The 55,249-nt window shown below is 67.6% G+C and carries 52 protein-coding genes; 18 read left to right on the top strand and 34 right to left on the bottom strand.

Annotation, left to right across the window (positions count from 1 at the left end; all coding sequences use genetic code 11):
• Positions 1–44: 44 nt before the first annotated feature.
• Both AC3A3X_RS10065 and AC3A3X_RS10060 read left to right on the top strand, forming a co-directional pair.
• Positions 45–1,094 carry a YbaY family lipoprotein gene (locus AC3A3X_RS10065; RefSeq protein ID WP_487582892.1) on the top strand — a complete coding sequence of 350 codons (1,050 nt, stop codon included), beginning with the start codon at positions 45–47 and terminating at the stop codon, positions 1,092–1,094.
• Between the two features lie 40 nt (positions 1,095–1,134).
• Positions 1,135–1,524: a SpoIIAA family protein gene (locus AC3A3X_RS10060; RefSeq protein WP_487582891.1), complete on the top strand. Its 390-nt coding sequence runs from the start codon at positions 1,135–1,137 to the stop codon at positions 1,522–1,524.
• Positions 1,525–1,813: 289 nt separating this feature from the next.
• Here AC3A3X_RS10060 and AC3A3X_RS10055 read toward each other — a convergent pair whose 3' ends face one another.
• Positions 1,814–2,413 (bottom strand): YdeI/OmpD-associated family protein, encoded by a 600-nt coding sequence (locus tag AC3A3X_RS10055; protein WP_487582890.1) that lies wholly within the window; start codon positions 2,411–2,413, stop codon positions 1,814–1,816.
• Between the two features lie 98 nt (positions 2,414–2,511).
• Here AC3A3X_RS10055 and AC3A3X_RS10050 point away from each other — a divergent pair, with 98 nt between their 5' ends.
• Positions 2,512–2,754 carry a hypothetical protein gene (locus tag AC3A3X_RS10050; protein ID WP_487582889.1) on the top strand — a complete coding sequence of 81 codons (243 nt, stop codon included), beginning with the start codon at positions 2,512–2,514 and terminating at the stop codon, positions 2,752–2,754.
• 26 nt (positions 2,755–2,780) lie between these two features.
• Here AC3A3X_RS10050 and thpR read toward each other — a convergent pair whose 3' ends face one another.
• The 3 genes from thpR to AC3A3X_RS10035 all read right to left on the bottom strand — a co-directional run bounded on the left by thpR (position 2,781) and on the right by AC3A3X_RS10035 (position 6,037).
• Complete coding sequence (thpR, locus tag AC3A3X_RS10045; RefSeq protein WP_487582888.1) at positions 2,781–3,326, bottom strand: RNA 2',3'-cyclic phosphodiesterase; 546 nt, start codon at positions 3,324–3,326, stop codon at positions 2,781–2,783.
• A gap of 31 nt (positions 3,327–3,357) precedes the next feature.
• A complete protein-coding gene (locus tag AC3A3X_RS10040) occupies positions 3,358–3,903 on the bottom strand; it encodes an SRPBCC family protein (protein ID WP_487582887.1) in 546 nt (181 codons plus the stop codon).
• 259 nt (positions 3,904–4,162) lie between these two features.
• On the bottom strand, positions 4,163–6,037 hold the full coding sequence (locus AC3A3X_RS10035; protein WP_487582886.1) for an ATP-binding cassette domain-containing protein: 1,875 nt from the start codon (positions 6,035–6,037) through the stop codon (positions 4,163–4,165).
• A 337-nt stretch (positions 6,038–6,374) separates the two neighbouring features.
• Between AC3A3X_RS10035 and AC3A3X_RS10030 the strand changes: the two genes are divergently transcribed.
• Complete coding sequence (locus AC3A3X_RS10030) at positions 6,375–7,307, top strand: oxygenase MpaB family protein (protein ID WP_487582885.1); 933 nt, start codon at positions 6,375–6,377, stop codon at positions 7,305–7,307.
• Positions 7,308–7,343: 36 nt separating this feature from the next.
• Here AC3A3X_RS10030 and AC3A3X_RS10025 read toward each other — a convergent pair whose 3' ends face one another.
• A complete protein-coding gene (locus AC3A3X_RS10025; RefSeq protein ID WP_487582884.1) occupies positions 7,344–8,903 on the bottom strand; it encodes a protein adenylyltransferase SelO in 1,560 nt (519 codons plus the stop codon).
• A gap of 182 nt (positions 8,904–9,085) precedes the next feature.
• Here AC3A3X_RS10025 and AC3A3X_RS10020 point away from each other — a divergent pair, with 182 nt between their 5' ends.
• The 4 genes from AC3A3X_RS10020 (at position 9,086) to AC3A3X_RS10005 (ending at position 13,354) form a co-directional block, all read left to right on the top strand.
• A complete protein-coding gene (locus AC3A3X_RS10020) occupies positions 9,086–9,244 on the top strand; it encodes a hypothetical protein (RefSeq protein ID WP_487582883.1) in 159 nt (52 codons plus the stop codon).
• Positions 9,245–9,481: 237 nt separating this feature from the next.
• Positions 9,482–11,599 carry a DEAD/DEAH box helicase gene (locus AC3A3X_RS10015; protein ID WP_487582882.1) on the top strand — a complete coding sequence of 706 codons (2,118 nt, stop codon included), beginning with the start codon at positions 9,482–9,484 and terminating at the stop codon, positions 11,597–11,599.
• Between the two features lie 48 nt (positions 11,600–11,647).
• A complete protein-coding gene (locus tag AC3A3X_RS10010) occupies positions 11,648–12,520 on the top strand; it encodes an EamA family transporter (protein WP_487582881.1) in 873 nt (290 codons plus the stop codon).
• Between the two features lie 66 nt (positions 12,521–12,586).
• The gene (locus tag AC3A3X_RS10005) at positions 12,587–13,354 is read left to right on the top strand and encodes a type 1 glutamine amidotransferase (RefSeq protein ID WP_487582880.1); all 768 of its coding nucleotides are present in this window, start codon (positions 12,587–12,589) and stop codon (positions 13,352–13,354) included.
• A 745-nt stretch (positions 13,355–14,099) separates the two neighbouring features.
• On the opposite strand, the gene AC3A3X_RS10000 is transcribed toward AC3A3X_RS10005, so the two are convergent.
• Positions 14,100–14,984, bottom strand: coding sequence for a pseudouridine synthase (locus tag AC3A3X_RS10000; RefSeq protein WP_487582879.1), 885 nt, complete (start codon positions 14,982–14,984; stop codon positions 14,100–14,102).
• Positions 14,985–15,099: 115 nt separating this feature from the next.
• Between AC3A3X_RS10000 and AC3A3X_RS09995 the strand changes: the two genes are divergently transcribed.
• Both AC3A3X_RS09995 and AC3A3X_RS09990 read left to right on the top strand, forming a co-directional pair.
• Complete coding sequence (locus AC3A3X_RS09995; RefSeq protein ID WP_487582878.1) at positions 15,100–15,663, top strand: YaeQ family protein; 564 nt, start codon at positions 15,100–15,102, stop codon at positions 15,661–15,663.
• Complete coding sequence (locus AC3A3X_RS09990) at positions 15,660–16,850, top strand: BaiN/RdsA family NAD(P)/FAD-dependent oxidoreductase (RefSeq protein WP_487582877.1); 1,191 nt, start codon at positions 15,660–15,662, stop codon at positions 16,848–16,850. The genes AC3A3X_RS09995 and AC3A3X_RS09990 overlap by 4 nt, the downstream gene beginning before the upstream one ends.
• Before the next feature lie 91 nt (positions 16,851–16,941).
• Here the strand turns inward: AC3A3X_RS09990 and AC3A3X_RS09985 are convergent, their stop codons facing one another.
• Together AC3A3X_RS09985 and AC3A3X_RS09980 are read right to left on the bottom strand one after the other, a co-directional pair.
• Positions 16,942–17,262: a hypothetical protein gene (locus AC3A3X_RS09985; RefSeq protein WP_487582876.1), complete on the bottom strand. Its 321-nt coding sequence runs from the start codon at positions 17,260–17,262 to the stop codon at positions 16,942–16,944.
• A gap of 2 nt (positions 17,263–17,264) precedes the next feature.
• On the bottom strand, positions 17,265–17,792 hold the full coding sequence (locus AC3A3X_RS09980; protein WP_487582875.1) for a phage baseplate assembly protein V: 528 nt from the start codon (positions 17,790–17,792) through the stop codon (positions 17,265–17,267).
• A gap of 159 nt (positions 17,793–17,951) precedes the next feature.
• Here AC3A3X_RS09980 and AC3A3X_RS09975 point away from each other — a divergent pair, with 159 nt between their 5' ends.
• The 3 genes from AC3A3X_RS09975 to AC3A3X_RS09965 are packed head-to-tail and all read left to right on the top strand — an operon-like array spanning position 17,952 to position 19,363.
• Positions 17,952–18,344: an ArsR/SmtB family transcription factor gene (locus AC3A3X_RS09975; protein WP_487582874.1), complete on the top strand. Its 393-nt coding sequence runs from the start codon at positions 17,952–17,954 to the stop codon at positions 18,342–18,344.
• Entirely contained in the window at positions 18,344–18,772 is a 429-nt protein-coding gene (locus AC3A3X_RS09970; protein WP_487582873.1) for an SRPBCC family protein, read from the top strand. Before AC3A3X_RS09975 ends, AC3A3X_RS09970 begins: the two co-directional genes overlap by 1 nt.
• A gap of 27 nt (positions 18,773–18,799) precedes the next feature.
• A complete protein-coding gene (locus AC3A3X_RS09965) occupies positions 18,800–19,363 on the top strand; it encodes an SRPBCC family protein (protein ID WP_487582872.1) in 564 nt (187 codons plus the stop codon).
• Between the two features lie 50 nt (positions 19,364–19,413).
• Here the strand turns inward: AC3A3X_RS09965 and AC3A3X_RS09960 are convergent, their stop codons facing one another.
• The gene (locus AC3A3X_RS09960; RefSeq protein WP_487582871.1) at positions 19,414–20,091 is read right to left on the bottom strand and encodes a hypothetical protein; all 678 of its coding nucleotides are present in this window, start codon (positions 20,089–20,091) and stop codon (positions 19,414–19,416) included.
• A 184-nt stretch (positions 20,092–20,275) separates the two neighbouring features.
• Here AC3A3X_RS09960 and AC3A3X_RS09955 point away from each other — a divergent pair, with 184 nt between their 5' ends.
• Positions 20,276–20,737, top strand: coding sequence for an FKBP-type peptidyl-prolyl cis-trans isomerase (locus AC3A3X_RS09955; RefSeq protein ID WP_487582870.1), 462 nt, complete (start codon positions 20,276–20,278; stop codon positions 20,735–20,737).
• Between the two features lie 102 nt (positions 20,738–20,839).
• Here the strand turns inward: AC3A3X_RS09955 and AC3A3X_RS09950 are convergent, their stop codons facing one another.
• The 3 genes from AC3A3X_RS09950 to AC3A3X_RS09940 form a co-directional block, all read right to left on the bottom strand.
• The gene (locus tag AC3A3X_RS09950) at positions 20,840–21,832 is read right to left on the bottom strand and encodes an LLM class flavin-dependent oxidoreductase (protein WP_487582869.1); all 993 of its coding nucleotides are present in this window, start codon (positions 21,830–21,832) and stop codon (positions 20,840–20,842) included.
• A 127-nt stretch (positions 21,833–21,959) separates the two neighbouring features.
• Positions 21,960–22,415, bottom strand: a complete 456-nt coding sequence (locus AC3A3X_RS09945; RefSeq protein WP_487582868.1) for a hypothetical protein — start codon at positions 22,413–22,415, stop codon at positions 21,960–21,962.
• A gap of 118 nt (positions 22,416–22,533) precedes the next feature.
• Positions 22,534–24,168: a serine hydrolase gene (locus tag AC3A3X_RS09940; protein WP_487582867.1), complete on the bottom strand. Its 1,635-nt coding sequence runs from the start codon at positions 24,166–24,168 to the stop codon at positions 22,534–22,536.
• Between the two features lie 132 nt (positions 24,169–24,300).
• On the opposite strand from AC3A3X_RS09940, the gene AC3A3X_RS09935 reads away from it, so the two are divergent.
• The gene (locus tag AC3A3X_RS09935) at positions 24,301–25,554 is read left to right on the top strand and encodes a TIGR03862 family flavoprotein (RefSeq protein ID WP_487582866.1); all 1,254 of its coding nucleotides are present in this window, start codon (positions 24,301–24,303) and stop codon (positions 25,552–25,554) included.
• A gap of 72 nt (positions 25,555–25,626) precedes the next feature.
• Here the strand turns inward: AC3A3X_RS09935 and AC3A3X_RS09930 are convergent, their stop codons facing one another.
• From AC3A3X_RS09930 to soxR, 7 genes are all read right to left on the bottom strand, one after another.
• Complete coding sequence (locus AC3A3X_RS09930) at positions 25,627–26,226, bottom strand: hypothetical protein (RefSeq protein ID WP_487582865.1); 600 nt, start codon at positions 26,224–26,226, stop codon at positions 25,627–25,629.
• Between the two features lie 149 nt (positions 26,227–26,375).
• Complete coding sequence (locus tag AC3A3X_RS09925) at positions 26,376–27,176, bottom strand: sulfurtransferase (protein ID WP_487582962.1); 801 nt, start codon at positions 27,174–27,176, stop codon at positions 26,376–26,378.
• Between the two features lie 56 nt (positions 27,177–27,232).
• A complete protein-coding gene (locus AC3A3X_RS09920; RefSeq protein WP_487582864.1) occupies positions 27,233–27,889 on the bottom strand; it encodes a DUF998 domain-containing protein in 657 nt (218 codons plus the stop codon).
• A gap of 60 nt (positions 27,890–27,949) precedes the next feature.
• Entirely contained in the window at positions 27,950–28,459 is a 510-nt protein-coding gene (locus AC3A3X_RS09915; RefSeq protein WP_487582863.1) for a DUF1993 domain-containing protein, read from the bottom strand.
• A 115-nt stretch (positions 28,460–28,574) separates the two neighbouring features.
• Positions 28,575–36,116, bottom strand: coding sequence for a hypothetical protein (locus AC3A3X_RS09910; RefSeq protein WP_487582862.1), 7,542 nt, complete (start codon positions 36,114–36,116; stop codon positions 28,575–28,577).
• Positions 36,117–36,491: 375 nt separating this feature from the next.
• Positions 36,492–37,682 carry a glycosyltransferase gene (locus AC3A3X_RS09905; RefSeq protein ID WP_487582861.1) on the bottom strand — a complete coding sequence of 397 codons (1,191 nt, stop codon included), beginning with the start codon at positions 37,680–37,682 and terminating at the stop codon, positions 36,492–36,494.
• Between the two features lie 145 nt (positions 37,683–37,827).
• Complete coding sequence (gene soxR / locus AC3A3X_RS09900) at positions 37,828–38,280, bottom strand: redox-sensitive transcriptional activator SoxR (protein ID WP_487582860.1); 453 nt, start codon at positions 38,278–38,280, stop codon at positions 37,828–37,830.
• 64 nt (positions 38,281–38,344) lie between these two features.
• On the opposite strand from soxR, the gene AC3A3X_RS09895 reads away from it, so the two are divergent.
• Positions 38,345–39,343 (top strand): NADP-dependent oxidoreductase, encoded by a 999-nt coding sequence (locus AC3A3X_RS09895; protein WP_487582859.1) that lies wholly within the window; start codon positions 38,345–38,347, stop codon positions 39,341–39,343.
• A gap of 282 nt (positions 39,344–39,625) precedes the next feature.
• Here AC3A3X_RS09895 and AC3A3X_RS09890 read toward each other — a convergent pair whose 3' ends face one another.
• On the bottom strand, positions 39,626–40,555 hold the full coding sequence (locus tag AC3A3X_RS09890) for an AraC family transcriptional regulator (protein ID WP_487582858.1): 930 nt from the start codon (positions 40,553–40,555) through the stop codon (positions 39,626–39,628).
• A 176-nt stretch (positions 40,556–40,731) separates the two neighbouring features.
• Here AC3A3X_RS09890 and AC3A3X_RS09885 point away from each other — a divergent pair, with 176 nt between their 5' ends.
• Entirely contained in the window at positions 40,732–41,730 is a 999-nt protein-coding gene (locus tag AC3A3X_RS09885) for an aldo/keto reductase (protein ID WP_487582857.1), read from the top strand.
• A 102-nt stretch (positions 41,731–41,832) separates the two neighbouring features.
• Here the strand turns inward: AC3A3X_RS09885 and AC3A3X_RS09880 are convergent, their stop codons facing one another.
• The 14 genes from AC3A3X_RS09880 to AC3A3X_RS09815 form a co-directional block, all read right to left on the bottom strand.
• On the bottom strand, positions 41,833–42,444 hold the full coding sequence (locus tag AC3A3X_RS09880; RefSeq protein ID WP_487582856.1) for an HD domain-containing protein: 612 nt from the start codon (positions 42,442–42,444) through the stop codon (positions 41,833–41,835).
• Between the two features lie 40 nt (positions 42,445–42,484).
• Positions 42,485–43,291, bottom strand: a complete 807-nt coding sequence (locus tag AC3A3X_RS09875) for an arylamine N-acetyltransferase family protein (protein ID WP_487582855.1) — start codon at positions 43,289–43,291, stop codon at positions 42,485–42,487.
• Positions 43,292–43,415: 124 nt separating this feature from the next.
• The gene (locus AC3A3X_RS09870) at positions 43,416–43,964 is read right to left on the bottom strand and encodes an NADPH-dependent FMN reductase (RefSeq protein WP_487582854.1); all 549 of its coding nucleotides are present in this window, start codon (positions 43,962–43,964) and stop codon (positions 43,416–43,418) included.
• Positions 43,965–44,041: 77 nt separating this feature from the next.
• Positions 44,042–44,383 carry a zinc ribbon domain-containing protein YjdM gene (locus AC3A3X_RS09865; RefSeq protein WP_487582853.1) on the bottom strand — a complete coding sequence of 114 codons (342 nt, stop codon included), beginning with the start codon at positions 44,381–44,383 and terminating at the stop codon, positions 44,042–44,044.
• Positions 44,384–44,625: 242 nt separating this feature from the next.
• Positions 44,626–44,994: a DUF1622 domain-containing protein gene (locus AC3A3X_RS09860; protein ID WP_487582852.1), complete on the bottom strand. Its 369-nt coding sequence runs from the start codon at positions 44,992–44,994 to the stop codon at positions 44,626–44,628.
• 27 nt (positions 44,995–45,021) lie between these two features.
• The gene (locus tag AC3A3X_RS09855; RefSeq protein WP_487582851.1) at positions 45,022–45,993 is read right to left on the bottom strand and encodes a formylglycine-generating enzyme family protein; all 972 of its coding nucleotides are present in this window, start codon (positions 45,991–45,993) and stop codon (positions 45,022–45,024) included.
• Positions 45,990–46,907, bottom strand: a complete 918-nt coding sequence (locus AC3A3X_RS09850; RefSeq protein WP_487582850.1) for an HAD family hydrolase — start codon at positions 46,905–46,907, stop codon at positions 45,990–45,992. The genes AC3A3X_RS09855 and AC3A3X_RS09850 overlap by 4 nt, the downstream gene beginning before the upstream one ends.
• Before the next feature lie 159 nt (positions 46,908–47,066).
• Positions 47,067–48,674: an arylsulfatase gene (locus AC3A3X_RS09845; protein ID WP_487582849.1), complete on the bottom strand. Its 1,608-nt coding sequence runs from the start codon at positions 48,672–48,674 to the stop codon at positions 47,067–47,069.
• Between the two features lie 100 nt (positions 48,675–48,774).
• Positions 48,775–49,287, bottom strand: a complete 513-nt coding sequence (locus tag AC3A3X_RS09840) for a YidH family protein (protein ID WP_487582848.1) — start codon at positions 49,285–49,287, stop codon at positions 48,775–48,777.
• A gap of 3 nt (positions 49,288–49,290) precedes the next feature.
• Positions 49,291–49,701 (bottom strand): hypothetical protein, encoded by a 411-nt coding sequence (locus AC3A3X_RS09835; protein ID WP_487582847.1) that lies wholly within the window; start codon positions 49,699–49,701, stop codon positions 49,291–49,293.
• A gap of 263 nt (positions 49,702–49,964) precedes the next feature.
• On the bottom strand, positions 49,965–51,365 hold the full coding sequence (locus AC3A3X_RS09830) for a hypothetical protein (protein WP_487582846.1): 1,401 nt from the start codon (positions 51,363–51,365) through the stop codon (positions 49,965–49,967).
• Between the two features lie 198 nt (positions 51,366–51,563).
• Positions 51,564–52,973, bottom strand: coding sequence for a M20/M25/M40 family metallo-hydrolase (locus tag AC3A3X_RS09825; RefSeq protein ID WP_487582845.1), 1,410 nt, complete (start codon positions 52,971–52,973; stop codon positions 51,564–51,566).
• An 81-nt stretch (positions 52,974–53,054) separates the two neighbouring features.
• Positions 53,055–53,777 (bottom strand): DNA alkylation repair protein, encoded by a 723-nt coding sequence (locus AC3A3X_RS09820; RefSeq protein WP_487582844.1) that lies wholly within the window; start codon positions 53,775–53,777, stop codon positions 53,055–53,057.
• Between the two features lie 61 nt (positions 53,778–53,838).
• The gene (locus AC3A3X_RS09815; protein WP_487582843.1) at positions 53,839–54,207 is read right to left on the bottom strand and encodes a VOC family protein; all 369 of its coding nucleotides are present in this window, start codon (positions 54,205–54,207) and stop codon (positions 53,839–53,841) included.
• 186 nt (positions 54,208–54,393) lie between these two features.
• On the opposite strand from AC3A3X_RS09815, the gene AC3A3X_RS09810 reads away from it, so the two are divergent.
• Positions 54,394–54,894, top strand: coding sequence for a VOC family protein (locus tag AC3A3X_RS09810; protein ID WP_487582842.1), 501 nt, complete (start codon positions 54,394–54,396; stop codon positions 54,892–54,894).
• Positions 54,895–55,249 lie beyond the last annotated feature (355 nt).

The following is a 55,249-nucleotide window of genomic DNA, read 5'->3' as shown; positions in this document are numbered from 1 at the left end:
CAACATTCGTGCCGCTAGGCTGGGCGTCTGCCCAGGAGATGCCCATGATCGAATCGAAGCGGTTTTCGTCGTCCCTGCCCGGCCTGTTCGGCATCGCCCTGGCGATGTCGCTGGCGGCCTGCCAGCCAGGCAGCGATTCCGGGACTGCTTCGACCGCGCCGACGCCACCGCTGACCCAGGGTGCGCACGCGATAACCGGCAGCGCCGGTTACCGCGAGCGGATCATGATGCCGCCCGGCTCGAGCCTGCGCGTGCAGCTGATCGACAACCTGCTCGCCGACACGCCCAACGCGGTGCTGTCGGACATGACGTTCAAGGATCTGTCGGGCCCGCCGTTCGCCTTCAGCCTGCCCTATGACCCGGTCAAGCTGCGCAGCGGCGGCCAGTACGGCTTGCATGCGTCGCTGATCGGGCCGGACGGCAAACCGTGGTTCGTCACCGACACGCGCACGCCGGTGGACCCTGCTGCCAATGTGCCGGTCGAATTGCAGCTGGTGCGCGTGACGTCCGCCGCGCCGGTCGCTGCCGCCGGCAAGACCAGCTACTGGCAATGCGGCGAACTTCGCCTCAGTGCCGATTTCGGCCAGCCCGAGCGGACCGTGCTGTCGTTTTCCGGTCGCGAGTTGACGATTCCTCTGGCGATGTCCGCATCCGGCGCGCGCTATGCCGACGACAAGGGCAACGAGTTCTGGACCAAGGGCGGCAGCGGCACGCTCACGCTGGCCGGCGAAGACAAGCGCGAGTGCAGCCAGGCCGATGGCCCGTCGCCGTGGGAAGCGGCCAGGGCGCGCGGCATCGGTTTCCGCGCGGTCGGTAACGAACCGGGCTGGTGGGTCGAGGTCGGCATGGGCGAGGCGCCGGTGCTGCGCGCCGAGCTCGACTACGGCGCACGCAAGATCGAGGTTGCCAACGCGCAGCCGCTCGAGGGCGGAGCGGGTTTCAGCGGCAAGACCGCCAACGGCACGCAGGTCGAGCTGAAGATCGAACGCAAGCCGTGCCAGGACGACATGAGTGGCAGTTCGTTCGAGGCCAGCGCGCAACTCAGTGCCGGCGGCAAGACGTACCAGGGTTGCGGCGCGTTCCTGAGGGACTGACTTGCGGGACTGAATGCAACGCGCTCAAGGAGGCTACGCCATGATCGAGATCCTGCCTGCACCTTCGCATGTCGGCGCTTACCATTTCAGCGGGACGCTCGACGGCGACGACTACGACCGCTGCATCGCCGACATCGAGGCGCGCCTGGCGCAGCACGCGCGCATCGGCCTGTTCTGCGACATGACCGGGTTCACCGGCCTGACCGCGCAGGCCATGGGCAAGGACCTGCGCTACGCCATGAGCAAGTTCGGTGAATACCGGCGCTTCGCCCGCGGTGCGATCATCACCGACAAGCACTGGCTGGCGCGGATCTCCGAGTTCTCCGGGCATTTCTTCCCGCACACCGAGATTCGCTCGTTCGATCCGGACGAGCGCGAAGCGGCGATGCTGTGGGCGAGCGACGTGTTGCCGGAAGGTATTTCGGCCTGAGTTTCGGTTCGTCTCCCGCCTGCGTTTTCCAGAAACATGGCTTGTGCTGCTGCGCGTTGGGCTTTCGTCTGCGGAGCGGCGTGTCGTTGCATGGTCTTCGGCGGCCCTCACCCCAACCCCTCTCCCGCAAGCGGGAGAGGGGCTAGAGAAAACCGTCATCCCCGCGAAGGCGGGGACCCAGCGGCGTTGCTCTCGACGTCATGCCCTCACCCCAACCCCTCTCCCGTAAACGGGAGAGGGGCTTTATCCCTTACTGGGTGATCGCGCGTTGCGTCCGCGATGACACGAGCTACGACATGTACTTCCAGTTGCGCGACTTGCCTTCGGCCACCCATTCGAGGGTCTGCTGCAGGCGTCGCTGCCGGGTTTCCTCGCGCTTGGCTTCGACGATCCACTCGATGTAATCGCGTCGATAGCTGGGCGGGAACGCTTCGAAATGTGCGCGTGCCTTCGCGTTCTTCTGCAACGCGGCGGCGAGATCGTCGGGAACCTCCAGCGGCGGCCTGGCCTTGGCGGCCTTGCTCGCCGGTCGCGTGCTGCCGCTGTCGATCAGCGCCATCGCCTGCTCAATGAAGCCGATCAGTTCGCGCTTGCCGGGCAGGTCCGCAAGGCGGGTGATCCGGCCGAACTGGCCCATGCCCTGCTCGCTGCGCGCGGCGCCCTCGATCTGCTCTCCCTGCCAGAAACCAAAACCGACGTGGTGCTTGAAGGCCGCCATGCCGCACAGGATCCTGCCGCGGTAGGTGAAGCTCGGCATGCCCCATTTGATCGTTTCCTCGACCTCGGGGCAGCCGCCGTGGACGACGGTCCGCAGGTGCGCGAGCAACGGCCGGGCGAACTCCGCTGACCGGGCGATATAGGCGTCGATTCGCGGGTCGAGGGCTGCCATGGACGGTTCCGGAGTGCGCGCGTCCTATTGTGCACACGCTTCCACGTTGGAACAGTCGAGGGGCACAAAATGTCACAAGCGGTAAAGGGGGAACGACCATGGCCCTGCGTGATCGACGTACTCCAGGCACCGACATCCATGTACAGCAGCGGCGCATCGGCCTGACCGGTCCGCAAGCCCGGATGCTGCTCGCCTGCGAACACTACGGCTGGAAACTGGCCTTCATCCGCGAGCCGCTGGAACACCCGACGCCGGTGCTGTTCGCCACTGCCCGCGACTTCGTCGTGGTGCGCGAGGACGGCAGCATCGACCGCGAACCGCAGATCGAGATTCGTCACTGAAGATCCGCCAATGAGCTGGCGCGGCATCACCGCTGCAGCGGCCAGCGCTCGATGATCCGGTAGGGTTGGCCGGACTGGCTGTCGATCAGGACGAAGGCGTGCACGTGCCATTCCAGCGGCGCGACGGGCGTGACGGGGATCTGGCGGCGCACGTTGCGCTGGATGGTCAGGTGGGGGCTGAAGGCAGGCGCACGTCGGACTGGCACTTCGCGCTGGCGCAGCGCAGTGCCGAGCGACTCCCATAGTTCCTGCAGGACTTCGGGCATTGCATGCGGGCCGAGCCACCAGACGTTGCTGCCGCGGAAACTGCCGGCGCAATCCAGGTCCAGTGCGAACGGCGGCAGTTGTACCTGTGCTCCCGCCGCGCAGGCGCCATCGACCAGTGCCTGCGGCAACGATTCGAAATCGCCCAGGAACTGCAGTGTCATGTGGTAGCGCGCGGCATTGAGCCGGCGTCCACCCGGCGCGAGTTCGCGCTCCAGGCGCGCCGCTGTCTCGTCGATCGAATGTCGCAGCGCATCGTCCGGCCACAGGGCGAAGAACAGGCGATGGATCTGCGACCCGCTGCTCATGGCAACGTCGTGCCGGCCGGCGCGGTGCCGGTCAGCGTCCTGGCGGCGGCGCCTGCTTGCGCAGGTAATCCGCCAGTCCGCGCAGTTGCAGGCCCTGCACCTGGTCGACTACCGGCGCGAACTTGCCAAGGTCGTCAGGCGAGTAGCCGCCGGCACGGTAGTACAGGGTGATACGCGTGCCGCCGCTTTCGGCCGCGGCCAGGCGGAACTCCAGTACGCCGCCGATGCCCATCCCCTGCAGTGGCCCAAGGCCGCCAAGCATGCGCAGGGTCTTGCCCGGATCGACGAAGCTGACGGTCAGGTGCTGCGCCTGCTGCGATCCTGCGATCTCGCAGAAGCAGCCGCCGGCGCGTGCATCGATGGAAAGTTTCGATGCCTTGCCCCACCAGGTGTGGTCCTTCGGCCACCAGCGATCGACATCGCCGACCAGTGCCTTCCACGCAGTGTCCGCGTCGACGGGCACCACTTCGCTGTTCTCGACGGTGAATCCAGTCGGCGACGAATCCTTGACCGCCGCCGTTGCCGGCAGGGACGCGCAGGCGAGAGCCACGAGGATCGCGATATGCCAAGGTTGCATGCATCACCTCCAGCCGGTTTCCGCGCAATTAACCCATCGGCCCTCTGCCGCCGCAAGTGCGTCAACGCGCCCAATGTCCAACCGGGACGCTGAGGGCCTGGATCCCGGCGTTCGCCGGGACGACGTGACAGTGCTGATGGATTACGGGCCTGGGTCCCGGCGTTCGCCGGGACGACGGTCAGGGGCAAAGTCGCTGGGTCCCCGCCATTGCGGGGATGACGGATAAGGGCGTCCCGCATTCGCGGGGATGCGCTGCAAGTCAGGCGTCCAGTTCGCTCCAGCGCGCGTAAGCCCCGTCCAGATCCAGCTGCGTCTGCGCCAGCAACGCGTTGTGCGCGTTGATCGCCGCCGCATCACGCTGGAAGAACGACGGCTCGTTCATCTGCGCAGTGAGCTCGGTCAGCTTGTTCTCCAGGGACTCGATCCGGGCCGGCAACTGCTCCAGCTCGCGCGTTTCCTTGTAGCTGAGCTTGCGCTTGGGTGCAGCGGCCGGAGCGGCTGCCACCGGCGTGGCCGGGGCCAGGGTCGGCCTGGCCGGCACGTTGACCGAAGGCACCGGGCGCTGTCGCAGCCAATCGGTGTAGCCGCCCACGTACTCGCCGACGCGACCCTCGCCTTCCATGACCAGGGTCGAGGTCACGACGTTGTCGAGGAAGTCGCGATCGTGGCTGACCAGCAACAACGTACCCGGGTACTCGCCGAGCATTTCCTCGAGCAGTTCCAGCGTCTCGACGTCCAGATCGTTGGTCGGTTCGTCCATCACCAGCAGGTTGGACGGCTGAGCAAACAGCTTGGCCAGCAGCAATCGGTTGCGCTCGCCACCGGACAGGCGCGTGATCGGTGCGCGCGCACGCTCGGGCGTGAACAGGAAATCCTGCAGGTAGCCGATGACGTGCTTGGACTTGCCGCCGACTTCGACGAATTCGCGGCCTTCGGCGACGTTCTCCAGCGCATTCCAGTCCTCGCGCAAGGTCGCGCGGTACTGGTCGAAATAGGCCACCTGGATGTTGCTTCCGAGCTGGATCTCGCCGGCGTCGGGCTTCAGTTCGCCCAGCAGCAGCTTGATCAGCGTGGTCTTGCCGCTGCCGTTGGGGCCGATCAGGCCGATGCGGTCGCCGCGGAAGATGGTCGTCGACAGATCGGTGATGAGCTGGCGCTCGCCATGGCCGAAGCTCACGCCCTTGGCTTCGACGACCTTTCGTCCGGACGACTCGCCCTGCGCCAGGGCCATCTTCACGTTGCCGGTCAGGTCGCGGCGCTGCATGCGCTCCACGCGCATGGCCTTCAGGCGTCGCACGCGGCCTTCGTCGCGCGTGCGACGGGCCTTGATGCCCTGGCGGATCCACACTTCTTCCTGCGCCAGCATCTTGTCGAAACGCGCGTTTTCCTGCGCTTCGGCGTTGAGCCGCTCTTCCCGGCGCCGCTCGTAGTTGGCCCAGTCGCCGGGCCAGCTGGTGACCTGGCCGCGGTCGATCTCGACGATGCGCGTGGCCAGCGAACGCAGGAAGCGGCGGTCATGGGTGACGAAGAGCAATGCGCCCTGCCAGCCCTTGAGGAAGGTCTCCAGCCAGTCGATCGCTTCGATGTCGAGGTGGTTGGTCGGCTCGTCCAGCAACAGCAGGTCCGGCGCCGATACCAGCGCGCGGGCCAGCAGCACGCGGCGCTTGAGTCCGCCCGACAGGCTCGAGAACAGCGCGTCGCCATCCAGGCCAAGGCGTTCGAGGGTCTCGGTCACGCGCTGGTCGAGCGACCAGCCGTTGGCGTCCTCGATCTTGGCCTGGACCTTGGCCAGCGCGTCAGTGTCGACATGGTCGGCGTGGATGAGGTGATGGTATTTGGCCAGCCACGCGCCCAGGTCGCCCAATCCGCCGGCGACCACGTCCCAGACGTCGCCGCCGGCGTCGCTGGGCACTTCCTGCTCCAGCCGCGCCACGCGCACGCCGCCCTCGCGGCGGACTTCGCCGCCGTCGGCCTGGATCTCGCCGGCCAGCAGGCGCATCAGGGTGGATTTGCCGGCGCCATTGCGCCCGATCAGGGCGATGCGCTCACCGGCTTCGATGGACAGGGCTACATTTTCCAGCAGCAGCGGGCCGCCGACGCTGTAGTCGACGTTTTGCAGGGTCATCAGGGGCATCCGGGCATTCTACGTGGCGCCGGCCGTCGCAGTGCATGCCGTCGCAGTGCCAAGCGCGTTGCCGGCGGCGCATACTTGGTGCCAGGCCGCAGCGCGGTGCCGTGGCCACCTGACCAGGGGAAAACCATGAGCAAGGGCATGGATCGCAAGAAGGAAACCAAGAAGAAGCCGGCGAAGACGATGAAGGAAAAGCGCGCCGAGAAGAGCGAGAAGAAGGCCGCCAAGTCCTGATCGGGCTAGTCCCGAATCGCGGCGATCGCGCCGGCAAGCACGGCACGTGGCAAGGGGCGACTGGAACCAGCCGCCCCGGCGCCCGCGACGGGATGAGTGCAAGCCGATGAACTCCCCGCTGCATGCCCTCGCCGCTCCCGCCACCGCGCGGATACGCCGCTGGGTCCTGGGCGCCTTCCCGCGCGGCCAGAGCGGCATCGATTACGACCACCCTCCCGGCGACCCGGGCCTGTTCGGCGCCGACAGCGTCACCTGGCGCATCCACGCCGACTTTCCCGGGATGCTCTCCGGCGGCCTGTGCGCGCTGATCCTGCAGACCCTGCACCCGCTGGCGCTCGCGGGGGTCTGGGACCATTCGCAGTTCCGCACCGATCTGCTCGGGCGCCTGCGTCGCACCACCAACTTCGTCGCCGGCACGACCTACGCCGGGCGTGCCGAAGCTGAACGCCTTATTGCCCACGTCGATTCCATTCATGCCCGGGTGCGCGGCGTCAGTGCCGACGGGCGGCCCTATCTGGCCCGGGATCCGCGTCTGCTGACCTGGGTGCACGTCACCGAAAGCTACGGATTCCTCGAGGGATTCCGCCGCTATGCGCCGATGTCCATGCCCGACGGTGTCGCCGATCGCTATTTCGCCGAATCGCGCCGCGTCGCCGAAGCGCTGGGGGCGCGCGACGTGCCCGGTTCGCAGGCCCAGGTCGCCGAGTATTTCGCCAGCGTGCAGGGCGAGCTGCGCTTCGACGAGCGCTCGCGCGAAGTGCTGGCGGTACTGGCAAAGATCCAGCTGCCAGTGCCGGCCGCCGGTCTGTCGCGGGATCTGTTCCTTGGCGCGGCAACTGCGTTGTTGCCGTCCTGGGCGACGGCACGGCTGCCACTGTCGCGCCGGCAACGCTTGCAGGCCGCGGTGGCGGCACGGACATTGCGCACGATCGCACCGCTGTTCCGCCTGGCGCTCAACGACGGCGTCGCTCCACGTGCTTGCCGGCGCCTGGGCATCGACGAGTCAGTGCTCGAGCGCTGGCCCGGGCACAGCCAGTAAATGTGCAGCAGCCCGGCCGTCAACGGCCGGCCGGGCTCAGGAACTGCACGACAGCATCGAACAACCGGCCCGTTCGCGTGCCCAGTCAGGCCGGCGCGCGGCGAACGCTTCGCGGCCCGGCTGTTCATCGTAGGGGTGGCGCATCACGTCGAGCAGTTCGGCGACGCCGGTAAAGTCGCCTTCGGTGGCGCGATCGATGGCCTGTTGCGCCAGGTAATTGCGCAGCACGTAGCGCGGGTTGGCTGCATTCATGCGCGCACGGCGCTCGGTTGCCGACATGGCCTGTTCGCGCAACCGGAGAGCGTAGCGGCCCAGCCATTCGTGCAATGCCGGCGCGGCGGCGTCACGCCGCGCTTCGTCGTAGAACGCCTCGCGCAACGGCGCCGGGTCCAGCGTGTCGATGTCGAAGTCGGCCAGGCCACGGAAGAACAGGGTCATGTCGACTTCCGCCTCGGTCATCAGGTCCTGCAGCGCCTGCATCAGGCCGACGTCCTCGTCGCGACACTCGCTCAGGCCGAGCTTGCGCGCGATGTTGTCGCGGTCGGCGGCGGTGTAGGTCTCGACGAAGCGGCGCAGGCCGTCCTGCAGCGGCTCGACGCCGTCGAACAGCAGCGACAGCGCGCCGGCAAAGCGCCCCAGGTTCCAGTAGGCCACCTGCGGTTGCTGGCCGAAACGGTAGCGGCGGTGGTGGCGGTCGGTGGTGTTGGGTGTCCAGCCCGGATCGAAATTGTCGACCCAGCCATAGGGACCGTAGTCGATGGTCAAACCGAGGATCGACATGTTGTCGGTGTTCATCACGCCATGGACGAAGCCGACCCCCATCCAGTGCGCGACCATCACCGCGGTGCGCTCGCACACCTGCGCGAACCATTGCGCGTACAGGGCCTGGCCCTGCCCGCGCAGCTCGGGGAAATCGCGGCGGATGCAGAAATCCACCAGTTGCCGCAGCAGTTCGACGTCGTCGCGCGAAGCCGGCAGCTCGAAGTTGCCGAAGCGAATGAACGACGGCGCCACACGGCAGACGATCGCGCCGTGCTCCAGCTCGGGGTGGCCGTCGTAGAACATGTCGCGCTCGACCCACTCGCCGGTGCCGACCAGGCTCAGCGCGCGCGTCGTCGGCACGCCCAGGTGATGCATGGCCTCACTGCACAGGAACTCGCGGATCGAGGAACGCAGCACCGCGCGGCCGTCGGCGCTGCGCGAGTACGGCGTCGGCCCGGCGCCTTTGAGTTGCAGCTCCCACCGCTCGCCGGCGGCGTTGATGATCTCGCCCAGGCTGATCGCGCGTCCGTCGCCCAGTTGCCCGGCCCACACCCCGAACTGGTGACCGCCGTAATTGGCCGCGAACGGCTCCATGCCCGCCATCAGCGCGTTGCCGGCAAACACCTGGGCGAACTGCGGCGAGGCGACATCGGCCTCGCTGAAGCCCAGGCGCCGGGCCATCTCGGCCGAATGGGCCAGCAGCCGCGGTGCCGCCACCGGCGTGGGATCCACGCGCGAGTAGAGGGCACCGTGGACCTGGCGCACGCCCGGGCCGGTGTCCGGATCGGCGGGCAGGTCGCGGACGAAGGCGTTGTCGAACTCGAGTGTGGGCATGGTCACCGCTGCAATATGGGGCGTCGCCGCTGGCCCGGCCAGCGCTCGCAGGCCTGATGTGCGGGCCTCACGGGGTTTTTCCAACGCTTCGCGCCAGTTGCGCCGGACGTCCGTCAATGCGCCGTACACGGGCAAATCAACCTCGATGCCCTACACTGGTCACCCGCACAACGAGATCGCCCATGGCAAAGCCCAATTACTCCTTCGAAAAGCGCCAGCGCGAAATCGCCAAGAAAAAGAAGCAGGACGAGAAGCAGGCCAAGAAGCAGCAGGCCCGTGACACCGCCAATCCTCCAGGCAACCCCGAGCCCACGGAAAGCGGGTCCGGCAACAAGTCCTGACGTGGACCCATCCCCGGCCGGCGCGCCTGAGCCGGCAGGCGCGGCGGAATTCATGATGACAACCGCGTAGGAGCGAGCTTGCTCGCGATCCCACGTATCTGTCCCGCACGCGCCTGATCGCGAGCAAGCTCGCTCCTACGCGGGGCGGTGAGAACGCTACACCCGGCCGACACACCGCAGTCCGGTACACTGTGCGGTCTTCCGACCGGCGTTCGCCGGCGCTGCCGAGCCTCCCCCATGAGCGCCGAGACGCCCAACACCCCTTCCACGGACCCGTCCGCGGACACCCCGCCCATCAAATTCGCCGACCTGGGCCTGCCCGAACCGCTGATGCGCGCCCTGGCCGATGTCGGCTACGAGTCGCCCTCGCCGATCCAGGCGGCCACCATTCCGCCGCTGCTGGAAGGCCGCGACGTGCTTGGCCAGGCCCAGACCGGCACCGGCAAGACCGCCGCATTCGCCCTGCCGGTGCTGGCGCGCATCGACCCGAACCAGCGCGCACCACAGACGCTGGTGCTGGCGCCGACGCGTGAACTGGCCATCCAGGTCGCCGAGGCCTTCCAGAAGTACGCCCATCACCTGCCCGGCTTCCAGGTCCTGCCGATCTACGGCGGCCAGAGCTACTACCCGCAGTTGCAGGCGCTCAAGCGTGGCGTGCAGGTCATCGTCGGCACGCCCGGCCGTGTCATCGACCATCTTGAGCGCGGCTCGCTCGATCTGTCGCAGCTGCGCTGCCTGGTCCTGGACGAAGCCGACGAGATGCTGCGCATGGGCTTCATCGACGACGTCGAGGCGGTGCTGAAGAAGACCCCGGAGACGCGCCAGGTCGCGCTGTTCTCGGCGACCATGCCGTCGCAGATCAAGCGCATCGCCCAGACCTACCTGAAGGACCCGGTCGAGATCGCGATCAAGTCCAAGACCTCCACCGCGGCCAACATCCGCCAGCGCTACTGGGCGGTCAGCGGCGTACACAAGCTCGATGCCATCACCCGCATCCTCGAGGCCGAACCGTTCGACGCGATGATCGTGTTCGCGCGCACCAAGCTGGCGACCGAGGAGCTGGCCGACAAGCTGGCCGCACGCGGCATTGCCGCCGCCGCGATCAACGGCGACGTGGTGCAGGCGCAGCGCGAGAAGACCATCCAGAACCTCAAGGACGGCAAGATCGACGTGCTGGTCGCCACCGACGTGGCCGCGCGCGGCCTCGACGTGGAACGCATCAGCCACGTGCTGAACTACGACATCCCCTACGACACCGAAAGCTACGTGCACCGCATCGGCCGTACCGGCCGTGCCGGCCGCAAGGGCGAGGCGATCCTGTTCGTCACCCCGCGCGAGCGCGGCATGCTGCGCGCGATCGAGCGCGCCACGCGCCAGCCGATCGAGCAGATGCAGCTGCCGACGGTGGAAACGGTCAACGAGCAGCGCGTCAACCGCTTCCTCGGCCGCATCACCACGGCGCTGGAATCGTCGGACGTGAGCCAGTTCCGCGACCTGGTCGAACGCTACGAGCGCGAGCAGAACGTGCCGGCGGTGGAGATCGCCGCTGCCCTGGCCAAGCTGGTGCAGGGCGACATGCCGCTGCTGCTGGACGTCACCGCCGAGCGCCTGCGTCCGCACACGCCCAGCTTCGACCGCCCCGAGCGTGGTGCGCGCGAGCAGTCGCCACGCGATCGCTACGAGCGTGGTCCGCGTGACGGTCAGCGCGAGCCGCGCCGCGAGCGCGATGCCGCACCGCGTCCGCCGCGTGAGTTCACGCCGAGTGAAAGCCGGCCACGTGAGCCCCAGCAGCGCGATGAGCGTCCGCGCCACGCCGATCGCCAGTTCACGCCGCCGTCCGCCGGCGAGCGTTCGTTCGAGCGTCCGGTCAATGTCGCCGAGTCGATGTTCGACGACGAAGGTTCGGCACAGCATCGCCACGAGCCGCGCGAGCACCGCGAGCCGCGCGGCGAGCGCGCCCCGGAAGTGGGCATGGAGACCTTCCGCATCGAGGTCGGCCACACGCATGGCGTCAAGCCGGGCAACATCGTCGGCGCCATCGCCAACGAGGCCGAGCTGGAGAGCCGCTTCATCGGCCGCATCGACATCCGCGACGACTTCAGCCTGATCGATTTGCCCGAAGGCATGCCGCGCGAGGTCATGGACCATCTCAAGCGCGTGCGCGTCGCCGGCCAGCAGCTGCGCATCAGCCGCGCCGACGAGGACAGCGGCCATGGCCAACGTCCGCACGGCCGATACGGTGATGCACCGCGAAGCTTCGACGACGATCGCCGGCCACCGCCGCGCGGCCCGCGTCCGCACGGCGGCCACAAGCCTCATGGCAGCGGTCCGCGCAAGCCGTTCAAACCGCGCTGATGCAACCGCGCTGATCCAGCGAGCCACCACCCTCCACCGCGGTAGCCGATGCACCTGATCCTGTTCAGCGCGCTGTGCAGCGTGCTCGTCGCGGTGGTCCTCAAGCTTGCGCCACGATTCCGTCTGGACGTGGCGCAGCTGGTGACCTGGAACTACCTCGCTGCCACCGCACTGAGCGCGTTGCTGCTCAAGCCGTCGCTGGCGAGCCTGGCTACACCGCAGGCGCCTTGGGCCGCACTGCTCGGCCTGGCGGTGGTGCTGCCATCGCTGTTCCTGGTGCTCGCCGCGTCGGTACGCACCGCCGGCATCGTCCGCACCGACGTGGCGCAGCGGCTTTCACTGCTGCTGTCGCTGCTGGCGGCATTCACCCTGTTCGGCGAATCGGTCGATGCCACGCGCATGGTCGGGCTGGCATTGGGCCTGCTGGCCGTGGCCGGCATCGTGGTCAGGCCGCGAAACGACGACACCGTCGCCGCATCGGGCGGGACCGGCATGGGCCTGCTGCTGGTGGTCTGGGTCGGCTTCGCCGTGGTCGACGTGATGCTCAAGCGCATCGCGCTGGCCGGCACGCCATCACTGGCGGCGCTGCAGGTGGCGTTCGCGATCGCCTTCGTGCTGATGCTGGGCTGGCAGGCGGTTCGCCGCTGGCGCGGACAGGCGCAGCCGAGCCTGCGAAACTTCGGCGCCGGCCTGCTGCTGGGCCTGCTGAACTTCGGCAACATCGTCTTCTACGTGCGCGCGCACCAGGCCTTCCCGGACAACCCGTCGGTGGTGTTCGCGGCGATGAACATCGGTGTGGTCGTGCTGGGCACGCTGGTGGGCGTGTTTGCCTTCGGCGAGAAGACCAGCCTGTGGAACCGCGCCGCGATCGTCCTGGCCGTCGTCGCCATTGCCGTGATCGCCGTGGCACCGCGCGCCTAGCCCTACCGGCCGCGGCACGGGATTTGGCATAGTCGGGCTATCGACCCGCCCCGCCCTGTCCGCGCCATGCCCCGCCTGCTCGTCTTCCAGCACGTCGCCGCCGAACCGCTCGGCACCCTGGACCCGCTGATCCGCCGGCGCGGCCATCGCATCCGCTTCGCCAACTTCGAGCGCCAGCCCGACTTCCAGCCCAACGTCGACCGTTACCGCGGGCTGATCGTGCTGGGCGGCCCGATGAACGTCGAAGACCAGGCGCAGCGCCCGCACCTGCGCACCGAACTGATGGCGATCGAACGCATGCTCGAACAGGGCAAGCCGGTGCTGGGCATCTGCCTGGGCGCGCAATTGCTGGCGCACGTGCTGGGCGCACCGGTGCGGCGCCACCACCAGGCCGAGATCGGCTGGTACCCGCTGCAGACCACCGCCGCCGGACGCGCCGACCCGGTGTTGTCGCCATTGGGCGACACCGCGCCGGTATTCCAGTGGCACCGCTACAGCTTCGAGGTCCCGCAAGACGCCGAGCACCTGGCGCGCACGGATGGGTGCGAGCAGCAGGCGTTCCGCTATGGCGACAATGCCTATGGCTTCCAGTTCCATCTGGAGATGGACGAGCGCCTGATCGAACGCTGGCTGGCCAATCCGGCGTATCGCGACGAGCTTGCCGAGTTGGCGGGGCTCGATCCGGCGCAGGCGAGCGAGGAGACGATCCGGCAGAAGACGCGCGAGCACATAGCGGCGATGCAGACGCAGGCCGACAACGTGTTCAACCGCTTCCTCGACCTGGTAGGCAGGCCGCAGCGCAGGCATACGTTGCCGTCGCGCGAGTGGACGTGATCACCGTCGTCCCGGCGACGCGCATCCACCCTTCTCACCGTCGTCCCGGCGAACGCCGGGACCCAGGCCCGCAGCCCGTCACCCTCGTCACGTCATCCCGGCGAACGCCGGGATCCATTTTGACCTTGCCGCTGCTCCGGTTTCTCTTGCGTGCGTGATGGAGGGAGGAGGTGGGGTGTATTCCGCGAACCTCCGCTTCGCTCCGTTAACTGTTCGCGAAATACACCCCACCCCCTCCTTCCGGAAGCCGCGGTTGTTTCATTGACTTCGCGTGTCGCCGCGCCGGCATTGGCTGCGTGACACGACTGCAAGGGTCGGGCTCGGGCTGTGCCGATACCGGGCGGTGTCTGCGCCCTCGCCCGGTCGGGAGCTCGGTCCCGGACGCCCGCTGGAGGGTGAGGTGATTTCAAACCCGCCCGAGCAGAGTCACTGGGTTCCCGCCTTCGCGGGAATGACGGGCAAGAGCAACGTCCATGGGTTCCCGCCTTCGCGGGAATGACGAGCATCAGAGCAACGACACTGGGTCCCCGCCTTCGCGGGGATGACGGTCTTCCAGCAACGGTAAGAGCCCCTCTCCCGCTTGCGGGAGAGGGGTTGGGGTGAGGGCCGCCGAAGACCATGCAACGAAATGCCGGCGCGTCGTCCGCAGACGCAAGCCCCCAAGAGCAACGGCAAGGTCAAAATGGGTCCCGGCGTTCGCCGGGACGACGGTGAGGGAGTGGATGGGCTGCGGGCTTGCAGTCGGCTACAGCTCGAACCGGCTCTCGAAGCGCCGCTCCTGCCCACTTAGCGGATCGACGAACTGCAACGAGCGCGCCAACAGTTTCAGCGGCCTGGCGTAATCATCGGCCATGAGGTCGAGGCAATCGGGATACAGCGGATCGTTGAGGATCGGCGCACCCAGCGCCGCCATGTGCACGCGCAACTGGTGCTTGCGACCGGTGACCGGCTCCAGCCCGTAGCGCCAGATGCCTTCGCCACGCGATATCACATCGATGCGGGTTTCACTGTTCGCGGCACCCTCGCCTTCGCGCATCCGGAAGAACGGCTCACCGCGCTCCAGATGCGACCTGCGAACCATCGGGAATGCAGCCTCCGGTAGCGCCAGTGCGAGCGCCTCGTAACGCTTGCTGATCCTGCGCTGCGGAAACAACGCCTGATACAGCGCGCGCGAGTCCGCTCGCGCCGAGAACAACACCACGCCCGCCGTGCCTCGGTCGATACGGTGCAGCGGCACCAGGTCCGGGTTACCCAGGCGCCGCACCAGCCTGGCCAGCAGCGTGTGCTCCACATGCCTACCGGCCGGTGTCACCGGCAGGAAATGCGGCTTGTCGACGACGACCAGGTGCTCGTCGACATGCAGCACGATCTCGTCGAACGGAATCTCCGCTTCGCTCTCGACTTCGCGGTAGTAGGTCAGCTCCGCGCCGACCCGGTACGCGGCATCGGCCGCCACCGCCCGACCGTCGGCATCACGGACCAGCCCGCGCTCGATCCGGTCGAGCCAGTGTGCGCGCCCGATCGCCGGGAACCGCGCGCACAGGCCCTCCAGCACCGTCAACCAGGGTCCGGGCGGCAGTTGCAGGCGGCTGGCGGCCACGCCATTGCGATGGGAAGGGAGCGATTCCACGGACGCATTGTCCCCCTAACGGCGGCCTCCCCGTCGCAATCGCCATGAGAACGGCACGCCACCGCGCCAGCGCCTAGAATGCGCGCTGTTTTCCTGCCCCCTCCGGATGTACCCCATGGCGCTCAAGGCCACCGTGGTAAAGGCCGAGCTGCAAGTCAGCGACCTCGACCGCCATCACTACGCTACCTACAACCTCACCCTCGCCCAGCATCCGTCCGAGACCGAACAACGGCTGATGGTGCGGCTGCTCACCTATGCCCTGTTCGCCGAGGATCGGCTGGAATTCGGCCGCGGCCTGAGCAGCGAGGACGACCCGGACATGTGGCGGCGCGACTACACCGGCGAGATCGAGCAGTGGATCGACCTGGGCCAGCCCGACGAGTCGCGCATCCGCAAGGCCTGCGGCCGCGCGCGCCAGGTCGTGGTGGTCAACTACGCCGGCCGCGCCTCGGATATCTGGTGGGAAAAGAACAGCTATGCGCTCAAGCGCCTGAAGAACCTCACCGTCATCGACATCGGCGCCGACACCGTCGAGGCCCTGGCCGCCGTGCAGCAGCGCGGCATGCGCGTGAACGTGCTGATCCAGGACGGCGAAGTGCAATGGCTGGGCGAAGGCCACTCCTTCACCTTCCGTCCCGTCACCCGCATGGCCTCCGACGAGGAAGCCGCTCGGGCATGACCGGGCACTACGACGTCGCGATCATCGGCGGCGGCGCAGCCGGACTGATGTGCGCGCTGACGGCTGGTCAGCGCGGCAAGCGCGTACTGGTGGTCGATCACGCCAACCGCGTCGGCAAGAAAATCCTGATGTCCGGTGGCGGCCGCTGCAATTTCACCAACACCGGCACTACCCCGGCCAGTTTCCTCTCGGCCAACCCGCATTTCTGCAAGTCGGCGCTGGCGCGCTACACGCCGTGGCACTTCATCGAGATGGTCGAGCGCCACCGCATCGCGTATCACGAGAAGGAACTCGGCCAGCTGTTCTGCGACATCTCCTCCAAGCTGATCGTGAAGATGCTGGTCGACGAGTGCCACGCTGCCGGCGTGCGCATCGAGACCAGTTGCAGCATCGAGCGGGTCAGCCATGGCGAGGGCGAAGGCGCCAGCTTCCGCCTGCATACCAGTCATGGCGCGTTTGCCGCACCGGCACTGGTGGTGGCCAGCGGCGGCCTGTCGATCCCGTCGATGGGCGCCAGCGGATTCGGCTACGAGCTGGCCCGCCAGTTCGGCCATGCCGTACTGCCCACCCGCGCCGGGCTGGTGCCGCTCACGCTCAGCGGCAAGCACCTCGAGCGCCTGGCCGACCTCAGCGGTGTCGCACTGCCGGTCACGGCCCACTGCAACGGCCAGTCCTTCAGCAATTTCATGCTGGTGACTCATCGCGGCATCAGCGGCCCGTCGATCCTGCAGATCTCCTCGTACTGGCAACCGGGCGACGACCTGCGCCTGGATTTGTTGCCAGGTCGCGACGCGCTGGAAGCCTTGCAGCAGTGGCAGCACGAGCGCCCCGCTGCCGAACTCAAGACCGTGCTCGGCGAAGTGATGCCCAAGCGCTTCGCCCAGCGCCTGTGCGAGGTGTGGCTGCCGAACCGGCCCATGAAGCAATTCAACCCACCGCAACTGCGCGAGATCGCCGAGGTGCTGTCGAGCTGGCCGCTGGTCGCCAGCGGCAGCGAGGGCTACCGCACCGCCGAGGTCACGCTCGGCGGCGTCGACACCGACGAACTGTCGTCCAGCACCATGCAGTCCAGGCGCGTGCCCGGGCTGTATTTCATCGGCGAAGTAGTCGACGTGACCGGCTGGCTGGGCGGCTACAACTTCCAGTGGGCATGGGCTTCCGGCCACGCGGCGGGCATGGCGGTGTGACTTCAGCGCTGCGCGCATCGATGTAGGAGCGAGTTTGCTCGCGATCACCCTCTGCCGTTCCCGATCCGCCTGATCGCGAGCAAGCTCGCTCCTACAGGGCGGTGACGCGCATCTGGCATTCCATCACCACCATCGCCGCGCCATTGGGCACGCACATCGACGGACTGGAATCGAGCACCAGCGCGCGACCGCCGGCGAATACGCGAGTGCTGCCCTGCAGCCATTGCCCGCCGGTGCAGCGCAATGCTTCGGCTGGCCACGGCAGGTTGCAGTGGGCGATGGTGTAAGGCGCGGCAATCGTCACCACCGGCCGCCCCGACACCGTCACGCGCGAATAGGGCGCGGTCGGCGTGGCCGGGCCGCCATGGGCACAGGCGACGCTCGCGCCGAGATGAAGGATCGCTCCGCCCATGGCTACACCACCGTCAGCGCGCCGTCGTTGATGGTCACCATCGTCCCGGCCAGGACGATGCTGGCGCCGCGGCCGTTGCTGATGGTGATGCCCGCCTCATTGACCGCGATGGTGGCCCCGTTCTGCGCGCGCAACAGCACGCCACCGTCGGGCCCGGGCAGGTCCGAAATCAGCACCGAATTCTGGCCGGGTGTCTGCAGCAGCATCGCCGGCACGCCCTGGCCGGCCGGGGCGATCACCGGCAGCTCGCCGGCATCCACCCAGTAGCCGCCGACCCAGATCGGCAATTCGGCATCGCCCTGCTCGAACTCCACCCAGACCGGTGCCCCGATCGCCGGCAGCAGGAACAGGCCGCTTTGATGGCCGGCCACCGGCACGCACGGCATGGCCCAGCGCGAGCCACCGCCATCGATGACCTTGGGCACCTGCACCAGCACGCGTCCGAGCTGCAGTGGATCGATGTTGTCGACGACCACGCCACGGTGCTTGCCGTAATGCCGGAGGGGAGCTGTCTTTGTCTGGTGCGGCATTCGACTGGATTCCCGCGTGGTTCCTGTACGTGCGGCTCCCCCGTGAACACTAAACGTGAACAGCCCTGCACGCAGGCCAGTGCGGCAGGCGCCTGCCGTTCGTCGCTATTCTCAACTAGATGGTTGACAATCACGGCCGACGCCGCAATCCTCAACCACATGGTTGAAGGTAACTCCCAGCGTCTTGACGCGATCTTCCACGCCCTGTCCGACCCGACGCGGCGCGAGATGCTGCGCACCCTGTCCCGGCAGCAACGCAGCGTCGGCGAGCTGGCGGCCCCGTTCGACATCTCGCTGGCGGCGGCGTCCAAGCACATCAAGGTTCTCGAGCGTGCCGGCCTGGTGCAGCGCGAAGTACAGGGTCGCATCCACACCTGCCGGCTCGATGCCGGCCCCCTCCACGCCGGGCTGGAATGGATGCGCCACTACGAGCGCTTCTGGAACGAGCGACTCGATGCCCTCGATGCGCTGCTCAAGGCCGAGGACCGTGTTGCCGCGGCCACGTCGCCAGCCACCGCCAAACCCGCAAAGAAGCCCTCCAGGAGCAAGTGATGAATCCTGTCATCGTCCGCGTCAGCCATCGATTCGACGCCGCGCCCGAACGTGTATTCGATGGCTGGCTCGACCCGGCCACGGCCGGACGCTGGCTGTTCGCGACCGCCGACGGGCAGATGCAGCGGGTGCAGATCGAGGCGCGCGTGGGCGGTCGTTACGCCATCGTCGAGCGGCGCCCGAACGGCGATGCCGAGCACTTCGGGCGCTACCTGGAGATCGACCGTCCGCACCGGCTGGTCTTCACCTTGGCCATGGAAGAGGACACCGACCAAGGCGATCGCATCACTGTCGAGATCACCGCCGACGGCAACGGCAGCCTGCTCACCCTTACCCACGAAATGGCAGCCGAGCACGCCGAATACGCGAAGCCAGCCGAATCGGGCTGGACGATGGTGCTGGCCGCACTCGATCGCCATCTCGCCTGACGCGCATCAGCACCGAAGGAGTTCCCTATGAATCTTCCACACCCCAACGATGACTTCGGCGTCGTCACCGCGGCCGACACCGTGCGCATCGAACGCACGCTACCTGGGCCGATCGAGCGTGTCTGGGCCTACCTGACCGAGTCGGACAAGCGCGGCACCTGGCTCGCCTCCGGCGAGATGGAGCTGCACGCCGGTGGCCGCGTCGACATGGAGTTCCGCAACTCGGAACTGACCGATAACGACGCCCCGCCACCGCAGAAGTACGCGCAATACGCAGGCCCAAGCCAGATGCACGGCCGCATCATCGCCTGCGATCCGCCGCGCCTGCTGGAATACTCCTGGGGCGAAACCGATTCGGACTCGCAGGTGCGGTTCGAGCTCACGCCGCGCGGCAAGGACGTGCAACTGGTCGTTATGCACAGCCGCCTCGTCACGCGCGAAGGCATGATGAGCGTTGCCGCGGGCTGGCACACGCACCTGGGCATCCTCGCCGATCGCCTGGCCGGTCGCACGCCGCCGGGGTTCTGGGCAACGCATGCGCGCGTGGAGGCGGAGTACGAGCGGCGGATTCCGAGCGACCTGTCGTCATGAGCCTTGGGCTGTCATCCCGGCGCAGCGCCGGTCTCACGCCTGTTTTACGGTCACCGTCCCGACGGAATCCGACCTGTCAACGAGTTGGCCCCCGGATCCGTCGAAAAAATGAATCGACCTTCAAACTCGTTTGGTCCGATCTGCGTGGTGTAGTCGATCTGACTGAACGAGGGCGCGCGCTTGCTCTCCCCGAATCTTGCTGACCACTCCGCCAGGCTGGACTCGCTCGATCCGCGGATGGAGCCCAGGCAAACGCTTAAGCCGCACGCCAGGTTCATCAGACGCCCGTCAACTGGCAACGCCTTTGCAGCCTCCGACTGGTAAAGCTGGCCCAGCTGCTGCGCCTCCGGGTCGTTCGCGGCATCTCGCTGAAGCGCGCTCACAACCTTGTCGAAATGCCGGGATTTCAACGCGACGCCGGACTCTTCCACGGACAAGGCGTCTTGCCGGATGAATCTTTGCTCTGCGGGAAGATACTTTGCTGGCGTCGCCGCAATCAGTTCTGCCGCATACGCAGAAGCACTCTGCGCGCGCGGATATGCACGATCCGCGGGGACGGTCGTTGCACTCGATGCTTCATCCGCTTGCGGTGATGGCACTTCGCCATGCACCGGAGGAGCGGCTGATGCAGTGGATGCATGAGTGGCCGATGACGGCAGGTTATCGCCACTGCAGCTTGCCGTACACAACGTGGTGCAAAGAGCAAGCGCCAAGTACTGGATGCGCATGAGTAGCGAACTCCGGTGAAGGCCCATGCCGCCGAAGCGGCTCGGACGTGGTCTTACCGGGCAGAGTACCTTTTCCTCCCTTTCGCGGTCGCCTTGGCGCGCACCCCTGATGAGTCGTCGGTTCGTCGGCTATCTACAGGGATTCAAGGTTCTGACCATGCAGAAAAGCCGTTACGCTGTCGCAATGAAAATCGCATCGCGCGCCCTGCTGCTATTCGCCGTCGCCCTGATCGCCGCCTGCGCAGATCCCGGCCCGCCGCCGGGCGGCACCATCGCCCGCTTCGAGGCGATCGACCAGCAGGTCGGCACCGGGGCAGTCGCCACATCCGGCCAGGACGTGACCGTGCATTACACCGGCTGGAACTACGAGCAGAAGGCGGCCGACGGACGTGGCAGCAAGTTCGACAGTTCGCGCGACCGCAACCAGGCCTTTACCTTCCTGCTCGGCGCCGGCCGCGTCATCCGCGGCTGGGATGAAGGCGTGGCCGGCATGCGGGTCGGTGGTCGCCGCGTGCTGATGATCCCGGCCGCCTATGGCTACGGACGCGCCGGCGCAGGTGGCGTCATTCCGCCGAACGGGTCGCTGGTGTTCGAGGTCGAACTGCTGGATGTGCGCGAGCACGGCGGTCCGTCGGCACGGCGCTAAGGCAGCGATCATGGCTTGTCATCCCGAGCGCGGCGAGGGATCTGTCTTGCGCGGCAAACCAGCAGGTCCCTCGCTGCGCTCGGGACGACAGTGGGGGTTGTCCTACGCGGCGATCGCGTCGCGTGCCTTCGCGGCGATCTCGAACGATCGCAGCCGCGCGGCGTGGTCGAACACGTTGGCGGTGATCATCAGTTCGTCGGGACGGTGACGGTCGATGAAGGCGGCGATGCCATCACGGACGGTGCGCTCGTCGCCGACCACCGCGCAGGCCAGCGCCTGCTCGACGCCGCTCTTCTCCAGCGGTGTCCAGTACGACTCGATGTCCTCGATCGGCGGCGGGATCAGCCCCGGCTTGCCGCGACGCAGGTTGACGAAGGCCTGCTGCTGGGTGGTGAACAGCCGACGCGCCTGCGCATCGGATTCCGCGCCGACCACGTTGAGGGCCAGCATCGCGTACGGCTGCTCCAGGCGTTTGGACGGCTGGAACTCGCGGCGGTACGAGGCCAGAGCCATGTCCATCGCATCGGGCGCGAAATGCGAGGCGAACGCGAACGGCAACCCCAACTGCGCCGCCAGCCGCGCCGAGAACAGGCTCGATCCCAGCAGCCAGACCGGCACCTCGATTCCGGCACCGGGCACGGCACGCACTGCCTGACCGGGTTGCGCCGGTTCGAAGTAATGCAGCAGCTCGACCACGTCCTGGGCGAACATGTCGGCGGCTTCGAAATAGCGGCGCAAGGCATGCGCGGTGGCGTGGTCGGTGCCCGGCGCGCGCCCCAGGCCCAGATCGATGCGACCCGGATACAGCGCCGCCAGCGTGCCGAACTGCTCGGCCACCTGCAGCGGGGCGTGGTTGGGCAACATGACACCGCCGGCACCGACGCGGATCGTCTTCGTGCCACCGGCGACATGGCCGATCAGCACCGCGGTGGCGGCACTGGCGATGCCCGGCATGTTGTGGTGTTCGGCCAGCCAGAAGCGGCGATAACCCTGGCGCTCGGCGTGCTGGGCGAGTTCGAGACTGTTGGCGAAGGCCTGCGCGGCGTCACTGCCTTCGGTGATCGGGGCCAGGTCGAGGACGGAAAACGGAATCATGGGGGCACTCCTTGGCGCGAACCGACGATCTGGGGGCGGATCGACGCGACTCCAGAGCGCCAGTGTTCCAGCCGTGCGCGCGCAGCATTGCATCGACGCGCCAGCATGGGGATCACCTCAATGGGGATCACCACAGGTCGAACACTACACCTTCGCGATCGTTGTCCCAGATGGTGCTGAACACCCACCAGCGCCCATGTTCGTGGCACAGCTGGATGCTGTTGGCGCCGCGCTTGAGCAGCACCGGCGAGTCCACGGCCGGCCGCGCTTCGTAACGGCTCCAGACATGCGCGACCTGACCGAAGCGCTGGATCCGCTGGTCGATCTCGACCTCATGGAAATCGTTGGCGGCGAAGAACGGGGTGACATCGGCGATGTAGCTGTCGACGTCGAACACCATCGCGCGCGTGCTGCCATCGGCAACCACCACGGTGCGCAGGCTGCGTGCCTGCGGATGCTGCAGGTAGCGGAAGCGCGCCCAGTCGCGCCGCGCCCCGGCCGGACCGGAGATGCACTCGTAGATCGCCCGCACCAGGCGCGGGATGTCCTGGGTGTCCTGCCACCAGCGCTGGTCGTCGTTCATCGCGATAGCCTCCTGCGGGCGCCGTGAGGCAATTGTGATCCGCCCATTCTTGTGTAGGAGCGAGCTTGCTCGCGACCGGAGCGGCCAATCGCGAGCAAGCTCGCTCCTACATCGTGCGTTATCCGGGGCTGTCCTCGGCCACCGGCACCAGGCGCAGGTCCTGGAAGTCGAAGCTGAAGTCGGTCAGCGGCGAGATCGCCTCCATCCGCGCTTCGCGTATTCCGCCATCGGCATCGAGGGCAAAGCTGACGAACGCGTCGGCATTGAGCCAGCGCTCGTTCCAGCGGACCACGAAGGTGTCGTGCTGCCACGGGGTGAGTTCGCCCACCAGCTCCGGCGTGCGGCTGAAGCGCATGATCAGCTTGTCGCCGCGCTGCTCCACCAGGACGTCGCCGTACCACGGGTCGCGGTAGGTGAGGGCATAGCGCGCCAGCGGCAGCGACGGCGGCGCGGCGGTCGCGCGCGCGTCCAGATGCTTCTGCCAGTCCTCGTCGGCCTTGCCCTTCGACTTCGCCAGCGCGGCGGCGTAGGCGGCGCTCCAGTCGGTCTTTGGTGCGTCGAGGTAGGCATCGAGCACGCGCAGGGTGACGGCGTTGAACGCGCCGCCGACCTCGGCGTTGGTCAGCACGATCACGCCCAGTTTGTGCTGCGGCACCAGGGTCAGGCGCGAAACCATCCCCGGCCAACCGCCGGTGTGCCACACCAGCTTGCGGCCGCGATAGTCGGACAGCTGCCAGCCCTCGCCGTAGCCGAGGAAGTTCGGCTTGGCCGCTTCCAGTTCCGGCACCGGCGGCTTGGCGATCGGAATGGGCGTCAGCACCGACCACATGCCCTGCTGGCGCTCTTCGCTGAACACCCGGTGCTCGTTGCCGCGCGCATCGCGATAGGTGCCGCCGGCGAGCTGCAGGTTCATCCAGCGGCTCATGTCATGCACGCTGGAGTAGATGCCGCCGGCACCGGAGACATTGCCCCACGACATGCGCGGCGCCGGTTGCAGGTCCTTGAAGTCGGCCTTGGCGTAACCGGTGGCGACGTTGTCGCGCGGGCGCAGCGCATCGCTGTTGAAGCGGGTGTCGCGCATGCCCAGCGGAGTGAAGATGCGCTGCTGCAGGAACTGCGCATAGGACTGGCCGCTGGCCTTCTCGATCACCAGCTGCGCCACGCCGTAAAGGATGTTGTCGTAGGCGTACTGGCCGCGGAAGCTGCCGGTCAGCGGCACGTCCTTGAGCCGGCGCGCGACCTCTTCGGTGCTGTAGTCGGTGCCGGGCCAGTACAGCAGGTCGCCCGCACCCAGACCCAGGCCGCTGCGATGCGCGAGCAGGTCGCGCACGCGCATCTCGCGGGTCACGTACGGGTCGGACATGCGGAACCACGGCAGGTGGTCGGTGACGCGGTCGTCGAGGCTGAGCTTGCCTTCGTCGGCGAGGATCGACAGCGCCGCGGCCGTGAACGCCTTGGTGTTGGAGGCGATGGCGAACAAGGTGTTGGCGTCGACCGGCTGCGACTTGCCGTCCTTGCCCAGCTGGCGTGCGCCGAAGCCACGCTCGAGCACGACCTGCCCATCCTTGACGATCGCCACGGCGATGCCGGGAACATCGAACTGCTTGCGCACGCTCTCGACGTACGCGTCGAAATCCTGCAACTGCGGCGGCAGCGTCGTTGCTGCGGGGCCTTCCTGCGCCACGGCCATGCCCTGCGCCATCAGCGCCAGGCCCAATACGGCGCCGCGCGCCGGAATCGATCGCAAAGACATGCGGTGGTCTGCTCCCCAAGGTTGCAGCCACCTTAGCCAAACAGGGAGGCGATCCCAACCCCTGCCCTTTGCAGCACAGGGTGCCTGCGCGGCAAGCAGGCATAATTCCCCTCCCCCGCAGCCACCCCGCCGATGCCCGCCCCGACCCGCCCCCCCGCACGCCTGGCCATCATCGGTGGCGGCCCCGCCGGCCTGATGGCGGCTGAAGTCGCGCGCGCGGCCGGGCTGCAGGTCGACCTGTTCGAGGCCAAGGGTTCGGTCGGTCGCAAGTTCCTGATCGCCGGCAAGGGCGGCCTCAACCTGACGCACGGCGAACCGCGCTCCGGATTCGACGCGCGTTACGGATCGCGTCGCAGCGAAATCTCGGCCTGGCTCGACGACTTCGATGCGGACGCGCTGCGCGAATGGGCACGCAGCGGATTCGGCATCGACACCTATGTCGGCACCTCCGGCCGCGTCTTTCCGATGGACCGCAAGGCCGCGCCGCTGCTGCGTGGCTGGGTGCGGCGGCTGCGCGAGCAGGGCGTGGACTTCCATGTGCAGCATCGCTGGCTGGGCTGGAAAGACGACGGCGCCCTGCGCTTTGACACGCCCGATGGCGAACTGGCCTTCGCCGCCGACGCAACGGTGCTCGCGCTCGGCGGTGGCAGCTGGCCGGAGCTGGGCTCAGACGGCGCCTGGGAAGATCTACTGCGAACGCGCGGTGTCGACGTCGCCCCGCTGCAACCGTCCAACTGCGGTTTCGACATCGGCTGGAGCGAGCATTTCGCCGGCCGCCACGCCGGCGCCCCCTTGAAGCCCGTCGTCGCCCACTGGCGCGACGATGCCGGCGCGGAACACGCGCTGCAGGGCGAATGCGTCGTTACCGCCACCGGCATCGAAGGCAGCCTGGTCTACGCGCTGTCGGCCACCCTGCGCGATGCGATCGCGGCGACAGGCGAGGCCCGCATCGAGCTGGACCTGGTGCCGGGCCGCGATCTCGAGCGCCTGCAGCACGACCTCGCCCGCCCGCGTGGCGGGCGCAGCCTGAGCGAGCACCTGCGGCGCCATGCCGGCATCACCGGCGTCAAATCCGGCCTGCTGCATGAAGTGCTGGGCAAGGAAGCGCTACACGACGATGCGTTGCTGGCGCGAACGATCAAGCGCCTGCCATTGCGTTTGCTGCGTCCGCGCCCGATCGCGGAAGCCATCAGCAGCGCCGGTGGCGTGCGCCTGGAGGCGCTCGACGAGTCGTTGATGATCCGTTCGATGCCCGGCGTGTTCTGCGCCGGCGAGATGCTCGACTGGGAAGCGCCGACCGGCGGCTATCTCCTCACTGCGTGCTTCGCCAGCGGATTACGGGCCGCGCGCGGCGCGGTTGCGTGGCTACAACACACCCATCCGTAGGAGCGAGCTTGCTCGCGATGCTCCATGCCTGTCGCGAGCAAGCTCGCTCCTACATTCAGGTCACGAGCAGGGTCAGCCCTTGGGCGGGGCGGCCACGGGCAGGTACATCGTGCTCGCGCACAGCTCGATACCTTTGGCGCTGGCGGCCGGCATGTCGGTGCCCTTCAGGCCGATCACCTTGACCACGTCGCCGCCGGCTTCCATCACCTTGGCCAACGCGATGAAACCGGTAGGGCTGCCGCCGCACATGGCATTGGACGGCATCTGCGTCGGCGGTGTCTGCTCGAGTACGCGGCGCAGTTCGATTTCCTGGTCGGCCGGCACCATCATCGCCTGGGCATAGCTGTTGCCGGCCGAGTACTGGTCGGCGCCGTTGACGATCGCCACGCGCTCGGTGGTGAAGCTGGCGCCGTTGTCGCCACGCATCATGTTGTCTTCGATCGTGAGCTTGCCGGTCACGGCCGTTGCCACCGGATTGCCAGGCTCGAACTCTCCCATCGCCACGGCCTTGACCATCGGCGGCGCAGCGCGCTCGACCGGCTCGGCGTTGACGTCAGGTTGCGGATTGGCCGCCGGTGCAGGTGCGGTGATCTCTTCCGGGGGAGCGCTGCTGATCGGCGCCTGCTTCTCGCATGCGGCTACCAGCAGCGTGGCGGCGACCACCATGGACAAGGCGACGTACCTGGGACCTCGAAGGCTGGGGGCGCGAAGGCTGGGGATCGCAATACTCACCGGTCGTGCTGATGCCATCAGTGTCCTCACTTGTCGTGGTCCGCGGCGCCGAGGCAGTCTACGAACGTCCCGGTCGCTATCGACTGCCCTCAGGCAGCATGGTCGATCACGTCCGCCACGGCTTCGTCGACTGCGTCGATCATATCGTTCGCATCGACTGCGTCGATAAGGGGTTGCAGTTCGGGGTCGAGCGCCACGCGCTCGTCGAACACGAAGCAGCGACCGTCGTAGTGGCGTCCGCCAACGCGTTCAAAGTAACCCAGAATGCCGCCATCGAGCTGCAATACGTTGCTCATTCCCTCGGCCTGCATCCACAACGCCGCCTTTTCGCAGCGGATGCCGCCGGTGCAGAAGCTGACCACCGTCGCGTCGGCGAGCACATCGCGGTGCGGCTCCAGCGCCTGCGGCAGGTCGGTGAAGTTGTCGATCGGCAAGGTCAACGCATCGCTGAAGGTGCCGTAGCCGAACTCCTCGCGGTTGCGGGTATCGAGCATCACCACGCGCTTGCCGGCGTCGTCGTGGCCCTGGTCGAGCCAGCGCGCCAGCGTTTCGGGCATCACCGCCGGCGCCCTGCCGGCCAGCGGCGAGGCGTTGTCGCGGCGGAAGCTGATGATCTCCGACTTGACCTTCACCTTCAGCCGCGCGAACGGCTGGCGCCGGCTGCGGCTGAACTTGACGATGAGGTCGGCAAAACGTTCCTGAGCGCGCAGCGCGTCGAGGAAGCCGTGGATGGCTTCGTCCGTGCCGGCCAGGAACAGGTTGATGCCCTCGCCCGCCACCAGCATGGAGCCGCGCAGCCCGGCCGCCTCGGCGCGCGCATGCAGCGCAGCAGCAAGGTCTTCGGGGTGCTGGATGGAGGTGAAATGGTAGGCGGCGATATTGAGCAGCATGGTGCGCATTGTAAGCGCCGCCGGGCGGGCATCCGACCCGCCGCCCAAGTCATTGATTAATCTGGATTCATCGACGGCGGCTGGCGAAGCCATCCGGCCGCCAGCGCGAGCCATCCCAGGATCGCCAGGACCACCAGCTTCTGGCTGAGTCCGCGTGGCAGCTCGCGCCACAGCGCGTGGATCCACAGCGCCGCGAAACAGAACACGGCCAGGCCAAAGGCAAGGGCGAAGTAACGCCGCCAGTGCGGATCGGCGCGGAAACGCCAGGACTGCCCGAGCATGCCCAGGCTCGTGCCGAGGAACGCCAGCGGCGCGGAGATGGAGTGGATGACGGCCCCCAGGGTCAGCTTGCGATCGCCCCCCAGGTCGGTCTCCGCCTGGGCGGTGATCGCCAGCGCCACCGCGCCGAGCAGGAACAGCAACAGCACCGCCTGCCTTCCCGGCCCGGCGGCGGTGACGCGGTAGTAGCCGATCGCCAGCACCGCGATCGCGCCGGCCAGGGAGACGTAGGCGAACTGCAGCCACGGCCCGTAGGGGCCGATCAGGTAGAAGCTCAGCGGCGCCCGGATCCAGTCGAGGTCGTCGCGCAGCCCCTGCAGCACGGTGGCAGTGGCGGCGAACCAGGCTATGGCCACCAGCGCGACAGTACCCAGGTTGCGGGCCAGTGCCCGCTCCCTGTACTTCATGCCAACGGAGACATCGATGCCCGACATCACCTCGACTCCCACGATCCCGATATATGTGATCCCAATGGATGTGATCTCAGTGGATGATCAGCGCACGCCCATGAAATCCAGCTTGCCCACCGCGACGCCGTTGTGGCGCAGCAGTGCATATGCGGTTGTAACGTGGAAGTAGAACTGAGGCAGGCCATAGTGCAGCAGGTAGGCCGAACCGGTGAAGCGGCGCTCCTTCGGCGTGCCCGGGCGCAGCACGATCTCGCGCTCGTGGCTGCCCTCGAACAGCAGCGGGTCGAGGCCGTCGATGAAGGCCAGCGTGCGGGCGATGCGCGCATGCAACTGGGCGAAGTCCTGCTCGGTGTCGTCGTAGGCCGGCACCTCGACGTCGGCCAGGCGCGCCGGCACGCTCTTGGCAAAATCGCAGGCGATCTGCACCTGGCGCACCAGCGGGAACATGTCGGGGAACAGCCGCGCCTGCAACAGCGCATCGGCGTCGATCTTCTTCTCGCCGGCGTAGGCCTCGGCCTTCTCCAGCAGGCCGGCCATGGCGCCGAGCATCTGCCTGAACACCGGAACCGACGCGTCGTACATCGAAAGGGACATGCCTTGCCTCGTGTGGGTTGACGTAGCCGGGCATGGTACATGGCGCCGGCGACAGCCTGGCCGCCGTCGTGCGCAACATAGCGTCCCGGCGGTGGAGGCCGGGACGCTTGCGCGATCACCAGCCGATGCCGATGCCGACGCCGGCCGACTGCTCGCTGCCACTGAACGCCGCACCCACCGAAAGCGACACATTGCGCTTGACCAGCCGCTGGTAGCCGACCGCCAATGCCTCCTCTCCTTCCGCATAACCGGCACCGACCGAGACGCGGTTGAGGGTCTGGATGTTGGCCGCGCTGCTGGCCATGTGCACCATCGCCGCGGTCATCGCGCCCTGGCGGTTGATGCGCTGGTCGGTCGCGCGGAACTCTTCGTTGACCTCACCGCGCAGGTCCTCGATCGCCTGCATAGGCAGGGTGACGATCTGGTTGATCTGCTGGTCGGTGTAGGCGTTGGCCTGGTTCAGCGTCACCGCCGCCTGGTTCGACATCTGCTGCACGTTGACCGCATCGGTCGCCGCGGTTCCTTCGGCGACATTGACCACCTGGCGGGTATTGCCGGTGGAGCCGACCGAGACCGTGTTGGCACGGTCGGCGACCGAGTTCGCGCCGACGGCGACGCTGTTGTCCGCGGTCGCGCTGGCACCACCACCGGCGGCCACGCTGTTGCTGCCGGTCGCCGACGCCGTGGCGGCGCCACCGTTGGCGGTGAAGCGCGGATCGCCACCTGCGCCACCGCCGCCGTTGACCTCGATATTGGTCACACGACCGTCCAGGTTGGCCAGGGCGTTGCCGACATCGTTGAACACGTTGCCGCCGATGGTGTAGCTGGGGGGTGTGATCGCACCGCTGGGACCGACTGCCGCACCGCCACCGAACATCGCCACCACGTTCTGGCTCATCGTCGCCAGCTGACCGACGTTGACCGCATCGGTGGCGGCACTGCCGGCTGCGACACTGGTGACCTTGCGCTCCGCCCCCGCACTGCCCACCGAGACCTCGCCGAAGGAGTTCTGCGGTGCGGCCAGCGCATAGGCGGTGTAGCCGCTCTGTGCCCCGACCGTGGTCTGCGAGGCCGAACCCAGCGCCACGCTCAGAGCGTGGTTCGCAGTCGAGCCCGCACCCAGCGCCACGCCCTGCTCGCCGTTGACCTGGGCCTGGCTGCCCATGGCGATGCCGGACGCAAGCAACACCTGGGTGTCGCGGCCAATGGCTATCGCGCCCGCAGCGGCCATGTCCACCACCGCGCCGTTGCCTATGCCGATGCCGTTATCGCCGTTGACCACGGTGGTCGGGCCGACCGCGATCGAATCGGTTCCGACCGCGAGCGAATCGCCGGCAACGGAGTTGGCGTGGAAGTAGGTCGAACTGGTCGTGGTGACCGCGTTCAACGCACCCTGCAACTGCCGGATCGTTACCGCGTCCTGGGCTTGCGTGCCGTCGGCGACATGGGTGATCTGGCGATAGGACGTTCCGGAACCGAGCGAGACCGCGCCAAGCAGCGTCGCGTCGGTGGTGTCTATGGGAATGGCGGTCGAACCGGTCGGGATCTGTCCCGTGGCCGGTGCGAGTGCGCGATCGGAGACCGACCCGGAACCCAGCGCGACCGCGCCGAGCACGGACGACACCGCCGTGTCACCGATCGCCAGTGCGCCGGCCTGCTGCGCCTGCGACTGGAAGCCCAACGCAACCGTGCCCTGCCCGATCGCGCTGTTGGTGTGGCCCACGGCCACCGCCCCGTTGCCGGTGGCGGTGTTGTCCAGTCCCTGCGCGACGGCGCCGTCGCCGGTGGCGACGTTGGGATCGCCGATCGCCACCGCGCCGTTGCCGCTGGCGGTGTTGCCATCGCCGATCGAAACCGACGCGCCACCACCGGCCGCCGCATTGCGACCAATCGCGACTGCGCCATCGGTTGCGGCATTGGCGGCGGCGCCGGCAGCAAACGTACCGCTGGCTGAGGCCACCGCACGCGTACCGACTGCGACGCTGTCGGTACCGGTGGCATTGGCCGATGCGCCAACGGCCACCGCGCGCGTCCCCAGAGGAACCAGGGCGCGGTCACTTCGATCGGGCAGGCCGTCGGCCTGGAAGTACGGGTTATCGGTAATCGCCCGGACCAGCTGGCTCACGTTCACCGCGTCCGTCAGTGCCATACCGTCGGCGACATTGACGATGCGGCGCTCGCCACCGACCGTGCCTACTGAAACCGTGCCGGCCTGGTCGGCGACCGAGCCCGCCCCCAGCGCCACGGCATTGACCGCCGTGACACTGGTGCCGAAGCCCAGCGCCGTGCCCTGCGCCGCCGTCACGCTGCTGGTCGCACCCAATGCCGAGGCCTGGGTCGCACCGCCGGCGATGATGGCGCCCGCGCCGACGGCAGTGCCCTGGTCGGCTTCGACCCGAGCGTTGTTGCCGACCGTCGTGTCGTCAGTTCCGGCGGCAAGACTCGTGCGGCCGATGGCAATGCTGCCCACGCCCCCGGCGACGCTCGCCTGCCCGACCGCGATCGCGCTTTCGACTTGCGCCCACGCGTCCGCGCCGACGGCCACCGAGTTGATGCCGTCAGCCTCACTGAACTGCCCCAGCGCCGTCGACGCGGTGCCGAAGGCGCCGGCCGAGCGACCCAGCGCGGTGGCGAACGCGGCGGTGGCCTGTGACTGGCTGCCTATCGCCGTGGTGCCCTCCTGGTTGGCGAGGGCGCCGGCGCCGGCCGCGACCGACACCGTGCCGGTCGCCTGTGCGTCGTCGGTGCCGTCGTTGAGACCGGCAGCCTTGAAGTAGCGCAGGCCGCCGGTGGCCGTCGTGAGCTGGCTGACATTCACCGCATCCGTCGGCGCGGTGCCGACGGCGACGTTGACGATCTTGCGTTCGCCGCCAACGATACCGACCGAAACGGTATTGGCCTGGTCGGCGACGGAGCCGTTGCCGATGGCGACCGCATTGACTGCGGTCACGCGGCTGCCAAACCCGAGCGCCGTGCCTTGTGAAACAGCGACATTGCTGGTCGCTCCGAAGGCCGACGACTGCAGCGCGCCGACGGCGATGATGCTGTCGGCACCCACTGCCGTGCTCTGGTCGGCCAGCACCTGTGCGCCGCTGCCGATGGCGGTGTCGTCAGGCCCGGCGGCCCGGCTGGCCGCGCCGAGCGCGGTACTGCCGGCACCGACCGCGGCACTGCCGCGACCGCCAGCGAACGCATCGACGGCCGAAGCGATCGAGTCCCCACCCAGCGCCAACGCACCTGCCTGCGATGCGTTGGCCGAACGACCCAGCGAGGTCGCATTGCTCGCGGTCGCCTGCGCGTTGTTGCCCACCGCCAGCGCTTCGCTTGCGGTGGCATCGGCCGACTGGCCCAGCGCGACGCTCAACGCCCCGGTCGCGGTCGAGTTCTGGCCGAGTGCGGTGCTGACGTTTCCCTGCGCCAGTGCCGACGTGCCCAGCGCAACAGAATTGCTGCCGATCGCGCGTGCGTTCTGACCGATCGCGCTCGCCTGCGGTCCCTGCGCGATGGACGCGGTGCCGAAGGCGACGCTGTTCTGCCCATTGGCGATCGCATTGGCACCGACCGCGGTGGCATCGGAGTTGTTGGACCGGCTGTTGTTGCCGATCGCGATGCCGTTGTTGATCGCCGTGCCGCCTGGATCGACTGCTGCGACGATGGCGTTGGCGCCGATCGCCAGTCCGTTCGACGAGTTCACTGCGGCCTGGTCTCCGATGGCGATGCCCAGGACCCCGGCGGGCGCTACCTGCGCGAGCGTGCCGATGGCGAGCGAATCAGCGCCCTGCGCCTGCGAGAAATTGCCCACGGCAATGGCGCGCTGCGCCGAGGCGCTCGCTGCACCGCCGACGGCGAGGCTCGAATCGCCGCTGGCATTGGCGAGACTGCCAATCGCCTGTGCGCCCACGGCGCTCGCCTGCGACTGGTTGCCCACCGCGAGGGTCCGCTCCTGGCTGGCGCTGGCGAAGGCCCCCAGTGCCAGCGAGCTGAAACCCCGCGCCTGTGCGGCGGTGCCGAACGCGGTGGAGCCCTCCATGTCGGCGAAGGCGAACGATCCGACCGCCGTTGCCGACTGCGCGCTCGCGACGGACGAACTGCCCGCAGCCACGGTGTTCGGCGCCGTGGCCTGTGCATCATCGGTTCCATCCTCCAGCCCGGTGGCCTTGAAGTAGCGCGTGCCCTCACCCACCACCGTGGTCAACTGGCTGACGTTGACCGCATCGGTCGGCGCCACGCCCGCCGCGACGTTGACGATCCGCCGCTCGCCGCCCGCCGTGCCAACCGACACCGTGCCGGCCTGGTCGGCCAGCGAACCTGCCCCCAGCGCGACCGCATTGGCCGCGGTTACGCTCGAGCCGAAGCCCAGCGCCGTGCCCTGCGACGCCGACACGCTGCTGGTCGCGCCGAAGGCCGACGACTGCAGCGCGCCGACGGCGATGATGCTGTCGGCACCCACGGCCGTGCTCTGGTTGGCCAGCACCTGCGCGCCGCTGCCGATGGCGGTGTCGTCAGGCCCGGCGGCCCGGCTGGCCGCGCCGAGCGCGGTACTGCCGGCACCGACCGCGGCACTGCCGCGACCGCCGGAGAAGGCATCGACGGCCGAAGCGATGGAGTCCGCACCCAGTGCCAGTGCGCCGGTCTGCGAAGCATTGGCCGAACGCCCCAGCGAGGTCGCATTGGATGCGGTCGCCTGCGCGTTGTTGCCTACCGCCAGCGCTTCGCTGCCAGTGGCATCGGCGGACTGTCCCAGCGAAACGCTGAGCGAACCGGTCGCGGTCGCGTTCTGGCCGAGCGCGGTGCTGACGTTGCCCTGCGCCAGCGCCGAGGTTCCCAGCGCAACCGAATTGCTGCCGATCGCGCGTGCGTTCTGACCGATCGCGCTCGCCTGCGGTCCCTGCGCGATGGACGCGGTACCGAAGGCGACGCTGTTCTGGCCGTTGGCGACCGCATTGGCGCCCACGGCGGTGGCATCGGCATTGTTGGCGCGGCTGTTGTTGCCGACCGCGATGCCGTTGTTCATCGGCGTGCCACTGGGATCGTTCGCCGCCACTATCGCGTTGGTGCCGATGGCCAGGCCGTTGCTCGAGTTGACCGCGCTGTTGTTGCCGATCGAAATGCCGTTGACCGCCGCGGCCGCAATCTCGGCGCTGGTGCCGAGCACGACCGAGTCGGTCGCCGCGGCAATCGACTGGAAGCCGATCGCGATCGTGTTGGCTGCCTGCGCCTGCGCCAGCGTGCCCATCGCGGTGCTGTTGGTCGCGGTGGCACTGGCGCCGCCGCCGAACGCCGCTGCGGCCAGCGCCGTCGCGTGTGAGTCGAAGCCGAACGCGGCCGACCCCAGCCCCGAGGCTTGCGCGGTCGTGCCGACCGCCGTCGCCGCATCAGCCGTGGCCGTGCTGTTGGAACCCATCGCAACGGTACCGAAGCCGGTCGACTGTGCGGCCGCGCCGAAGGCGATGCTGCCCTGGCCGGACGACAGCGTGGTCTCGCCGGCTTCGACCACGTTGTTGGCATTGACGTCGTTCCAGCCGCCGATGGCGATGCTGAGCGTGTTGACTGCCGCGCTGAGGCGCCCCTGGGCGATGGCGCCCGGACCGCTGGCGATCGCCGTCGGCCCCATTGCGATCGAGCGCGAGCCAGTGGCCACCGCGTCGTCGCTGCCGTCATCGGCGCCTTCGGCCTTGAAGTAGCGCGTGTCGCCGGTCAGCGAACCGAGCTGGCTGACGTTGACGGCATCGGTCGGCGCGGTACCGGCGGCGACGTTGACGATCCGGCGTTCGCTGCCGGCGCTGCCCACCGAAACCGTGTTGGCCTGATCTGCGACGGAGTTCGCACCGAGCGCAACCGCGTTCGAACCGGTCGCCGCCACAAAGGCGCCGGTACCCACTGCCGTAGCGTCGTTGGCACCGGCGACGATGCCGGCGCCGTTACCCACCACGACGCTGCGATCGCTTTGGACGACCGCACCACCGCCGAGTGCCGTACTGCCACTGCCGATGGCTTGCGTATCCACGCCCATCGCAACCGCATTGCTACCCGAAGCGATCGCCCGATTGCCGATGGCGATGGCGCCGCCAACAGTCGCCGCTGCGGAACTGCCCACGGCCACGCCATTGGTTCCTGGCGTGACCTGTGCATCGTCGCTGCCATCGGCCAGGCCGTCGGCCTGGAAGTAGCGGATGCCGTCGGTTGCCTGGATCACCGCGGTGAGCTGGCTCAGGTTGACCGCATCGGTCGCCGCAGTACCGACGGCGACATTGACGATCCTGCGCTCGCCCCCGATTGTGCCGACCGACACCGTGCTGACCTGGTCGGCCACGGAACCGGCACCCAAGGCAACCGCGTTGACCGCGGTCACGCTTGAGCCAAAGCCCAGCGCCGTGCCTTGCGACGCGGTGATGTTGCTGGTTGCACCGAATGCCGAGGACTGGATGGCCCCTGTTGCGATGAGACTGTCAGTGCCCACGGCGGTGCCGTTGTCGGCCTGCACCTGCGTCGTGCTGCCGATCGCGATATCGCCTGCACCCATCGCGCTGGAACCAACGCCCAACGCCAGGCTGTTGCTGCCTGCGGCATTGCTGCCCTGCCCAAGTGCCGTGGCCGCCAATCCACCGGCGGAGGCGGCCTGGCCGACCGCGGTGGTCTGGCTGGCCGTAGCGAGGCTGGCTTCACCAACGGCCGACGCAGCAACTCCAGTCGCCTGGGCGAATTGCCCCAATGCTGTCGCCTGGGTATTGCTGGCCACGCTGGATTGCCCGAACGCGGTGGCATCGAGTGCCGTTGCCTGGGCGAGTTGCCCCACGGCAGTCGCCTGGTCGCTGTTGGCGACGCTGGATTGCCCCAACGCCGTGGCGTTGACGCCTGTGGCCTGGGCCACTTGCCCCACCGCGGTCGTTTGGCCATTGCTGGCCACGCTTCCCTGTCCGAATGAAGAGGCGTTGATGCCCGTGGCCTGGGCGGCCTGCCCTATTGCGGTCGTCTGACCGTTGTTGGCCAGGGACGCCTGGCCGACCGTCGTGGAGAGCGCCCCGGTTGCCACGGCCTGCTGTCCCACCGCCACCGCATTCGCACCCGCCCGCGACTGGTTGCCAAATGCCGAACCGGCGGCGCCACTGACTTGTGCGTTGTTGCCGATGGCGGTGGCGTTGAGGAAGTTGGCGGTGGTGCGTTCGTCGTCGGTGACCGCGTTGTCGTTGTTGAGGTCGAAGAAGCCACCCAACGCCGTCGCACCGATCGCGTTCGCACGCGACTGCGCGCCGACCGCGGTTGCACCCTCGGCATTGGCCTGCACCTGGGTGCCGATCGCCGAGGCCTGCAGGCCATTGGTGGCGGCACCGGCGCCGAGGGCCGTTGCCCCTACGTTGGTGGCGCTCGTCTGGTTTCCGAACGCGGTCGCATTGCCGCCGGCTGCGCTTGCGGTGGCGTTGCTGCCGCAGGCGAAGGAGCCGGCGCCGGTCACCGTCTGCGTGAACGCGCCCGTGCACGAAGCCTGCGCAAAGGCCAGCGGCGACGCTCCGGCGAGCACGAACGCGACGGCAATCCGCAACACGCGCAGCGGGAGCACGCTCAATGGGAGCACACCCATTGGGAGCATGCGAACTTCGGCCACTGCCGAATCACCACGACGACCTTCGTTCTCACACACGCCACGATTGGTGTTCACGACGGACTCCTCATGCGAGCTGCAAATTCGCGAATGGGTCCCGTGAAGTCCGCCACGTGTCAGCGCAGTCTCGCGAGACGCAATGGGTGCACGATGGCCGCCTGGCGGCCTCCCGATGAATCATCCGGGTCTGTGCGTGGCATTGATTCCTTCAACGCGCACCGCAGATGAACGAACGCCAGGCGAGCGACGACCCAATGGTCATCCTTCACGCAGGCATCGCAATCACATGCTTGACCGGAGGCTCACGCCTTGGACGTGGAGTTGCCGTGAAAGAAATTCACGGGCATCAAGCGCGATGCACGGGCATGGTTCTTGCCCGTGATCGGGTCCCATGACGATGCGATCCCGAACGAACCGCAGGGTTCGCGATGTTCAGGTCGCCGGCACCAGCTCGTGGCGCTGCGCCAAGCGCGCATACAGCGCCTCTAGCCTGCGGCCCATGCCTTCCGAGCCCCATGCGCGGGCATCGTCGGGGCCGGCGGCGGCCAACTGTGCGCGCAGTTCAGGTGAGCGCAACAAGCGCGCGACATGGCGCGCGAAATCCTCGACATCGGGCTCGGCGATCAGCGCGCTGCGGGCATCGCGGAGCACGGTCGCCGTGCCCATGACAGCGGTAGACACGATCGGCACGCCCAGCGCCATCGCCTCTATCAGCACCAGACCCTGTGTTTCGGTGGGTGAGGCGAAGACGAACGCATCGCCGGCGCGGTAGGCATCGAGCAGCGTGGTGCGGCGGTCGAGATTGCCGAAAAAGCGCACATGGCCCTGCAGGCCCAGTTCCTGAACCAGTCGGCGCAGGCGCGGTTCGTCCGGGCCTTCGCCGGCGATCAGGAACAGCAGGTCCGGGAAGGCCGCGACCAGCTTGTGCACGACCTGCAGCAGGAAGCCGATGTTCTTTTCCAGCGACAGGCGGCTGACCGTCACCAGCGTCGGTCTTTCGGGTGAGATGCCGTGGTCGGCGCGGAAACGGGCGCCATCGCCGTTGCGGAACTGCTCGAGGTCGATGCCGGTGGGAATCACTGCCGACGGCGTGGTCACGCCGTAGCGGTCCAGCACTTCGACCATCTGTCGGCTCGGCACGATCAGTTCGTCCACGCCGTGGCACAGGTGGCGCGATGCACGCCGGGCCAGCAGGCGGGTCAGCGAGGTCGGCAGCCACGGCAGGTAGTGGCCCACGTACTCCTCGAAATAGGTGTGGTAGGTCTCCACCGTCGGCCAGCCACCATGGCGCGCCAGCCGCACGCCGAGCGAATGGGCGCGGAACGGGGTGTGGATGTGGATCACGTCCCACTCGCGTTCGCGCAGCGCCGCTTCGGCCCGGGCCAGGTCGCGGCCCTTGATCAGGCGGTCCTCGGGATCGAAGAAGATCTCGCGCGACGGCAGGCGCAGTATTTCGAATCCTTCGTTGCCGTCGTCGTGGGACTGCCGGTCGGTGCCGTAGTCGGGTGCCACCAACGTGACCGCGTGCCCCATCCGCGCCAATCCCTGGGCGAAGGTGCGGATCGAGGTCGAGACGCCATTGATGCGCGGGAAGTACACATCGGACAACATCAGGATGTTCATGCCGGTCTCGCCTGGGCCCGTGCCCGCGCCATGACGATTCCACAGGCTCAACGTTACCGTTTTGTCACAAAGTCACGGTTCCTTTGGTTTCCAAGCCCCTCTCCCGCCTGCGGGAGAGGGGTTGGGGTGAGGGCGAACGGCACGGTTACGTTTCCTGGAGGTCGCTCCAGCGCTGCGGTCCAGCCCCATGCTCCCCCAGCACATCGCCAGGATTGGCCAGCCGGCAGCGCTCCAGCGACAGGCACCCGCAGCCGATGCAGTCATCAAGCGTGTCGCGCATCAGGATCAGCTGCTGGATGCGGGTATCGAGTTCCTCGCGCCACATCGCCGACAACCGCGTCCAGTCGCGCCGCGTCGGCGTGCGTGCCTCCGGCAGGCTCGCCAGCGCGCCGCGGATGCTGGCCAGCGGCATGCCCACGCGCTGGGCGGCGCGGATGATGGCGATCCGGCGCAGCATGTCGCGCGAGTAGCGGCGCTGGTTGCCGGCGGTGCGCTGGCTGTGGATCAGCCCCTTGGCCTCGTAGAAGTGGAGTGCCGAGACCGTCGTCCCGCTGCGTTGCGCCACTTCGCCGACGGTGAGCTCATCGTGGGATGCCATTGCCCTTGACCTCAACTTAACTTGAGGTTCTATCCTGCTCGCCGTGTTCAATCCCGGTCAAGTCATGGATACCCGCAACGCGCGCGACGGCTATGTCGCCCGATCCGTTCCGGCCGCAGCCACCATGCAGGCGGTGGTGTTCGATAGCTACGGCCCGCCTGATGTCCTGCGCATGGCCGAGGTGCCACTGCCGCAGCCGGCCCGGGGCGAGGTCCGCGTGCGCGTGCGCGCCGCCGGCGTGCAGCCGGCCGACTGTTCGACGCGCAGCGGCTGGTTCGCGCAACGCGGCATCGGCCAGGCACCGTTCCCGCGCCAGCTCGGCAATGAATTCGCCGGTGTGATCGAGCAGGTTGGCGCCGACGTCGACGGACTCGTCGCCGGTGACGAAGTGCTGGGCTGGACCACGACCAGCGCCTACGCCGAGGCCGTGGTGGTGCCCGCGGACCAGCTCGTCGCCAAGCCCGTCATGATGACGTGGGCGGTCGCCGGATCGCTGTCGGCATCCGGGCAGACCGCGCATACCGCCGTCCAGGCCCTGGACATCACCCCGGGGGACACCGTGCTGGTGCACGGCGCGGCCGGCGGCGTCGGCACGATTGCCGTGCAACTGGCCCGCCTGCGCGGCGCGCACGTGATCGGCACCGCCAGCCGCGAGAACCACGACTACCTGCGCTCACTCGGCGCCGAACCGGTGCTGTACGGCCCGGGCCTGGCCGAACGCGTGCGCGAACTCGCCCCCGGCGGTGTGCAGGCGGCACTGGACGCCTCCGGCCGCGGCGCGCTGGACGCATCGATCGCGCTCGGTATCGAACCTGCGCGCATCGCCACGCTGGTGGCATTCGAGGACGTGCAGCGCCTGGGCGTGCGCGGCGTCCGCAGCGAGCGCAACCGGGCGCGCCTGCAGGAACTGGTCGACCTGTACGACAGCGGCCGCCTGCGCGTGCACGTGCGCGACATCTATCCGCTGTCCCATGCCGTGGTCGCGCATCGCGATGTCGAGAACGGGCACGGGCGCGGCAAGGTCGTGCTGATGGTCTACAGCACGTTCGGGCATGCGCTGTGAACGACGGTCTCGGTGCTTTCCGGGGGGAGCCCCACGTCCTGACACGTGTTCGCGAAGCGCGGGGGAGCAACGTCCATGGGTTCCCGCCTTCGCGGGAATGACGGGCATCAGAGCAACGTCGCTGGGTCCCCGCCTTCGCGGGGATGACGGTTTTTTTCTTTAGCCCCTCTCCCGCTTGCGGGAGAGGGGTTGGGGTGAGGGCCGCCGAAGACCATGCAACGAAATGCCAGAGCGCACCAGCAGGTCCCTCGCTGCGCTCGGGACGACATTGAAAACCTGCATTCAGACGACAGCGCCCCGCATCGCCATCACCTGGCGCCGTGGCGGTGCGCCGAACAGGCGCCGATATTCGCGACTGAACTGCGACGGACTCTCATAGCCGACCCGGTGGCTCGCCGTCGCCGCCTCCATGCCGTCGACCAGCATCAGCCGGCGCGCCTCCTGCAGGCGCAATTGCTTCTGGAACTGCAATGGCGTCATCGCCGTGGCGGCCTTGAAGCGTTCGTGCAGCGTCGAGGCACTCATGTGCGCGGCCGCGGCCAGCTCATCGATGCGCAGCGGTTCGGCGTAGCGGTGTTTGATCAGATCGATCGCGCGCACGACCCGCTGCGCCGCGCCGTCGGCATCGCACAATTCGCGCAGTTGCTGGCCCAGTTCACCGGTGAGCACGCGGTAATGGATCTCGCGCAGCGCCAGCGGCGCCAGCACGGGGGCTTCCTCGGGGGTGTCGAGCAGGCGCACCAGCCGCAGCACGGCATCGAGCAGCGTCGCGCTGGTGCGTGCCAGGTACAGCGCGCGGGCGCTCGCCGGGGCCTGCGCCGGTGGTGGCAACTGCCGCACCAGCTCGTTGACCATGGCCGGGTCGATGTCCATGCGCAGGCACAGGTACGGCCGCTCCGGCGTGGCTTCGATGATCTGCCCGCAGATCGGCAGCGTCATCGACACGACCAGGTAGTGCAGCGGATCGTAGAGGTAGACCTCCTCGCCCAGCAGCGCGCGCTTGCGGCCTTGCACCACCACGCAGATGCTGGGGTGGTAGACGGCCGGCAGCGGCTGCGAAGGTTCGCTGGCCTGGATCAGTGCCAGGCCGGGCACGGCGCACGGGTGGAGGCCGTCCCCGGGGATGTTTCGGGCAATCCGGCTGGCCAGCTCAGCCTGCTGGGCTTCCATCCCGGGACGCGCGGCAACCACCTTCGACAAGGCCTCGCTCATGGGTTGGACCTCGTGCTGGGGGATGCGGCGAGTATGCGCCGCGCTGACTGGGCATTCCCGGGGCAATGGCGCGGTCCCGGAGGATCAGGCAAGGATCAGCCAGCAATGGGCTAACGCCTGACGGGCTAGCGGGCGGAGTATTTCCCGGCACTTTCCTCCCCGCCTGGAGATACAACATGAGCATTCCGTTTCCGCGTCGCACCCTCGGCCGACAGGGTCTCACCGTGTCGGCGATCGGCCTGGGCTGCATGGGCATGTCCGACTTCTACGGTCCCAGCGACGAGGCCGACAACCTCGCCGTGCTCCACCACGCCCTCGACCGCGGCGTGAACTTCCTCGACACCGCCGACATGTACGGCGTCGGCCGCAACGAACGCCTGCTGTCGCAAGTACTGAGCACGCGCCGCGACGAGGTCGTGCTGGCCACCAAGTTCGGCAGTGTGCGTGCAGCCGACGGCGCGTTCCTCGGCGTCGACGGCAGCCCCGCGTATGTCGCCGCCGCCTGCGACGCCAGCCTGCAGCGGCTGGGCGTGGACCACATCGACCTGTACTACCAGCATCGCGTCGATCCGAAGGTGCCGATCGAAGACACCGTCGGCGCGATGGCGCGCCTGGTCGAGGCCGGCAAAGTGCGCCATCTCGGCTTGTCCGAGGCCTCGGGCGCGACCGTGCGTCGCGCCGATGCGGTGCATCCGATCGCCGCGCTGCAGAGCGAGTATTCGTTGTGGACGCGCGATGTCGAGAACGACGCGCTGCGCGCCTGCAACGAACTGGGTATCGGCTTCGTCTCCTACAGCCCGCTCGGCCGCGGCTTCCTCACCGGTGCGATAGCCAATACCGACGGGCTGGCCGCCGACGACCGGCGGCGCCAGCACCCGCGCTTCCAGGACGGCAACATCGACCACAACCTCGCGCTGGTGCGGGTGGTGACGGAACTGGCCGCCGAGCGCGAATGCACGCCGGCGCAGCTCGCCCTGGCCTGGCTGCTGCATCGCGGTGCCGACATCGTGCCGATCCCCGGCACGCGCCGCATCGGCCGCCTGGACGAGAACGCCGACGCCACGCGGATCGATCTGACCATCGCCGAACAGCGCCGCCTCGACGAGCTGCTCACCACCCACGAAGTCGTCGGCACGCGCTACCCGGCCGCACAAATGGCAGCGGTCAACGTCTGACCCACTGATCCCACGTCGCGACCGCTCGCATCACTGCGCCATCCGGCGCGGCCGGCACTCCCGGCCGCGTCGGTGCCGCTCAGGCCGACGGCAGTGATCGCGTCAACGTTTCTCGGTGACCGCGCGGCGCAGGTTGCGTCGCGCCTGCGTGTCATAGCGCTGGTGGAAGAAGTCACTGAGATAGATGCGCGGGCGCGCCAGCAGCGCCTTCAGGAAGCGGCGCCGGTTGAGCTTGAACAGCCACGCCGGCACGTGCCCGCGGTACTCGGCGGCGATGCCGCGGTCGTAGGCATCGAACAGCGCCGGTTCGGCGCCGAGGATGGCCATGTCGCAATCCAGGAACAACGCCGCCTCGTCGTCGACATCGGCCGGCTGCAGGCTGCCGTGGCGCGCGGTCAGTTCGATCAGGTCCGTCACGCGCCGCGCATCGATGCCGGCCGTCGGCCACCAGCGCGCGACATGGGCCGCCGCCAGCTCGGCCGATCGGGTTTCGTTGTCGCGTCGCCCAGCTTCGTAGATGGCATCGTGGTACAGCACCGCCAGCCCGACTTCCGCCGGCTGTCGCCAGCCCGGGCCTGCGGCGACCTCACGGTAGTGCCGCGACACTTCCTGCACGTGCTGGAAGTTGTGATACGCGCGCGGCGGCGAGGCGTAGGCGGCCTGGAGCGCGTCGAGCTGCTCCTGCGGCAGGTCCAGTGGAAGCGCGACGGTCATCGGCACGGGTCTTCGTTCGCTGTGGCCACGCCATTGTGACTCAGGCGGCGAACAAACCGGCCATGCGCGCCCGCAGTTGCGGCGACTGCGGCAGCCGGATGCCGAAGGTGCCTTCCAGTGCGTCACGCAGTTCGTCGAGGTCCGCCAGCGTGCGCCGTTCGCTGGTGCCGTCGAGACGATGGAAGCTCAGCTCGCGGTCGCGCAGCGCATGGCGGCCGCCATCGACGGGCCGGGCCACGCGCAGGCCGGTGACGAAGTGCGAACCGGGATGGGTCGACAGGAAGTAGTTGCTCGCTTCGTAGTCGACCGGGTGCTGACGCTGCAGGTCGAAGCGGTAGAGGGTTGCCCAGCGATCGGGCAACCTGGCCTGCATCCACCAGTCGCCATCGCGCAGCTGCAGGCGGAACGCCTCGTGCGGCGTTGCCTGGTCTTCGCCGTCGCGCAGTGCCAGGCTCGTGGTCAGGGTGAGGCCGCCGAAGCCGACATCGACCAGGCGAGTCCCCCCGTCCAGCTCGACCCGCAACAGCATGTGGCTGCGCGCGGTGATCGCATCCTCCGGCTGGGTCCACAGCACGCGTGCGGCCAGCCCGCTCACCTCGAAACCGAGGGCCTTCAGGGCCTGGGCGAGCAGCAGATTGTGTTCGAAGCAGTAGCCGCCGCGCCCCTCCTCCACCAGCTTGCGCTCCAGCGCCTGCGGCGAAAGTTCGACCGGGCGCCCGGCAAAGGGATCGAGGTTCTCGAAGGCGATGGTCGTGGCATGCCGATAGGCCAGTGCATCGAGCACGTCCACGCTCGGGTGCAGCGGGCCGTCGTAACCGACGCGGCGCAGGTAGGCATCCAGGTTCATGCGGCAACTCCAGGCTCGTTGCCGACGATTCTAGGCATGACTGCGCAACGCGGCCGCGACGCGGGCGCAACGCACCTTCGTGCCAGCTGCGACCGTGATGACCGCACTTCCATGAGCGCGCCCGCTACGAGTGCGACTTCACCCATTCGACGTAGCGGTCCATCCATTCCTGCAGGAACTTGCGGCTGCCCGCGCCAATCTCGCCGTCGTCGCCGAACAGCCCTTCCTTGGCGTGGATGAACACCTCCGGCTGGCCCATGGTCGGCATGTCGAGGTAGGCCAGCGTGTTGCGCAGGTGCTGCTGCGCCAGCGCGCTGCCGATCGAGCCGATCGAAGCGCCGATCACGCCGGCCGGCTTTCCGGCGAAGGCGCTTTGCCCATAGGGCCGCGAGGCATGGTCGATCGCATTCTTCAGCACACCGGGCACGGAGCGGTTGTACTCCGGGGTCACGAACATCACGCCCTTCGCGCCCGCAATCTCCTGCTTGAGCCGCTTCACCGGCGCCGCCTGGTGGCTGTCGTCGTCCTGGTTGTACAGCGGCAGGTCGTCGATGCGGCACTCGTGGAACTCGAAGTCCGCCGGCGCAAGCTTGAACAGCCCGCGCGCCAATTGGCGGTTGATCGACTCACGACGCAGGCTGCCGATCAACACGGCGATGCGGTACTGGCTCATCACTGGCTCCACTGTGCGTTGTCCGTCGCCTACTCTTGGAGCGGCGACGTGACCAGCCCGTGACGGATCGCCTTCGATCAGGCCTTGCGCAGGAAGATGGTCTTCAGCACCAGGCCCTTGATCTTGTCCGAGTTGCCTTCGATGTGCTCGGCGTCGTCTTCGACCAGGCGGATGTTCTTGATCACCGTGCCCTGCTTGAGCGGGATCGAGGAACCTTTCACCTTCAGGTCCTTGATCACCACCACGGTGTCGCCGTTGGCGAGGGCGTTGCCGTTGCTGTCGCGGACGACCGCGCCGGTGTCGCCGCCGGTATCGCCGGAAGCGGACCATTCGAAGCCGCAATCGGCGCAGACGAAGTTGCCACCGTCGACGTAGGTGTTCTCAAGGGTGCATTGCGGACAGGCGGGAGCGTTGGGCATTGGGGATGATTCTGCGTGGGGTCGCACATTTTACGCCACGACAGCCTGCCCCGCCCTCACCTTCGCGGGAATGACGGGGATAGGAGCAACGTCGCTGGGTCCCCGCCTTCGCGGGGATGACGGCTTTCTTAAGCCCCTCTCCCGCTTGCGGGAGAGGGGTTGGGGTGAGGGCCCCCGAAGACCGGGCAACGAAATACCGAAGCGTCGTCCGCCCCGAAGACCGCGCAGATCGCCAAGGCCACTCACCTCTCGCCAGCGCGCTCGCGGGCCTCCTGCTCGCGTTGCCGCATCTCCTCGACATCGCGTTCCAGGAAGTAGTTGAGGAAGGTACGGATCACCGCCACCGCCGCCAGGCGCCCGATTCCGTCCCAGTCCGGCGTCGTCGACGACTCCAGGATGTCTGCCGCCAGCTGGAAGGTGAGCGCGGCGACCAGCCAGCGCGAGAAATCCATCCAGATCTGGCGACGCAGGTGATTGTCATGGTCGTGGCGCCAGATCATCCGGATCACGCCGACCAGGGCCTGCAGCGTGCCGATGAGCACCACCAGCAGCGCGATGATGTCGATCATCACCACGACCGGTTCGGTGATCGCAATCAGCCACTCCTTCATGGCGCCCTCCTCCGCACGGGGGCCGGGTTACCCGCGCACGACGCAGCGAAAGCCCAGATGGCAGGTCGAGGTATCGATCGGCTGCGCCATCCGCGCCGCCGGCCGGTAGCGCCGGCAATAGTTCGGCGCGCACAGGTGCGAGCCGCCCTTCATCACCCGGCGCGGGATCTTCACCTGCGGCTGGCGCGGATCGAAGCTGGCATCGCGATCGCCGCCGCGCGGGTTTTCCAGCGTGCAGCAGGCATGCTGCTGGATGCGGTTGTGCTCCTGGTACCAGTCGGTGGTCCACTCCCAGACATTGCCGGCCATGTCGTGCAGGCCGTAGCCGTTGGCCGGGTACGAAGCCACGGGTGCGGTCCACAGGTGTCCGTCGTGCTGCAGGTTCTGCCAGGGGAATTCGCCCTGCCAGGTGTTGGCCATGTACTTGCCGCCCGGCGTGAACTCGTCGCCCCAGGTGAACTCGGCGGCATCGAGGCCGCCGCGCGCGGCGAATTCCCATTCCGCCTCGGTCGGCAGCGACTTGCCCGCCCAGTCGGCGTAGGCCTGGGCATCCTCGAACGCGACATGCACCACCGGATGGTCGCCCAGGTCCTCGATCGAGGACTCCGGTCCACGCGGCTGCCGCCAGTTCGCGCCGGCGATATAGGCCCACCAGTTGTAGTGATTGCGCAGGTCCACCGGCCCCTGCGCCGGCATGAACACCACCGAGGAGGGCACCAGCAATGCCGGATCGGCTCCCGGGTAGTCGGCCGGATCGGCCGGTCGCTCGGCCAGGGTGACGTAGCCGGTGGCCTCGACGAAGCGCGCGAACTGGTCGTTGGTGACCGCGGTGCGGTCGATCCGGAATGCCGGCACCGACACCTTGTGCGCCGGCGCTTCCTCGGGGTAATGGTGATCGGACCCCATCAGGAAGGTGCCAGCGGGGATGTGCACCATGTCGTCGGTCATGCCTTCCTCGTCTGCCGCGAATGCCGGACCGAGCTTAGCGTGAATGTTCATTGTGCGAAGACCCGGTTCCAGTCGTTCTTCATGCTGACCAGACCGATCCCATATTCCTCGGCGTGGTCGAGTCCGTCCTTGAATGCACTGAGCTTGAAGTCGCGGTCGTAGGCGAACTCGCGCTCGGCATCGTCGTGGTGCAGGTACCAGGCCATGCGCGGACCGTCGCCGGCCAGCGTGTAGCGGATCATCGCCAGGTCGCCATCGGAGTTGCCGAAGGCGAACATCGGCCGACGCCCGAGGTGCAGGCCGATGTTGACCACCTTCTCCTCGCGGTCGTCGAAGCTGCCCACTTCCGCCAGCTTGCGCAGCACCGGCTGGCCTTCGACGGTCTCGACTTTCATGCGGGTGCTGGAGCCGATGACCTGCTCGGGCGGAATGCCGTACAACTGCTCGGCCACCACGCGCACGAACTCGACGCCGCCTCCGGTGACGATATAGGTCTTGAAGCCGTTGCCGCGCAGGTAGTCCAGCAGTTCGCGCTGCGGCACGTAGGCGCCCTGGGTGAACAGGTGCATCAGCGTCGGGTGCCTGGCCTCCGCCAGCCATTCGGAAGCGTTGGCCCGGAACTCGTCGACGGTCATGCCGGCGTGGGTGGCGAAGGCCGGTTCGAAGACCTCCTTCTTCGGCAGGGTCGCCAGCGCCTTCAGGTCGCAGTCGAGCATCGCCTTGAACGCCGGCTTCTCCAGCAGCTTCGGGTCCTGCCTGGCCAGCAGCTTGACCTGGGCCAGGGCGAAGAACACCTGCACCTGCAGCGGATACTCGCACCACAGCGTGCCGTCGTTGTCGAACACGGCGATGCGGTCGCCGGCGGCGACGAAGTCGGGTCCGCCTTCGGTCGTCACGCGCTCCACGAAGGATTTGATCGCGGCCTTGTTGGGGCCTTCGTTCCAGGAGGGTAGTGGGTCGTTCATTCGTGGTCCTCGTCGGCTTGCCCTCACCCCAACCCCTCTCCCGTAAACGGGAGAGGGGCTTCAGCTCTTGCCCTCACCCCAACCTCTCTCCCGTGAACGGGAGAGGGACTTCAGTTCTTGCCCTCACCCCTCTCCCGCGGGCGGGAGAGGGGCTTCGTGTCAGCTTGCGCCGGCCGGGGCTTCTGACATCTTCTTCAGCGCGTCGTCGATCGTGAAGCTGCCCGGCCTCTGCGCCGGCGGGAAATCCTTGAAGGTGGCGGCGAACTTCGCTGCCGCTGCCTGCGCCGCGTAGAGGAAGTACATGTTGTTCAGGCACCAGTCGTAGTACGTATTCGACGTGACGTCGGCCCGCTCGTACGGGTCCATCCTCAGGTTGAACAGCTTGGGCAATCGCAACTTGGTGAACGGCTCGGCCCATATCTGCATCGTGCCCCTGCAGCGCTGCTCGACGAAGACCAGTTTCCAATGGTCGTAGCGAACCGCCAGAACGTCACCGTCATCGCTGAAGTAGAAGAAGAACTTGCGTGGCCCTTCCTTGCTCCCGCCGGTCAGGTATGGCAGGAAGCTGACACCGTCGATGTGGTTCTTGAATTTCTTGCCGTTGACGGTCGTGCCCCTCTTGAGCCGATCGGTCGCGCCCGTGTCGCCGGCTGCCTCCAGGAACGTGGGCAGCCAGTCGTGGTGCTGGACGATCTCGTTGGACACCGAACCGGCCTTGATATGGCCAGGCCAGCGCACCAGCAGCGGCACGCGGAAGGCGCCTTCCCAGTTGGTGTTCTTCTCGCTTCGGAACGGCGTCATGCCGCCATCGGGCCAGCTGTTCATGTGCGGACCGTTGTCGGACGAGTACATCACGATCGTGTCATCGGCGATGCCCAACTCGTCGAGCAGATCGAGCATCTGGCCGACGTTGCGGTCGTGGTCGATCATGGTGTCGTGGTACGGCGACTGCCAGCGACCGGCCTGCCCCAGGCTTTCCTTCTTGGTGTGGGTGAACAGGTGCATGTGGGTGGTGTTGAGCCACACGAAGAACGGCTTGTCGGCCTTGTGCTGGCGCTTGATGAAGTCGGTGGCGGCCTCGACGAACTCGTCGTCGCAGGTTTCCATGCGCTTCTTGTTGAGCGGGCCGGTGTCCTTGATCTTCTGCTTGCCGACCTTGCCCCAGCGCTCCTGCACCGTGGTGTCGTCCTTGTCGGTGGCCCAGCAGTGCAGCACGCCGCGCGGGCCGAAGTTCTCGCGGAAGCGCGGGTCCTTCGGGTAGTTGGCCATCTCCGGCTCTTCCTCGGCATTGAGGTGGTAGAGGTTGCCGAAGAACTCGTCGAAGCCGTGCACCGTGGGCAGGAACTTGTTGAGGTCGCCCAGGTGGTTCTTGCCGAACTGGCCGGTGGCGTAGCCGCGATCCTTGAGCAGGTCGGCGGTGGTCACCGTCTCCGGCTGCAGGCCCTGCGGTGCGGCCGGGATGCCGACCTTCGACAGGCCGGTGCGGTACACGCTCTGGCCGGTGATGAAGGACGAGCGGCCTGCCGTGCAGGACTGCTCGCCGTAGGAATCGGTGAACAACATGCCCTCACTGGCGATGCGGTCGATGTTGGGCGTCTGGTAGCCCATCAGGCCGCGGGTGTAGCAGCTCAGGTTGGCAATGCCGATGTCGTCGCCCCAGATCACCAGGATGTTGGGCGGCTTCTTGCCGCTCGCCGGCGCCTTGGCGGCAGGCTTCGCCGCTGGTTTTGCCGCAGCCTTGCTGGCGGCCTTCTTTGCTGTTGCCATTGCTACTCCTCCAGTAACCGGTGGGGACATCGCGTCACAGCATCGCGTCACCTGCAGTCGACGAGTGGCTGGATTCTTTGATCGCCGGGCCCGCGCTTGCTCAGCCCAGCAATGGAACGTCGAACGCCATGCTGGCCGCCGCCAGCAGGCCCAGCAGCCATAACAGGGCCGCGGTGATCAGGGTCAGCGAAACCGGGTACTTGCTCTCGCCGTGGACCAGGCCCTGCTGGATCATGCGCACGCGCTCGGCGCGCAACTCGCGCATGTAGTTGATGTGATAAACGATCCCCAGCGTGAGCATCACCATGCCCAGCACGACCAGGGCGATGCCGAAGTTGCGCGGCTCGCGGCCGCTGCCATCGAGGATCTTCGACTCCTGCATCTTCTGGAACACCTGGAAGATGGTGAAGCCGAAGCTGATCAGCGACAGCGCGGTGCGGATCACCGACATCAACGTGCGATCGGCACTCATCCGCGTGCGCTGGAACGACATCCCGGTGCGGCGCGAGGACAGCTCGACCGATTTCTCGTCGGTGGTGTCGTACGGCGGCTTGGGCAGGTTGGCCGACAGCTTCAGTTCGGGATCGCGTTCTTCGGGCAGGATCGGTGTCATCGGTCAGAGGGCTCCGGCCTTGCGCTTCAACCACCAGTGCGCGATCCGGTCAGCCGGGCCGCGGAACAGGAAGTAGGGAATGAAGCCGAGGATCAGCGCGACGTTCAGCGCCTCGAGCACGTGGAAGGTGCCAAACACCTTGTACTGGTAGATCGTGTCCATCACCAGGCCGAGGACCAGGATTCTCGCCGTGGCCTTGAACCCCTCGCGCAGCGATGCTTCGCGCCGCACCGGATCGTGCACGATGGTCCAGAAATACGGATGCCGCCCGATCTTGGCGTCCTTGAATCCATCGCGGAACGCAAGCAGCAGCGCCATGCCGGGCTGCAGGAACAACCGGAACGTCATCGGCCCCTGCGTGCGCCCGATCAGGTCGGTATAGAAGCGCACCACATCGTTCAAGAAACCGTCCATCCCGCTCCTGTTTGGCGACATGAGGACAGCCCTGCGCATACGCTTGCGCCGGACAGGCGTGGGGACGTTCGCCGCGACTTCCGGCGCAAGTTGAATGGGGCGCGTCCACGGTTACGCCGCGGTCGATGGTCGTTTCCGCGCGGTGAATGACCCGTGATGGCGTCGAGGCGATGGCGTTACGTGCCCCTCGCTGCGCTCGGGACGACATTCAACGTGCGCCGCAGATCACCGCGGCGCACGCGATGGCTTGCAGCTGGCGCAGATCACAGCTGGCGCAGGAACGCCACCAGGTCATCCTTCTCCTGCTGCTGCAGGCGCGTCTGCAGCACGATGTTGAAGAACTCCACGCTGTCCTCCAGCGTCAACAGGCGACCGTCATGCAGGTACGGCGGCGAGTCCTTGATGCCGCGAAGCGGGAAGGTCTTGATCGGACCATCGGCGCTGGCGAAACGGCCATTGATCATCTGCGGCTTGAAGAACCGCTCGACCTGCAGGTTGTGCATCGAGTTGTCGGTGTAGTACGGCGGCGTGTGGCAACCGGAGCACTTGGCCTTGCCGAAGAACAGCGCCTCGCCGCGCTTCTCCGGCTCGCTGGCCTTGGCCGGATCCAGGCGCCCGAACACGTCGAGCTTAGGTGCCGGCGGGAAGTCCAGGATCGCCTGGAACTCGCCCATCGCATGCACCTGGTGGCCGCGGTCGAGGATGTTGATGCCCTTCTTGGTGGCGATCACCGGGTCACCATCGAAGTACGCGGCACGCTGCTCGAACTCGGTGAAGTCTTCGACCGTCTTCAGGGCGCGCTGCGAACCGAACAGCCGCTGGATGTTGACGCCGCGCAATGGCGGCGTATCGATGCGGTGACGGAACTGCTGCGGCCGGATGTCGCCGACCAGATGCGTGGCGGCGTTGGTGTGGCCGTTGGCATGGCAGTCCAGGCAGGCCACGCCGCGGCTGGGCAGCGCCGAGCGGCGGTCCTCGGTCTGGTTGAACTGCTGCTGCGGGAACGGCGTCACCAGCAGGCGCAGGCCCTCGAGCTGCTTGGGATTGAGCAGGCCATTGAACAACTCGTAGTAGTTGTTGATCGTGACCAGCTGCCCTTTCGACACATCCCCCAGGTCTGGCCGCGTGGTCAGGAAGATCGGCGCGGGAAAGTCCGGAAGGAAATGCGCCGGCAGGTCGTAGTCGAGATCGAAGCGGGTCAGGTCGCGCTGCTCGGCTTTCTTGACCGCATCGATGTGGAACTGCGGGAACAGCATACCGCCTTCGGGATGGTTGGGATGCGGCAGCGGCAGGAAGCCGATCGGGAACGCATCGCGCTCCTTGATCTGCTCGGCGCTCATGCCACCGAGCTCGTCCCAGCTGATGCCCGATGGCAGCTTCGCCCGCACCCCGGCCTGCACCGCCTTGCCGCCGGACATCGTCACGCCCTGCGCGGCCTTGTTGGACAGGTCGTAGCGCTGCGCGAGCAGGCTGTTCTGACGCTTCATGACGCCGCCCTTGTCGCCTTCCATGCGCTTTTTGACGTTGGCGAAGCTGTCGCTCGGCGTCACCGGTGCATAGCTGGTGGCGGGCGGATCGTCTGCCAGCGCCATGCACGAGATCCCGAGCACGCTGATGCTGATCAACCACAGCGGCCACAGCCGCGGTAATGGTGTTTGCCTCATGGTCATTCTCCCTTGACTGGTTGATGACGCTGCTGCCAGGACGCCGGACACGGCGTCCCGGCGCGAGGCTAGCCCTCGCTCAACCAGAGGAGAAATCGTTTGATCGGATGAATTCGATAGCCGAACGCTATGCGCGTGCCCAGCGCGTCAACTGCGCGTGGGCACGTCGTCAACGATCGTGGAAATCACGGCGTGGGATCAGCGGCCGAGCTCGGTCAAAATCACGTGCCAATGATCGAGGTCGGGATCGAGCGCCGACACAGGAACGCGTTCGTTGAGGCCGTGCGCGAAGTCGTCGGTCGGCCGCATGTACAGACCGGACACGCCATAGGACGGTATGCCCTCGGCGCGGAAATGCAGGCTGTCGGTCGCGCCCGGCGACATCTGCGGCACGATCGGCAGGCCCGGCTGGCGACGATCGACCGCCTTGCGCACGGCCTGCATCACGTCCTCGCGCAGCGGCGAAGCCGGGCTTTGCGTCGGCTCGCCGATGATCTCCACCTTGGCCGGGTGCCTGGCCGCCGGATCGATGACGACGTCGGCGATCTGGCGGCGCACGTCCTCGACCGCGACGCCCGGGAAGATGCGGCAATTGACTGTCGCCGTCGCCCGCTGCGGCAGCGCGTTCTCGGCATGGCCGCCCGACAGCATCGTCGCCACGCAGGTCGTGCGGATCATGCCGACGTACTCGGGATCGGCCGCGAGCACCTTGATCGCCTCGGCATCCTTGGGATCCTCGGCGAAACGCAGCATCGCCTGGCCGAGCGCACCGCCCGTCTGCTTGCCGGTGGCGCGGAAGAAGGCGCGCGTCAGCTCATCGGCCTGGGCCGGGAACTGATATGCAGCCAGCTTCTGCAGCGCCGTGGCAAGGTCGTAGATGGCATTGTCCGCTTGCGGCCGGCTGCTGTGGCCACCGGGATTGCTCACCTCGATGGTGACCGTGGCGTAGGTCTTTTCCGCGGCCTGCAGGTTGTAGGCGACCGGCCTGTCGTTCGCGGCCAGCGTGCCGCCACCGGCGTCGCCGTTGAGCAGCAGCTCGGCATCCGGGAACTGCTTGCTCAGCGCGCGCGTGGTCACCATGCCGGTTTCCTCGTCGCCCGACAGCGCCAGGATGATGTCGCGCGACGGCTTGAAGCCTTCGGCCTTCAGTCGCAGCAGCGTGGCGACGATCACCGAGACATCGAACTTGTTGTCGTAGACACCGCGACCATAGAAGTAGCCGCCTTCGGTGACCATCTTGAACGGATCGCGGGTCCAGTCCGCCGGCTTGGCCTCGACCACGTCCATGTGCGCCGACAGCAGCATCGGGCGCTTGCTGCCGGTACCGCGATAGCGCGCGACCAGCGCGGCGGTGTCGCCATGCATCTGCACCTGCACGTCTTCAGCGGCGAAGCCACCGGCTTTGAGTTGCTCGGCCAGGTACTGCGCGTAGGCCGGCACCTGGCCCTGCCCCATCACCGTGCGGAAGCCGACGCCCTTGCCGAGCAGTTCGACGGCCTTGTCGTGCGTGCGGGCATCGACTGCCGGCCTGGTTGCCGCGGCGGCAGGCATGGCATGGCCGTACAGGCCGGACAGCGCGATCAGGGTGGCTGCAGCACGAAGCTTCATCAGGCGGGTCTCGGCAGTCGGGTCGGCCGAGTGTAGTCGGGTCGCCGCCGCGGCAGCAAAGGCCGGGAGGCACACTTCCGGCTATTTCTTCCGACTGCCCTTGGCCAGCTTCTGCACGACGGCCGGTTTGCGCAGATCACGCAGCGCGTCCTTGCCCAGCCAGCGTTCGCACGCCACTTCGGACGCGGCCAGACGGGTGGCCAGCGCTGTCGACCGCGCGTGCAGGCGGGCGTTGCGCCGGCCGATCGAACGCAGCGCCCAACTTGCGCCCTTGATCACGAAATTGCGCTCGTCACTGGCGGCGCGTTCGATCAGATCCAGGCCTTCGACACAGTTTGCATCCTCCAGCCTGCCGTGCAGGGCCAGGCTCGCCAGCAACGCAAACGCGGCGCGCTTGCCGAGTTCGTCGCGCCGGCTGGACCACTGCACGACCTTGCCCCAGGCATGCGGCGAGCGGTCGAACAGCACGAAGCAGACGGTATCGACGATGGCCCAGTTGTCGAAGTCACGGCGCCAGCGGTCCATCTGCGTCGCCGTCACCCTTGCCGGATCGTCGACATAAGCCGCCATCGTGCGCGCCTCATAGACGCCGGTGTCCCACAACGCCAATGCCAGTTCATGGTCGTGGCCCATCGCCTTGGCCACGGCCTGGATGTCCTTCATCGCCACGCCGATCGCGTGATCGGAGGGAATGGCGTAACGGGCCATGCCGTCGAGCGTGGCTTTCGTCGCGCGCCGGCGCAACTGCTGCATCGCCTCGTCCAGGCGCAGCTCGAGCGTTGCAGCCCGCGCAGGTGCGGCCACAGTCGCCTTTCGTGGCCGTGTGCGTGTTGGCGTGTCCACCGTCTGTCGCATCGCGGCGCGCTCAGGCTGCCTTGAGCTGGTGCAGCAGGATCGAGTTGCCTTCGCTGTCCAGGCACACGGCCATGCGGCACACCGGGCTGTGGATCATGTCGCCGCGAAAGGTCACGCCGCGGCCCTTGAGGTCGGCGATCAGCTTGTCGAGGTCCTCTACTTCGAAGGCGATCGTGCCGCCCGCCGATTCGCTGGGCTTGTCGGCGATGAAATTGGTCAGGGCGAAGCAGCCGCCGCCGGGCAGGTCGTACTCGACCCAGTACTTGTCGCCCTGGTTGCCCACCGATCCTGCGGTCAGGCCGAGCGCGTTTTCGTAGAACTCCCGGGCACGCGCCACATCGGCGACGGGATACATGGTGTAGGCGACCTTCCTGAGCATGACCGGTTCTCCCTGTTGGGGGTGGGGACTGCACGCGAAAGCCCGGTCATACGCCCCGCCCTGCCCCGAGTCAATGACAGGAACCGACATCACGTCGTGATGTCGATTTCACGCTTGCCCAATCGTCGACACAGGAGACTTGCGCTCGCTGCGCCGGTCCACCCACTGCCCCGACAGGAGCCGATCATGACCCAGCGTTTCCAGCGAATCACCCCATTCCTCTGGTTCGACTCGCAGGCCGAAGAGGCTGCCAGGTACTACGCGTCGATCTTCCCCGATTCATCCGTCGGCAAGATCCTGCGCTACGACGAGGCTTCCTCGCAGGGCTCGGGCCAGCCGGTCGGATCGGTGCTGACCGTCGACTTCAAGCTCGATGGCTGCGACATGGTCGCCCTCAACGGCGGCTCGCACTTCAAGTTCAACGAGGCTGTATCACTGCTGGTCAACTGCAAGTCGCAGGACGAGGTCGAGCATTTCTGGAAGCACCTGACCGCCGGCGGCGACCCGGCCGCGCAACAGTGCGGCTGGCTGAAGGACAAGTACGGCGTGTCCTGGCAGGTGGTGCCCATAGAGATGCTCGACCTGATTGCCGACCCGGACCCGGTTCGCGCCGGCAAGGCGATGAAGGCGATGATGCAGATGAAGAAGCTGGACGTGAACGAGATGCGCAAGGCGATGGAGGCCTGACACCGCGCTGCCGGGGCCACCACGCCCATCGCCTGACAGGGAGACCTGCAAGGAACCGAAGGCAGCAGACCTCCCCGACCCGTCACCCCCGCGAAGGCGGGGAGCCGGTGTCGTGGCTTTGTGGTCGCCGGTTCTCGTGAGGAGCAACGTCCATGGGTTTCCGCCTTCGCGGGAATGACGGGCACAAGAGCAACGACGCTGGGTCCCCGCCTTCGCGGGGATGACGGGCTTCCTTAGCCCCTCTCCCGCTTGCGGGAGAGGGGTTGGGGTGAGGGCCACCGAAGACCATGCAACAAAGCACCGAAGCGTCGTCCGCCGGGCCGGGGATTGCGCAGCAGTGGGCCATGGATGGCCC

This window comes from Lysobacter sp. Soil_N_23 (assembly GCF_057656135.1).
Note: the sequence above shows the minus strand (reverse complement) of the source record. Positions and strands in the feature narration are given on the sequence as shown.

Excerpts from the sequence above, each read along its gene's own strand:
- AC3A3X_RS10065 (WP_487582892.1), top strand. The coding sequence starts at position 45 with ATGATCGAATCGAAGCGGTTTTCGTCGTCCCTGCCCGGCCTGTTCGGC.
- AC3A3X_RS10060 (WP_487582891.1), top strand. The coding sequence starts at position 1,135 with ATGATCGAGATCCTGCCTGCACCTTCGCATGTCGGCGCTTACCATTTC.
- AC3A3X_RS10055 (WP_487582890.1), bottom strand. The coding sequence starts at position 2,413 with ATGGCAGCCCTCGACCCGCGAATCGACGCCTATATCGCCCGGTCAGCG.
- AC3A3X_RS10050 (WP_487582889.1), top strand. The coding sequence starts at position 2,512 with ATGGCCCTGCGTGATCGACGTACTCCAGGCACCGACATCCATGTACAG.
- thpR (WP_487582888.1), bottom strand. The coding sequence starts at position 3,326 with ATGAGCAGCGGGTCGCAGATCCATCGCCTGTTCTTCGCCCTGTGGCCG.
- AC3A3X_RS10040 (WP_487582887.1), bottom strand. The coding sequence starts at position 3,903 with ATGCAACCTTGGCATATCGCGATCCTCGTGGCTCTCGCCTGCGCGTCC.
- AC3A3X_RS10035 (WP_487582886.1), bottom strand. The coding sequence starts at position 6,037 with ATGCCCCTGATGACCCTGCAAAACGTCGACTACAGCGTCGGCGGCCCG.
- AC3A3X_RS10030 (WP_487582885.1), top strand. The coding sequence starts at position 6,375 with ATGAACTCCCCGCTGCATGCCCTCGCCGCTCCCGCCACCGCGCGGATA.
- AC3A3X_RS10025 (WP_487582884.1), bottom strand. The coding sequence starts at position 8,903 with ATGCCCACACTCGAGTTCGACAACGCCTTCGTCCGCGACCTGCCCGCC.
- AC3A3X_RS10020 (WP_487582883.1), top strand. The coding sequence starts at position 9,086 with ATGGCAAAGCCCAATTACTCCTTCGAAAAGCGCCAGCGCGAAATCGCC.
- AC3A3X_RS10015 (WP_487582882.1), top strand. The coding sequence starts at position 9,482 with ATGAGCGCCGAGACGCCCAACACCCCTTCCACGGACCCGTCCGCGGAC.
- AC3A3X_RS10010 (WP_487582881.1), top strand. The coding sequence starts at position 11,648 with ATGCACCTGATCCTGTTCAGCGCGCTGTGCAGCGTGCTCGTCGCGGTG.
- AC3A3X_RS10005 (WP_487582880.1), top strand. The coding sequence starts at position 12,587 with ATGCCCCGCCTGCTCGTCTTCCAGCACGTCGCCGCCGAACCGCTCGGC.
- AC3A3X_RS09995 (WP_487582878.1), top strand. The coding sequence starts at position 15,100 with ATGGCGCTCAAGGCCACCGTGGTAAAGGCCGAGCTGCAAGTCAGCGAC.
- AC3A3X_RS09990 (WP_487582877.1), top strand. The coding sequence starts at position 15,660 with ATGACCGGGCACTACGACGTCGCGATCATCGGCGGCGGCGCAGCCGGA.
- AC3A3X_RS09985 (WP_487582876.1), bottom strand. The coding sequence starts at position 17,262 with ATGGGCGGAGCGATCCTTCATCTCGGCGCGAGCGTCGCCTGTGCCCAT.
- AC3A3X_RS09980 (WP_487582875.1), bottom strand. The coding sequence starts at position 17,792 with ATGCCGCACCAGACAAAGACAGCTCCCCTCCGGCATTACGGCAAGCAC.
- AC3A3X_RS09975 (WP_487582874.1), top strand. The coding sequence starts at position 17,952 with ATGGTTGAAGGTAACTCCCAGCGTCTTGACGCGATCTTCCACGCCCTG.
- AC3A3X_RS09970 (WP_487582873.1), top strand. The coding sequence starts at position 18,344 with ATGAATCCTGTCATCGTCCGCGTCAGCCATCGATTCGACGCCGCGCCC.
- AC3A3X_RS09965 (WP_487582872.1), top strand. The coding sequence starts at position 18,800 with ATGAATCTTCCACACCCCAACGATGACTTCGGCGTCGTCACCGCGGCC.
- AC3A3X_RS09960 (WP_487582871.1), bottom strand. The coding sequence starts at position 20,091 with ATGCGCATCCAGTACTTGGCGCTTGCTCTTTGCACCACGTTGTGTACG.
- AC3A3X_RS09955 (WP_487582870.1), top strand. The coding sequence starts at position 20,276 with ATGAAAATCGCATCGCGCGCCCTGCTGCTATTCGCCGTCGCCCTGATC.
- AC3A3X_RS09950 (WP_487582869.1), bottom strand. The coding sequence starts at position 21,832 with ATGATTCCGTTTTCCGTCCTCGACCTGGCCCCGATCACCGAAGGCAGT.
- AC3A3X_RS09945 (WP_487582868.1), bottom strand. The coding sequence starts at position 22,415 with ATGAACGACGACCAGCGCTGGTGGCAGGACACCCAGGACATCCCGCGC.
- AC3A3X_RS09940 (WP_487582867.1), bottom strand. The coding sequence starts at position 24,168 with ATGTCTTTGCGATCGATTCCGGCGCGCGGCGCCGTATTGGGCCTGGCG.
- AC3A3X_RS09935 (WP_487582866.1), top strand. The coding sequence starts at position 24,301 with ATGCCCGCCCCGACCCGCCCCCCCGCACGCCTGGCCATCATCGGTGGC.
- AC3A3X_RS09925 (WP_487582962.1), bottom strand. The coding sequence starts at position 27,176 with ATGCTGCTCAATATCGCCGCCTACCATTTCACCTCCATCCAGCACCCC.
- AC3A3X_RS09920 (WP_487582864.1), bottom strand. The coding sequence starts at position 27,889 with ATGTCGGGCATCGATGTCTCCGTTGGCATGAAGTACAGGGAGCGGGCA.
- AC3A3X_RS09915 (WP_487582863.1), bottom strand. The coding sequence starts at position 28,459 with ATGTCCCTTTCGATGTACGACGCGTCGGTTCCGGTGTTCAGGCAGATG.
- AC3A3X_RS09905 (WP_487582861.1), bottom strand. The coding sequence starts at position 37,682 with ATGAACATCCTGATGTTGTCCGATGTGTACTTCCCGCGCATCAATGGC.
- soxR (WP_487582860.1), bottom strand. The coding sequence starts at position 38,280 with ATGGCATCCCACGATGAGCTCACCGTCGGCGAAGTGGCGCAACGCAGC.
- AC3A3X_RS09895 (WP_487582859.1), top strand. The coding sequence starts at position 38,345 with ATGGATACCCGCAACGCGCGCGACGGCTATGTCGCCCGATCCGTTCCG.
- AC3A3X_RS09890 (WP_487582858.1), bottom strand. The coding sequence starts at position 40,555 with ATGAGCGAGGCCTTGTCGAAGGTGGTTGCCGCGCGTCCCGGGATGGAA.
- AC3A3X_RS09885 (WP_487582857.1), top strand. The coding sequence starts at position 40,732 with ATGAGCATTCCGTTTCCGCGTCGCACCCTCGGCCGACAGGGTCTCACC.
- AC3A3X_RS09880 (WP_487582856.1), bottom strand. The coding sequence starts at position 42,444 with ATGACCGTCGCGCTTCCACTGGACCTGCCGCAGGAGCAGCTCGACGCG.
- AC3A3X_RS09875 (WP_487582855.1), bottom strand. The coding sequence starts at position 43,291 with ATGAACCTGGATGCCTACCTGCGCCGCGTCGGTTACGACGGCCCGCTG.
- AC3A3X_RS09870 (WP_487582854.1), bottom strand. The coding sequence starts at position 43,964 with ATGAGCCAGTACCGCATCGCCGTGTTGATCGGCAGCCTGCGTCGTGAG.
- AC3A3X_RS09865 (WP_487582853.1), bottom strand. The coding sequence starts at position 44,383 with ATGCCCAACGCTCCCGCCTGTCCGCAATGCACCCTTGAGAACACCTAC.
- AC3A3X_RS09860 (WP_487582852.1), bottom strand. The coding sequence starts at position 44,994 with ATGAAGGAGTGGCTGATTGCGATCACCGAACCGGTCGTGGTGATGATC.
- AC3A3X_RS09855 (WP_487582851.1), bottom strand. The coding sequence starts at position 45,993 with ATGAACATTCACGCTAAGCTCGGTCCGGCATTCGCGGCAGACGAGGAA.
- AC3A3X_RS09850 (WP_487582850.1), bottom strand. The coding sequence starts at position 46,907 with ATGAACGACCCACTACCCTCCTGGAACGAAGGCCCCAACAAGGCCGCG.
- AC3A3X_RS09845 (WP_487582849.1), bottom strand. The coding sequence starts at position 48,674 with ATGGCAACAGCAAAGAAGGCCGCCAGCAAGGCTGCGGCAAAACCAGCG.
- AC3A3X_RS09840 (WP_487582848.1), bottom strand. The coding sequence starts at position 49,287 with ATGACACCGATCCTGCCCGAAGAACGCGATCCCGAACTGAAGCTGTCG.
- AC3A3X_RS09835 (WP_487582847.1), bottom strand. The coding sequence starts at position 49,701 with ATGGACGGTTTCTTGAACGATGTGGTGCGCTTCTATACCGACCTGATC.
- AC3A3X_RS09830 (WP_487582846.1), bottom strand. The coding sequence starts at position 51,365 with ATGAGGCAAACACCATTACCGCGGCTGTGGCCGCTGTGGTTGATCAGC.
- AC3A3X_RS09825 (WP_487582845.1), bottom strand. The coding sequence starts at position 52,973 with ATGAAGCTTCGTGCTGCAGCCACCCTGATCGCGCTGTCCGGCCTGTAC.
- AC3A3X_RS09815 (WP_487582843.1), bottom strand. The coding sequence starts at position 54,207 with ATGCTCAGGAAGGTCGCCTACACCATGTATCCCGTCGCCGATGTGGCG.
- AC3A3X_RS09810 (WP_487582842.1), top strand. The coding sequence starts at position 54,394 with ATGACCCAGCGTTTCCAGCGAATCACCCCATTCCTCTGGTTCGACTCG.